The organism is Mucilaginibacter sp. P5_A4, assembly GCF_056400605.1.
Map to the genome: position 1 here is coordinate 1 of NZ_JBFUKX010000001.1, position 57,671 is coordinate 57,671.

47 protein-coding genes and 1 riboswitch (1 of these 48 running past the window's edge) are annotated in these 57,671 nt (G+C 42.4%); of the genes, 19 read left to right on the forward strand and 28 right to left on the reverse strand.

The annotated features are described in order from the left end of the window. The coding region (locus AC1DQW_RS00005) for a sensor histidine kinase (protein ID WP_477452255.1) at positions 1-1,199 on the forward strand (1,199 nt) is incomplete at its 5' end. Between the two features lie 20 nt (positions 1,200-1,219). Then, positions 1,220-2,791: an ATP-binding protein gene (locus tag AC1DQW_RS00010; protein WP_477452256.1), complete on the forward strand. Its 1,572-nt coding sequence runs from the start codon at positions 1,220-1,222 to the stop codon at positions 2,789-2,791. A 187-nt stretch (positions 2,792-2,978) separates the two neighbouring features. On the opposite strand, the gene AC1DQW_RS00015 is transcribed toward AC1DQW_RS00010, so the two are convergent. The 4 genes from AC1DQW_RS00015 to AC1DQW_RS00030 all read right to left on the reverse strand — a co-directional run bounded on the left by AC1DQW_RS00015 (position 2,979) and on the right by AC1DQW_RS00030 (position 10,329). Next, positions 2,979-4,514: a RagB/SusD family nutrient uptake outer membrane protein gene (locus AC1DQW_RS00015; protein ID WP_477452257.1), complete on the reverse strand. Its 1,536-nt coding sequence runs from the start codon at positions 4,512-4,514 to the stop codon at positions 2,979-2,981. 24 nt (positions 4,515-4,538) lie between these two features. Continuing rightward, the gene (locus tag AC1DQW_RS00020; protein ID WP_477452258.1) at positions 4,539-7,823 is read right to left on the reverse strand and encodes a SusC/RagA family TonB-linked outer membrane protein; all 3,285 of its coding nucleotides are present in this window, start codon (positions 7,821-7,823) and stop codon (positions 4,539-4,541) included. A 371-nt stretch (positions 7,824-8,194) separates the two neighbouring features. Then, complete coding sequence (locus tag AC1DQW_RS00025) at positions 8,195-9,070, reverse strand: hypothetical protein (RefSeq protein ID WP_477452259.1); 876 nt, start codon at positions 9,068-9,070, stop codon at positions 8,195-8,197. 11 nt (positions 9,071-9,081) lie between these two features. Continuing rightward, positions 9,082-10,329 carry a YdcF family protein gene (locus AC1DQW_RS00030; protein ID WP_477452260.1) on the reverse strand — a complete coding sequence of 416 codons (1,248 nt, stop codon included), beginning with the start codon at positions 10,327-10,329 and terminating at the stop codon, positions 9,082-9,084. Positions 10,330-10,740: 411 nt separating this feature from the next. On the opposite strand from AC1DQW_RS00030, the gene AC1DQW_RS00035 reads away from it, so the two are divergent. After that, on the forward strand, positions 10,741-10,938 hold the full coding sequence (locus tag AC1DQW_RS00035) for a hypothetical protein (protein WP_477452261.1): 198 nt from the start codon (positions 10,741-10,743) through the stop codon (positions 10,936-10,938). 171 nt (positions 10,939-11,109) lie between these two features. Further along, positions 11,110-12,510, forward strand: a complete 1,401-nt coding sequence (locus tag AC1DQW_RS00040; RefSeq protein ID WP_477452262.1) for a tetratricopeptide repeat protein — start codon at positions 11,110-11,112, stop codon at positions 12,508-12,510. A 112-nt stretch (positions 12,511-12,622) separates the two neighbouring features. Here the strand turns inward: AC1DQW_RS00040 and AC1DQW_RS00045 are convergent, their stop codons facing one another. The 18 genes from AC1DQW_RS00045 to AC1DQW_RS00130 form a co-directional block, all read right to left on the reverse strand. Continuing rightward, on the reverse strand, positions 12,623-13,192 hold the full coding sequence (locus AC1DQW_RS00045) for a hypothetical protein (protein WP_477452263.1): 570 nt from the start codon (positions 13,190-13,192) through the stop codon (positions 12,623-12,625). A gap of 10 nt (positions 13,193-13,202) precedes the next feature. Beyond that, positions 13,203-13,583, reverse strand: a complete 381-nt coding sequence (locus AC1DQW_RS00050) for a hypothetical protein (RefSeq protein ID WP_477412812.1) — start codon at positions 13,581-13,583, stop codon at positions 13,203-13,205. A 106-nt stretch (positions 13,584-13,689) separates the two neighbouring features. Beyond that, positions 13,690-14,955 (reverse strand): hypothetical protein, encoded by a 1,266-nt coding sequence (locus AC1DQW_RS00055; protein WP_477452264.1) that lies wholly within the window; start codon positions 14,953-14,955, stop codon positions 13,690-13,692. A 48-nt stretch (positions 14,956-15,003) separates the two neighbouring features. Continuing rightward, positions 15,004-17,394 (reverse strand): GMC family oxidoreductase N-terminal domain-containing protein, encoded by a 2,391-nt coding sequence (locus AC1DQW_RS00060; protein ID WP_477452265.1) that lies wholly within the window; start codon positions 17,392-17,394, stop codon positions 15,004-15,006. A gap of 57 nt (positions 17,395-17,451) precedes the next feature. After that, positions 17,452-18,009 carry a hypothetical protein gene (locus tag AC1DQW_RS00065; protein WP_477452266.1) on the reverse strand — a complete coding sequence of 186 codons (558 nt, stop codon included), beginning with the start codon at positions 18,007-18,009 and terminating at the stop codon, positions 17,452-17,454. A gap of 29 nt (positions 18,010-18,038) precedes the next feature. Further along, positions 18,039-19,457, reverse strand: coding sequence for a metallophosphoesterase family protein (locus tag AC1DQW_RS00070; protein ID WP_477452267.1), 1,419 nt, complete (start codon positions 19,455-19,457; stop codon positions 18,039-18,041). 445 nt (positions 19,458-19,902) lie between these two features. Continuing rightward, positions 19,903-20,928, reverse strand: coding sequence for a hypothetical protein (locus AC1DQW_RS00075; RefSeq protein ID WP_477452268.1), 1,026 nt, complete (start codon positions 20,926-20,928; stop codon positions 19,903-19,905). A gap of 534 nt (positions 20,929-21,462) precedes the next feature. Then, entirely contained in the window at positions 21,463-21,642 is a 180-nt protein-coding gene (locus AC1DQW_RS00080) for a hypothetical protein (protein WP_477412903.1), read from the reverse strand. A 240-nt stretch (positions 21,643-21,882) separates the two neighbouring features. Beyond that, positions 21,883-22,935, reverse strand: a complete 1,053-nt coding sequence (locus AC1DQW_RS00085; RefSeq protein WP_477452269.1) for a hypothetical protein — start codon at positions 22,933-22,935, stop codon at positions 21,883-21,885. A gap of 2 nt (positions 22,936-22,937) precedes the next feature. After that, entirely contained in the window at positions 22,938-24,128 is a 1,191-nt protein-coding gene (locus AC1DQW_RS00090; RefSeq protein WP_477452270.1) for a beta-ketoacyl-[acyl-carrier-protein] synthase family protein, read from the reverse strand. Positions 24,129-24,140: 12 nt separating this feature from the next. Beyond that, positions 24,141-24,407 carry a phosphopantetheine-binding protein gene (locus AC1DQW_RS00095; RefSeq protein WP_477402027.1) on the reverse strand — a complete coding sequence of 89 codons (267 nt, stop codon included), beginning with the start codon at positions 24,405-24,407 and terminating at the stop codon, positions 24,141-24,143. Between the two features lie 3 nt (positions 24,408-24,410). Next, positions 24,411-25,694 carry an ABC transporter permease gene (locus AC1DQW_RS00100; protein ID WP_477452271.1) on the reverse strand — a complete coding sequence of 428 codons (1,284 nt, stop codon included), beginning with the start codon at positions 25,692-25,694 and terminating at the stop codon, positions 24,411-24,413. Further along, positions 25,694-26,449 (reverse strand): ABC transporter ATP-binding protein, encoded by a 756-nt coding sequence (locus AC1DQW_RS00105; protein ID WP_477452272.1) that lies wholly within the window; start codon positions 26,447-26,449, stop codon positions 25,694-25,696. Before AC1DQW_RS00105 ends, AC1DQW_RS00100 begins: the two co-directional genes overlap by 1 nt. Further along, positions 26,437-27,453 (reverse strand): BtrH-related acyltransferase DarH, encoded by a 1,017-nt coding sequence (darH, locus tag AC1DQW_RS00110; protein WP_477452273.1) that lies wholly within the window; start codon positions 27,451-27,453, stop codon positions 26,437-26,439. The genes AC1DQW_RS00105 and darH overlap by 13 nt, the downstream gene beginning before the upstream one ends. Next, positions 27,443-27,850: a flexirubin biosynthesis protein DarG gene (gene DarG / locus AC1DQW_RS00115; protein ID WP_477412888.1), complete on the reverse strand. Its 408-nt coding sequence runs from the start codon at positions 27,848-27,850 to the stop codon at positions 27,443-27,445. The genes darH and DarG overlap by 11 nt, the downstream gene beginning before the upstream one ends. Before the next feature lie 19 nt (positions 27,851-27,869). Next, positions 27,870-29,018 (reverse strand): dialkylresorcinol biosynthesis protein DarB, encoded by a 1,149-nt coding sequence (gene darB / locus AC1DQW_RS00120; protein WP_477452274.1) that lies wholly within the window; start codon positions 29,016-29,018, stop codon positions 27,870-27,872. Positions 29,019-29,025: 7 nt separating this feature from the next. Further along, complete coding sequence (locus tag AC1DQW_RS00125; RefSeq protein WP_477452275.1) at positions 29,026-29,925, reverse strand: hypothetical protein; 900 nt, start codon at positions 29,923-29,925, stop codon at positions 29,026-29,028. After that, positions 29,925-30,437 carry a hypothetical protein gene (locus AC1DQW_RS00130; RefSeq protein WP_477452276.1) on the reverse strand — a complete coding sequence of 171 codons (513 nt, stop codon included), beginning with the start codon at positions 30,435-30,437 and terminating at the stop codon, positions 29,925-29,927. Before AC1DQW_RS00130 ends, AC1DQW_RS00125 begins: the two co-directional genes overlap by 1 nt. 317 nt (positions 30,438-30,754) lie before the next feature. On the opposite strand from AC1DQW_RS00130, the gene AC1DQW_RS00135 reads away from it, so the two are divergent. From AC1DQW_RS00135 to AC1DQW_RS00155, 5 genes are read left to right on the forward strand one after another with little or no spacing between them, the layout of a single operon-like run. Next, positions 30,755-31,561, forward strand: coding sequence for an SDR family oxidoreductase (locus AC1DQW_RS00135; protein ID WP_477452277.1), 807 nt, complete (start codon positions 30,755-30,757; stop codon positions 31,559-31,561). A 17-nt stretch (positions 31,562-31,578) separates the two neighbouring features. Next, on the forward strand, positions 31,579-32,040 hold the full coding sequence (locus AC1DQW_RS00140; RefSeq protein WP_477402520.1) for a 3-hydroxyacyl-ACP dehydratase FabZ family protein: 462 nt from the start codon (positions 31,579-31,581) through the stop codon (positions 32,038-32,040). Beyond that, positions 32,037-33,338 carry a beta-ketoacyl-[acyl-carrier-protein] synthase family protein gene (locus AC1DQW_RS00145; RefSeq protein WP_477452278.1) on the forward strand — a complete coding sequence of 434 codons (1,302 nt, stop codon included), beginning with the start codon at positions 32,037-32,039 and terminating at the stop codon, positions 33,336-33,338. Before AC1DQW_RS00140 ends, AC1DQW_RS00145 begins: the two co-directional genes overlap by 4 nt. After that, the gene (locus AC1DQW_RS00150) at positions 33,313-33,570 is read left to right on the forward strand and encodes an acyl carrier protein (RefSeq protein ID WP_477412876.1); all 258 of its coding nucleotides are present in this window, start codon (positions 33,313-33,315) and stop codon (positions 33,568-33,570) included. Before AC1DQW_RS00145 ends, AC1DQW_RS00150 begins: the two co-directional genes overlap by 26 nt. Then, the gene (locus AC1DQW_RS00155) at positions 33,567-34,226 is read left to right on the forward strand and encodes a 4'-phosphopantetheinyl transferase superfamily protein (RefSeq protein ID WP_477452279.1); all 660 of its coding nucleotides are present in this window, start codon (positions 33,567-33,569) and stop codon (positions 34,224-34,226) included. The genes AC1DQW_RS00150 and AC1DQW_RS00155 overlap by 4 nt, the downstream gene beginning before the upstream one ends. A 14-nt stretch (positions 34,227-34,240) precedes the next feature. Here the strand turns inward: AC1DQW_RS00155 and AC1DQW_RS00160 are convergent, their stop codons facing one another. Continuing rightward, positions 34,241-34,723, reverse strand: a complete 483-nt coding sequence (locus AC1DQW_RS00160) for a hypothetical protein (protein ID WP_477452280.1) — start codon at positions 34,721-34,723, stop codon at positions 34,241-34,243. Between the two features lie 102 nt (positions 34,724-34,825). Continuing rightward, positions 34,826-34,890: riboswitch (Fluoride riboswitch) on the forward strand. Between the two features lie 213 nt (positions 34,891-35,103). Here AC1DQW_RS00160 and AC1DQW_RS00165 point away from each other — a divergent pair. After that, the gene (locus tag AC1DQW_RS00165) at positions 35,104-36,495 is read left to right on the forward strand and encodes a voltage-gated chloride channel family protein (RefSeq protein ID WP_477452281.1); all 1,392 of its coding nucleotides are present in this window, start codon (positions 35,104-35,106) and stop codon (positions 36,493-36,495) included. Here the strand turns inward: AC1DQW_RS00165 and AC1DQW_RS00170 are convergent. Further along, on the reverse strand, positions 36,492-39,068 hold the full coding sequence (locus tag AC1DQW_RS00170) for an OstA-like protein (RefSeq protein ID WP_477452282.1): 2,577 nt from the start codon (positions 39,066-39,068) through the stop codon (positions 36,492-36,494). The genes AC1DQW_RS00165 and AC1DQW_RS00170 overlap by 4 nt on opposite strands. 51 nt (positions 39,069-39,119) lie before the next feature. On the opposite strand from AC1DQW_RS00170, the gene tilS reads away from it, so the two are divergent. From tilS to AC1DQW_RS00185, 3 genes are all read left to right on the forward strand, one after another. Beyond that, a complete protein-coding gene (gene tilS, locus AC1DQW_RS00175; protein ID WP_477452283.1) occupies positions 39,120-40,454 on the forward strand; it encodes a tRNA lysidine(34) synthetase TilS in 1,335 nt (444 codons plus the stop codon). Beyond that, positions 40,451-40,936 carry a hypothetical protein gene (locus tag AC1DQW_RS00180; protein ID WP_477452285.1) on the forward strand — a complete coding sequence of 162 codons (486 nt, stop codon included), beginning with the start codon at positions 40,451-40,453 and terminating at the stop codon, positions 40,934-40,936. The genes tilS and AC1DQW_RS00180 overlap by 4 nt, the downstream gene beginning before the upstream one ends. Positions 40,937-41,007: 71 nt before the next feature. Further along, positions 41,008-42,015, forward strand: coding sequence for a serine hydrolase domain-containing protein (locus tag AC1DQW_RS00185; RefSeq protein ID WP_477452286.1), 1,008 nt, complete (start codon positions 41,008-41,010; stop codon positions 42,013-42,015). On the opposite strand, the gene AC1DQW_RS00190 is transcribed toward AC1DQW_RS00185, so the two are convergent. Together AC1DQW_RS00190 and AC1DQW_RS00195 are read right to left on the reverse strand one after the other, a co-directional pair. Continuing rightward, entirely contained in the window at positions 42,012-42,701 is a 690-nt protein-coding gene (locus AC1DQW_RS00190; protein ID WP_477452287.1) for a CPBP family intramembrane glutamic endopeptidase, read from the reverse strand. The genes AC1DQW_RS00185 and AC1DQW_RS00190 overlap by 4 nt on opposite strands. Before the next feature lie 54 nt (positions 42,702-42,755). Beyond that, a complete protein-coding gene (locus AC1DQW_RS00195) occupies positions 42,756-43,637 on the reverse strand; it encodes a LysR substrate-binding domain-containing protein (RefSeq protein WP_477452288.1) in 882 nt (293 codons plus the stop codon). Positions 43,638-43,779: 142 nt separating this feature from the next. Between AC1DQW_RS00195 and AC1DQW_RS00200 the strand changes: the two genes are divergently transcribed. Beyond that, a complete protein-coding gene (locus AC1DQW_RS00200; protein WP_477452289.1) occupies positions 43,780-45,018 on the forward strand; it encodes an MFS transporter in 1,239 nt (412 codons plus the stop codon). 68 nt (positions 45,019-45,086) lie between these two features. Here AC1DQW_RS00200 and AC1DQW_RS00205 read toward each other — a convergent pair whose 3' ends face one another. Next, positions 45,087-46,049 (reverse strand): isopenicillin N synthase family dioxygenase, encoded by a 963-nt coding sequence (locus AC1DQW_RS00205; RefSeq protein ID WP_477452290.1) that lies wholly within the window; start codon positions 46,047-46,049, stop codon positions 45,087-45,089. 192 nt (positions 46,050-46,241) lie between these two features. Here AC1DQW_RS00205 and AC1DQW_RS00210 point away from each other — a divergent pair, with 192 nt between their 5' ends. The 4 genes from AC1DQW_RS00210 to AC1DQW_RS00225 all read left to right on the forward strand — a co-directional run bounded on the left by AC1DQW_RS00210 (position 46,242) and on the right by AC1DQW_RS00225 (position 50,326). Continuing rightward, complete coding sequence (locus AC1DQW_RS00210) at positions 46,242-48,206, forward strand: DUF6600 domain-containing protein (protein ID WP_477452291.1); 1,965 nt, start codon at positions 46,242-46,244, stop codon at positions 48,204-48,206. Between the two features lie 98 nt (positions 48,207-48,304). Further along, positions 48,305-48,754 carry a thioredoxin family protein gene (locus AC1DQW_RS00215; RefSeq protein WP_477452292.1) on the forward strand — a complete coding sequence of 150 codons (450 nt, stop codon included), beginning with the start codon at positions 48,305-48,307 and terminating at the stop codon, positions 48,752-48,754. A 499-nt stretch (positions 48,755-49,253) separates the two neighbouring features. Beyond that, positions 49,254-49,565: a hypothetical protein gene (locus tag AC1DQW_RS00220; protein ID WP_477452293.1), complete on the forward strand. Its 312-nt coding sequence runs from the start codon at positions 49,254-49,256 to the stop codon at positions 49,563-49,565. Between the two features lie 206 nt (positions 49,566-49,771). After that, positions 49,772-50,326 (forward strand): dihydrofolate reductase family protein, encoded by a 555-nt coding sequence (locus AC1DQW_RS00225; protein ID WP_477452294.1) that lies wholly within the window; start codon positions 49,772-49,774, stop codon positions 50,324-50,326. 305 nt (positions 50,327-50,631) lie between these two features. On the opposite strand, the gene AC1DQW_RS00230 is transcribed toward AC1DQW_RS00225, so the two are convergent. Further along, the gene (locus AC1DQW_RS00230; protein WP_477452295.1) at positions 50,632-54,303 is read right to left on the reverse strand and encodes an ABC transporter permease; all 3,672 of its coding nucleotides are present in this window, start codon (positions 54,301-54,303) and stop codon (positions 50,632-50,634) included. A 255-nt stretch (positions 54,304-54,558) separates the two neighbouring features. Between AC1DQW_RS00230 and AC1DQW_RS00235 the strand changes: the two genes are divergently transcribed. Continuing rightward, positions 54,559-57,671, forward strand: partial view of an MBG domain-containing protein gene (locus AC1DQW_RS00235; protein WP_477452296.1) — the 5' portion only. Its footprint extends 574 nt past the window's final position; 3,113 of the gene's 3,687 nt are visible here — the first part of the coding sequence; it begins with the start codon at positions 54,559-54,561; its stop codon lies off the right edge, out of view.

Below are 57,671 nucleotides of genomic sequence, written 5' to 3' on the forward strand. Positions count from 1 at the left end.
CCATTTTTACTTATGCTCCATTAGGCTTGGCCGAAATTGATCAAAGCGGCGAAGTAATACGGCTGAACATAGCCGGGGGAGAATTGCTGAAACCCTTATTGGAAACATATCAGCTTCCGGGTGATAATATTTACCCCATTTTGGATTGCATCAACCCGGAGATTTCTGAAAAAATAAAAAATTATGAGCCATTCAGGGGGATAGTTTATAACGCGCTAAATAGATTCAGGCTGCCGCATCCAAATAATCATGCCGAAAATCATTTTCAGTTCAACATCACCAAGATGTTTGAAGATTGCATTATTGTGGGCTTCGAAGATCTGACGGCGAAATACGAGGAAGAAGAGGCCATGCACCAGGCAGGCCTGGAAAGGGCTGTTGCACAGGGCAAGTTTGAGATCGCGTCTGAAGTATTACATGATATTGGCAACGCCGTGGTTGGGTTTGGCTCATACCTTACGCGTATTAACCGCTCTATGGAACAGAATAATGACGAAAACCTGCAAAATGTGGTGTTGTTTTTAAAAGGGCAACAAGCCGAATTGGCTACAGCAATTGGCGATCAAAAAGCAGGAGCGCTGGTAAGCCTGCTGGAAGGGATCACCCTGGCACAGAGAACTAACAAGGAAGAAATTCGGCGGTCTATTTCCGAACAGCTTAGTATCATCAGCCATATCCAGGAGATCCTTACCATTCAGCGCCAGTATGTGGTTGGGCATGAACCACAGGACAGAAAACCGGTTAACTTAAGGGATGTTATTTATGACTGCCGTTCAATGATATTTGCCACTTATGATAAAAAAGGTATTGCTGTTACACTAAATATGCCAGACCAGGTACCAATGATTAAAGGTGACAGGACTAAATTGATGCAGGTGATTTTAAACGTATTAAAAAACAGTATAGAGGCAATAGACATTCACGGAAATGAAAAAAATATAGTAATCCAATTGCTTTTAGAGGGTAACGTGCTGCGATTAACTATCGGGGATACAGGCAAGGGTTTTGATGAAGCTACAGCTGCCCATCTTTTTGAGCGGGGATTTACTACCAAAAACACAGGTACCGGCCTTGGTTTATACAATTGCAGATCTATTATTGAAAGTCATTCCGGCTCTTTCAGCATTTGCAGTGAAGGCCCTGGCCGGGGCACTACAACAACTATTAAATTTAATTACGAAAACGGTAAACGCCTTTAAAGGATTATAAACGAATTTTTATGATGAACCAGGTAAATACATCAGTACTTGTGATTGACGACGAAGAATTGGTACGTGATAATATAGAAGTAATATTGGCGCCGAAAGCTTTTATTGAAGATAACAGCATTAGCCAGGCGGCCAGCATTTTGTTTGATACGCCGAAGGAAATACTTACTATCCGTACCAGCAAGATCCCGGTTTTTACTGTGGATAAAGCATCTAATGGCAGGGAGGGCGTTGATTGTGTAAGAAAGGCATTGGAGAACGGGCAGCCTTATGCAGTTATTTTCCTGGATATGCGGATGCCAGGCTGGGACGGGCTTGAAACCGCGAGGCAGATAAGGAAGTACGATAGCAAAACGGAAATTATTTTTATTACTGCGTACAGCGATCGTTCTATTGAAGAGATTATTGACCAGGCGGGGCAAAACGTGGGCTATCATTGCAAGCCATATGCAGCAGAAGAAATTATACTGCTTGCTACAAAAGCAATAACCGATTATGACCGTTTGCGAAACCTTGAGAAACTGATTGAGTCTATATCATCTATTGGTTTGAATGAGCGCCAGCTTAACACTTTGCTTAAAAATATTTTAGAACAGTTAGCAATTTCGGTAGGGACAGATATGGCTTTGTTAGGAAAGCTCCACGGTGATTTTGCCTATGAAAAAATACTTTCAATTGGCGCTATTGAAGCCAGGGTAAACCTGGATGAATTAATTGCCCGTGTAAAAACCATCCACATTGAGCCGGATGAGGTGATGCAGATGGATGACCTGGTGCTGGCAAGAATGGATTGCTATTCTGTTTTTGCCGTTTTAAAAAAGCATGAAAAATTAAAAACTGAAAAGATGTATTTGTTAAAATTGTTTGTGCAAAATGCAGCCCAGGCAATTAGAAATGCAGAATTAAACGAAAAATTAATACGGAAGGAAAAACTTTCGGCAACCGGCAACGCGGTTGGTATGGTGATGCATGACCTGCGCACACCTATTAAAAATATGAAACTGATTACGACGATGATGCGGGAGCAAAATGAAGGCGGCGAATGGGTGGATCTGCTGGATCAGTGTGCCGAGCAGTCATCCGAAATATTTGATGACTTTTTAGATTTTATCAAAGAAACACCTGTAAAAAAAGAGCCGGTTAATATCAACCGGATAATTGATGCTATTACCAATGTGGCAGAGGGAGGCGTTCATCATGACCACGTAGCCATTCATAAAACTATCCCCGGAAACCTAGTTATACAGGGTGACGAAAGTAAGCTTAAAAGAGCTGTGATGAACTTAGTGAATAATGCCGTAGAGGTGCTGCAATACAAAAAGATAGAACATGCTGTTATACATATTACCGCGCAGACAGACGAAACCAATAATAATGTATCTATTGTAATACGTGATAACGGACCGGGAATACCTCATGATATCATAAAATCACTTTTTGAACCTTTTATAACCAAGGATAAAACCAACGGAACAGGGCTTGGATTAGCTATTGTAAAGCAGTACATCACCGCTCATGGCGGAACCATTAATGCCGAAAATGATAATGGCGCCGTTTTTACCATCCACCTGCCTATAAAGTGAAGTGCGCTAAAAATTCAGCCTAAACAAACCAGGGCAAAGGATAACACATAGCTGGAAGGTGCAGGTAAAGTCCAAGCAAAAAACAACCAAAAAGCCCCTTAGTGATTATCTAAGAGGCTTTTTTCAATAGGAGCGGCGCCCAATATTGGGGCCGATAGTCCTTTAGGGTGGTTAACTATATCGGGTTTTAATAGCCCGGATTTTGATACATCTTTACCGGATCGAGCTTGTACTCATCAAATGGGATAGGATAATAGCGGTCCTTTGTGCTAAAATTTGATAGCAAGGCTGATCCGAAGTTAGCCTGGGTTTTGCTTTTGAAATAGGCTACCAGTTCTTCAGTGGTAAATGCCCGTAGCAAATCAAACCAGCGGTGATGCTCAAATGCCAGCTCAACGCGGCGCTCATGCAAAATTGCAAGCTTAAGGGTTGGATAATTAGTGCTGTAAGCACTATTGGTCATAGATAGTGCATAAGTTGGCATCCCCGCCCTTATACGTACCATATCTAAATATTGAATAGCAGCGGCATCGTCCCCAAGGTCGTTATTAACTTCGGCAAGCATCAGTATCACATCGGCATACCTCATCAGGATCCAATCGTTGCCACCATAACCTAATTTACCGGCAGCATCACTCGCATCCCTGAATTTGGTAACAAACCAATCCTTTACAATTGGATCATTAGCATACTTAACAGAAAAGGTCATTCGCGGGTCGCCGGTTTCGTAATCGTTGATCAGATCGTGGGTAACATTATATCCCGCGCCCGATGCTGCCTTTTGCGAATTAACGGTTTCGCCTTTTGCCTGGTTGTTGGCTGCTATTGATGAACTGTAACTAACATCACCCTGCTTATTTACAATCTGGAAGATCAGCTCAGGGCATGTTGATTTTTTATTTACATCAAAAACATCGGTATACGGAATACTGCTTAATGCGCCGAATGTGCGCATATTATAGGCATTCATGAGGTAGGTTTTGGCATTTGTAAGATTAACCTGGCGGTTAGCCTGATCTAAAGTTGTAGCCATTGTTAAATATACCTGGCCCAATAATACATTGGCCGCGGCTTTTGATACCCTGCCAATATTAGCACCTGTTTGCAGGTTAGGCAGCGGGCTGTTATTGATCACATCGGTAAGGTCTTTTATAATCTGCGCATATACCGTAGCCTGTTTTTCGCGATAGGTTGCGGCCGCAACTTCTGTAGAGGCTAATTGTTTGGTTACCAACGGCACATCGCCCCAAAGGCGCACCAGGTGAAAATACATCAGCGCACGTAAAAATTTGGCTTCGCCTGTGTATTGCAGCTTCAGGTTTGGATCAGCAAAAGTTACAGCATCAATATGTGACAATACCACGTTGGCACGGGTAACTGTAGCATATAACGATACCCAGTGGCTTTTTAAGTAAGTATTGCTGGCTATCAGCGAAAAATTGTTAAACTGGAAAGGCTCGCCCGCGTTCGATTGGTTATCGTTTGTGCCGGTATCGTCAGAGCGCTGATCGGTCCACAGGTCGCTGCTTTCGCCTATATTATTGCCACTGCGCAATGATTGATAAATACCATTTACAGCCAACAAAACATCATTAGGCGATTTAAAATTGGCATCGACAGTAACAGCATTCGGATCGGTTTCGTTTAGAAAACTTTTTTTACATGCCGGGCTTATGGCTACACATACCGTAAGGCAAATGATAGCTATTAATTTTTTCTTCATCTCTATATTCTCCTTAAAAAATCATTAAAAAGTAACATTAACACCTAAATTGTACGACCTAACCAAGGGGTAAGTACCATAATCAATTCCGGGTGCAAGGTTGGTTGGTTGAGTATTATTTGAAGCGGCGCCAGAATAATTGTAGTCAACCTCCGGGTTATAGCCTTTATATTTGGTGATGGTAAAAGCGTTTACTACACTGGCAAACAACCGGGCTTTACTAATACCCAGTGTGTTTTGTAAAATGCCGGGCAGGCTATAACCAACCGTTAAGTTGGTACAACGAAGGAACGAGCCACTTTGCAGGTAAAATGTAGATAAACGGGTGCTGTTACTTTGGGTACCACCGCGTGAAGCACGGTATACAGTTCCATTGCCGGGGTCAGCGGCATTTCTGTAACGGTTGGCCACATCGGCATACTGGTTGCCCGAGCCTTCCATGTTGTACAGATAATAATCCTGGCCATCTAATATCTTATTACCATAAGAGCCATTGAACGATGCACTTAAATCAAAATGCTTATAAGTAGAATTTAAGGCAAAGCCGTAAGTAAACTTAGCGTATGGTGAACCAATAACGGTTTTATCGGCATCGTTCACTTTACCATCGCCGTTGGTATCCACAAAATACAGATCGCCTGGCTTAAGCGGGTTGGTTGATGAGGCCGATGGGGCAACCTTGCTGATATTTTCGGGAGTTACTATACCGCCCACTTTAAAACCATAGAACATACCCACCGGCTGACCCTGTGTGGTAATGTTGGTTAAATAAGAGCGCTCTGCACCGTTAATTATAATGGTGTTGTTCCCCGGTAGTTTAACAACCTTGTTACGGTTTAGCGAAATATTGCCGCTTACATTGAAAGTGAAATCCTTTGAGCTTATTATCCTTCCATCAAGTTGAAGATCGAAACCTGTATTGCGGATCTTTGAATCGCGCAGGTTGGTAAGGATGGTGGTACTGCCGGATATAGCCGAAATAGGCTGATTATATAACAGGTTGTAAGAGTAGCTTAAATAATAGTTGGCGATGATAGATAAGCGGCCATTAAGCAAGCCGATATCGGTACCAAAGTTATATTGCGAAGTTGACTCCCAGCTTAGCTTTTGATCTTTTATACCGCCGGCATATGTAGCGGTAGCAATGGTATTATTACCAAAAACCACACCTGTAGGGCTTGCAAGCGTTTGCTGATAACCGTAATTGCCAATATTGTAGTTACCACTTAAACCCCAGCTTGCGCGGACTTTAACGGTTGACTGATCGCCAAGGAAGTTATGGTAAAAAGGCTCTTCGGATATGTTCCATCCGGCGGCAACAGACGGGAAATAGCCGTATTTGTTTAAAGGGCCAAAACGCGATGAACCATCGGCACGGAAAGAACCCGTTAAAAAGTATTTACTGGCATAATTGTAATTAACACGACCAAGGTATGATAGTAAGGTATAAGCCGATTTACCTGTATTTGAATTCAAGGTAAAAAGACTCGCATCTGCGCCTTTGGCAGTAATTTCCGGAATATTATCATTTTGGAAACCTTTGGCAGTTACGCTGATCAGGTCGCTGGTTGTTTTTTGAGCGGTATAACCAGCCAGTACGTCAAAATGGTGTTTACCAAGCTGTTTATTGTAGTTTAAGGTAAACTCGGCCAGGCGATCTAGCTGGGTGATAGTTTGAGCTGTTGCCGTTGCTGCCGCTATGGATTGTGTTGATCCCGGGGGGAAAGCACCACTGCTTAAGTTAGTTGGCAGGTAGTAATCATATTTTTCATTGTAGGTTTGGGTACCTAAATTGGCTTTGGCATTAAAACCAGGCAATATATTGTAAACTATATTGGCGTTGTAGGTACTGCGGTAACCTTTGCGGGTAATTTTTGTACGCTCGGCCAATGCAACCGGATTTTCGATAGACTGGTAACCGTATGCTGCTGCCTGTGCTGCCTCGGCATTAGTAGCCAGTGAACCATCGGCATTATAAGCCGGTAAATAGGGCATGTATATAAGTGCGCCAAGAACCGGCCCGTGGTCAAACCGGCCTTCCTGCACCTCTTTATTCGTGTTTTGAGTGTAGGCTATATTTGCGCCAACGTGTAATTTCTTGCTCACATCCCCCTCAATATTGGTGCGGAAATTTATACGCTCTTGCCCGGTAGTGCGTATAATACCGTCCTGGTTTTGGTAAGCTCCGCTCACATAGTAATGGAAGCCGTTTGAAGCCCCAGAAAATGCCAGGTTATGTTTTTGGAAGAAAGCATTATGATACAATTCATTTTGCCAGTCGGTATTTACTGTTTGGTGAATTAATGATTGGCTGGCAAAGTCATAAAGTCCGTCGGGTATACTAACGCTGCCTGCATTACTTACATTGGCAATGCGGGTAGCGTTGTTATCGGAGTACATGGCATCATTCCAAACGTGGCCTGTATTAACCCACAGGTCACGATAGGTATTGTTACGGCCATCAATTACAAGTTGAGCAGCCTGATCTGAGTTGAGCAGTTTTACTTTTTTAGCTAACTGATTTATACCTGTTTGCACACTGTATTCAAATTTTCCTTTGCCTTCTTTACCATGTTTTGTAGTTATCAAAACAACACCGCCGGATGCACGGGAACCATAAATAGCCGCAGAGGCTGCATCTTTTAAAATGTCGATACTTTCAACATCCTCTGGATTAATGAAAATATCGTTGCCTGCCGGGTAGCCATCAATAACATATAAAGGATCGGAGCTGGCACTGAATGATCCAATGCCTCTAACCCTGATTTTGGTGCTCTGGTATGGCGCGCCACTTGTTTGTGATACCTGCACACCAGAAACCTTACCCGCTAATGCCTGCCCGAGAGACGGCGCAGATAAATTAAGGTCGCTTGCCTTAACACTGGAAATTGAACCGGTAACATCGCTTTTGCGGATGGTTTGGTAGCCGATAGCAACTACTTCGTTAAGCATGTTTGCTTTGGGCATTAACTTTACATTGATGGTAGCTGAACCGCCAACTGCAACTTCCTGCGGTGTATAACCAATAAAGTTAAATACTAGTATTGATCCTTCATCTGCAGCTATGCTGTATTTACCCCTCGCATCGGTTGCCGCACCTTTATCTGTGTTTTTTATTCTTACAGATACGCCAGGCAAAGGCTGGTTGGTTTCGTCGGTTACGGTACCGGATACTTGTATTGCCAGGTTACGCCCGGTTTTGTTGGAAATTGCCGCGTTTGCGTTAAACGCCAGCGCCATGATCGTGAGGCAGATAAAAGGTTTTAGCAAAAACCTTTCAAAAAGATCATGAGTAATCTTTTTATTCATATTTTAAAAAATTGATTGTTAGAAAACGACACTAAAGCTTTCGACCGCTTTTTAGTTATTTGACAATTATTCAGGAGACTGTGTGAATGTTAGCGCTTTCACCAGTTCTTAGTTTACTACCAGCCGGGGTTAAGTTTGAATTAATGTTACATAGGCGCTTAAATTAAACATAGTATAGATTTAATATTATCACAATAGATATTGCCTTATGATAAAATAATATTAATCAGGGGTTATTAATATTGCAATGTTGGCAACAAAATTAAGCCAACTATCTTAAGCGGGGGATACTTAAAAGTTAAGTTTATATTAATAAAAAATGCCGGGCGAGATACCTGGCATTTCAATTTTTTAATAGCTTTGCGAAGCTGCTACCATGTAGTTTTGGTAAAATTTACGTTGTTTTTGCGGGATGATGTTACCGCAATTCCATTTTCATTACCGCCAATAAAAGAGAAGCCCTCCAGCTCATCGGCCCTATCTATGTGGTCCACCTGGCTGATCACTACTTGTTTACCGGCTTCGACAGATTTTTTAAGATCGATATACGTAAAGCGCCATTGCCGCCCTTCCACTTTGTTTTGGATTAGCACAAGCATGTTATTTTTAGCTATCCAATGTAGGTTTTGTACCCATGGAGTACATGTAAATTTTTTGTAAAGTACCCCCTCCCCTTTTGAGTTTGAAGTTTTCGCTAATTTTTCGGGATCGTATAATCTTACTTCATTGCCATGGTCGCCATAATCTGCAGTGGCCACATACCATTTATTATTATATTTAACATACTCGGGACGGGTGCCCTGTATACAGGCGTCATCATCAATCGTATTTAGCAGGTTACCATCAAGTGTGCCCGTTTTTAGCAACCCTTTCCAGTCCACACAATATATTACCGCTTTCCATTTTGTACCTTCGGCATTAAGGCGAATGGAGTTACCGATAAAGGTTGGTCCGGTTCCGTTATAGGCAATCCCGGTAGGGTGATTAATTACATCTTTGTCATTCATTGTCAGCTTAATCTCTTTGTGCTGATATATCATGCTATCATTTTCCTGTTTAAATTCACGGATCATACCCACCTCGCGGTCGCCATACAAAAAGATACGTCCTTTTTGATAGGAGATCCCCTGGCAGGCTCCTAAAGAATCAATAGTTATTGCATGATTAAGCTGCAGATCAACATTTGAGGTTACTAAAGAGCCAAGACCTAAGGCCGCAGCTAATATTGTTAATGTTATTTTTTGCATCGATATTAATTTTAGCGTGGATCAAGCGGTTCATCAGGATCTATTTGCTTAGCTTCTTCAACCGGATAGTACTCTACTTCGGTTTCTGAGTTGCGTTTATCTAATTTGTAAGGCACATATTTTAGCTCCTTTTCGCATCTATCGGCCATGTGCATTATAAAATCGGTTTGCGATTTATCGGTAACAACAATGCCGGGTTTATTAGCCGGGATGCCATATTTGTATATGAGCCTTGCACTGTTACGCATATTGGTGGTTGTGTGCCTTGCGTGTGGCTCAATGATGATAGCGCTTTCGGGTACATGCAGTACTTTCATGAGGTATACTTTCATTTCGGCTGCCTCATTATATTTGGTTTTATAAGGATGCACATTGCCGCCAGAAACAATGATGAGGGGTGCTTTACCCAGCCTGTACTCTTGCTCTGCAAGCCTGCAGCGCAGCATCCCCTCGCCGCTTAAGGGTGATGCTGGATTATCCGGCCCAGCGCCCGGCACAAGTATGTTTGAGTATGGGAAATTTGCCCACTTAATGGTCTTTATTTTATTAACAGCTGCTTTATTAACGGTTAATTCCATTGGCTCATAATGGGCAGGGTCCTGCCGTTCATTAATTTGCAGGTACAGCAATGCGGCCTGCAGCGACGGCTCAAAAAACAACGTTGTATTTTTAACATTCCCTATCAAAGCGGCATTAAAATCATACATTAAAGTATAATATTGGTTTGCATGAACGTTGTAGCTTACAGAATCTATTAGCGGATAATTTGGTTTATTGCCTTCGGCATATACGCCTATGGTATAATTTACAGCCGCTGCATCCTGCTCCCAGGCTTTTACCAGCAGCTGGGTCGGTGTTAGGTTTTTATACAGGCTGTAGGCGCCCGATGGTATTAACCGGGTTTTAACCAAACGATCCAGGGCGTTACCGGGTTTATGAAGCAAGGCAAGCTGGGTACTAACTACAGCAATCTCATCGCCAAATAATTTTACCTGGGCTATAAGGCATGCGGCGTCCTTACAATCGGCAAGTGAAGTGTTTAGATCCTTTAGCTTTTGTTGGGTAATTTTTGTAAGCGCTGCATCATGCTTAAGCATGGTACTTACCTCTTTATCCTGTTCAAATAAAGTAAGCAGATAATAATTTTTGGTTTTTACGTAATCTGTATTAGTGCTTATATTATCAGGGGCAGCCACATGTTGTGCATAACTACCGAACCCGAAAAGGCACATCAACGGGACTAAAAAAAGTTTATTCATATAAAAATAGTGTGTGTTGCAAATAACGTACTCTAAAATAAACTGCAGGTTAATAAATGATTTCCCGTGACTAAATATAGTAGGTTTGAAGGGCATGCATATTTAGCAATAGACGAAAATAGGTTGTCAGACACACATTTTTCCAGCATTTTCTGAAAGCACCAATCTACTATGACGATAAGCTATTACGTTGAAAACGCTTAACCTTTTTGCGGGAAACGGCAAATTGATGCAAATCAATTTGCTTTCTTTATAAGCAAAAGAACGGGCTTTTATAACTATAGGTTACCATCAGCAATATATAATTGTAAAAATTTGGTTATCCGTTTCCTTAGTGCTAAATTTAAACAAACAAGGTATGGTCGCATAACTAACTGCTTTAAAATAAGGTAATTAATTAAATATTTGATCATGGATATAATCGAAAAAAACACACCGGAAGAACCAACCGGGGGTGCTGAATCTGAAGATAATTCTCCAGATATGAATGCTATCGGCGATGCTCTTGATAAAGGCAAGCCAATTGATTTTACAGGTGACCAGGATGCAATTGGGCAGGCCCTGGCGGCTAATAAAAGCTTGCGTGATAAAAACACCCCTATTGGCTAAGGTTAGTCTACTGGTTGCTAACACATTAAAGATTTACCCGGTGCCCGCAAAAGGGATTCGAATACAGGTACCCGCTGACTCAGACCTTTTAGAAATGATAATCAACTTCAAATTCTAATAAGATATGGGATGAGGCATTTTTGACCAATTTTTATCTTGCTAATTGTTTATATGCGAATACAATCCTATAAAAAATTGGTTTTTATTTGTCTGCTGGCAGGTAGTGAAATTGTTAATGCGCAATATAAAGCGAAAGCGTCGTCAAAGCTTTTTTTTGAAACCCAAAACGACGATACGGCCCGAATTGCATTATTGGTTAAGAAAAGCATGCAGGTGCAGTCGTTTAACCCCGATAGCGCCTTAATTTATGCGGAGCAAGCCCTTACGATAGCAAGAAATACGAAATATAAAACCGGGGAAGCAAGCAGCCTAAACAGGTTGGGTGTTGTGTTATGGAAAAATGGCAAATATGACCGAGCCCTGAAATTTTTGCTTGGTTCGTTAAAAATAAGAGAAGAAAACAATGATCTCCCTGGTCAGTTGGCCTGTTTGAATAATATCGGTATTGTTTATTCAGATCACAATGATAATTTAAAAGCACTATTCTATCACTTTAAGGCAAAAGCAATTGCCGAATCGCTTCATAATAAAAAATTCCTGAGCATTGTATTATCCAATATTGGCAATTGTTATATTAAACTCAACAAAGTAGAACTAGCCCTTGCTTTTGAAATGCGCGCCTATGAGTTACAGCAAACGATCGGCGAAGAGGGAATGCTGCCGAACACGCTGTCGATTTTAGGGGATATCAATTATAAAATGAAACATCAGGCGCTCGCTCTTGATTACTACAGATTAAGTGTAACTTATGCGCTCCGGAATAACGACCAAAGCAGTCTTGCAGATACCTATAACAGTATAGCATTGCTTTATAAAGATGTTAATAAAGCAGACTCTGGTGCGTTTTACGCAAAAAAAGCCCTTGATGCAGCCAGGAATGCGAAGTATCCCGTAGGTATTTATAACGCGAGCAATTTACTCACACAAATATATCAACACTCAAATGAGCATCTTGAACTATTGTACCTAAAAACAGCAATGGCTGCAAAAGATACCATGTTTAATGTGGAGAAAATTAAACAAATACAAACCATTAGCTTTAATGAGGCTGCAAGGCAACAGGAAATAGCCGAAGAAAAGAGACGTGAATCGGAAGAAAGGATTGTTAACCTGCAGCTTATTGGCATTGCGATATTTATTCCTTTTTTCTTTTTGATATTGTTGGTACTTAGTAAAGGCCGAACCCATCGCAAAGTGATAGAATTTATGGGTGTGGTTTCGCTGTTACTTGTTTTTGAATTTATTACCCTTTTTATACACCCGTTTGTACAGCGTATTAGTAATCATCTGCCCGTACTGGAATTGGTTATCCTGGTTATTCTCGCTTCAATACTTGTACCATTACACCACCGGCTTACAAACTGGATGCGCAAAAAATTAGTTCATGTTGAAAAACCGCTAAAGCCATCAAATCTTGAAACTAAGCAGGCTGATACCCGGGCTCAACAATAGTTTAAGAAATTAATTGTAAACAAACCTCTTATACCATTTTGAGCAAAGAACAATTTGCAGACCGTGGGTGACACGTTTGCCCGGTTTTGAAATGCAAACAATAGAAAGTTTACTAATGGGCTATAAGAAAGGCGACCACCGCACCTATTACCGCACCTCCTATCCCAAATTTCAAGGCTTTTCTATTCTGTCTTTTATTCTCGTCAGCAAGCATTTTCTGCGCATCGGTAAGCAAGCGCTGGGTATCAGTTAGCTTTGTACTGGCATCGGTCAATTGTGTGTTTAGCTGGGTCAGGTCACTGCTCGACTTATCTGCAAAACTCTTTGAACGGGTAACCAGTGAATCCATTTTACTATTGAGTACCTGGTAATAACTCTCTTTTACCGCCAGTAAACTGTCCTGTTTTTTGATAATACCTTCATAGCCATCAGATATGGATTTAAGTTCATTAACGCTATTTTGACCACGCCTGTAGTATTGATCATAAATACTGAAAGTTAACTTATTAAGTACAATAACGGTATCGCAGTCAATCATTAGCGTATCGCCTTTTACATATCTGTATACCTTCTTATGTGAGTTATCGGTAAATTTTTTAAGTCCCTGGGCGATACCTTGCAGGGCCGAAAAAAATAAACACATGGCAATAAGCAAAACCGGTTTTAGTGTAGCGCGCTTCATATCCGTAATTTTAGTTTTCTATTGTTGATTGTGAAATTAGTTTTTCCCTTTCCGCTTTTAAAGAATCAAGCCGGTGGCGTATATTTTCAAGCCCGGAAGCTATTACTCCCCTGGCTTTAGCTTCCTCAAGGTCTTTTTTGGTGTTTAATATTTCTACAGTTGTTTGTGTATTACTGAGATAGCTTTTATAATCACTGATATCCTTTTGCATAGCCTCAATTTTTTCCTGGGATGCCTGGATATCTTTGAGCGCCGTATTAATATTAATCTGTGAAAGCTCAATGTTTTTCTGAATTTGCTTCAATTGGCTTTTTTGAAAAAAAGCGACGACGGAATTGATAGCCGCGAGCGATAGCACAACTATCAATATGATTTTTAGTTTATTGTCCATGGATCAAAAATTTATACTTACATTTTTTTAAATTATTATTTGCATGACCCGTTTACCCGTTACAAGGGGCATAAACAATCCCTTAACCAAGATTGCAATGTCGTTTTTAAGGCGAAGCAGGATTATCATTTGAACCCTCTCCATTTGCAGAGTCTGCAGCAGGAGGAGGTGGTGTGAATGGGAGATCTTTAGCCTTAACGGTATTTTCGGGTCCTTTAGATGATAAATATAAAACTGAACTGACCCCAGCCAATATTAACAGGGTATTATCAAACACAGGCATAGACTTGTTGTTGACCACATACCACATAAAATATATGCCAAGAACTGCATTCCAAAGTGCTACCTGGGTACGTTGTACGCTTACATTTGTACCGTCTGAAAGGATGTCTTTTAAAAATGACTGGTGTACTTTTGATGCAACCGCCGGCCCTGGTGTTGCGGAGGAAGATGCCGGATTATCCCCCCGTTTTTTATAATAATCAATAAAACCGGCAACACCGGTGGTACCACCACTGATTCCTAATAACATCAGAATTGAATCGTTAAGTGAATCGCTCAGCCCGGTTAAGAGTATCAGGTAAATAAATCCCCCGATGACGATTACCGTCCAGAAGGCCAGTTGCGTTTGCGCCAGGCTGTAAGGGCCATGTGTATGATTAATCTCGTCCGGGTCTCTAATCAAACCCGTTTTATGACAAACTACAATAAAAACGCATATAAAGCACACGTAAAGGAAAAGTAAAATGTAAAAAACTTTAGGCTCATAGAAGAATAAGGTGAGTTTGGTATTTGGCTTTAGGCCCTTTGCATAATTTAAAGGAAACATGCCCGACCAACCTGCTGACAATTTAAAACTAATGCGGTTTTGATTCCAGCTTGCCATACGAAACAGGCTGTTCCAGGCCTCCTTGTTAGTGCTGTCCTTTTTAAAAAGGAATGGAATCTCCAGGGAGTCGGGCCATATTTTGGTTGCATCATTAACATCCTGGATAGATAGTTCAGAAAAATAGGATGACTGCATCCCCTTTAATGGAATACCATCGGCATATAAAATCAATTTGCTGTTATCATTGGGCCGCTGCAACAAAAAATCCTTGGGATGACTAATAGTTATCCGGATTATTTGATCGGCCTGTATCAGGCCGTTATCTGATTTTGATTTTTTTGAATCAAGGGCGGTTATGATTTTTAAAATCTCAGATTTAAATGGCCTGTATGTTTTATCCTCAGAATTATCCGCGCCAGGTTTATCGGCAGCTAAAGTATCCGGATTATCCGGTAATATCTTAGCTCCGGCATTAAAGGTCATCATCATGATTGCTATGATGATGAGAATAGTTGGCTTATAGCTGTAAGTAATTGTTTTCATAATATTGATATTTAACAACTAACAGAGAAATTCCAGGTTCTTTATTTACTAATTGCCGGCAATAAAAGGCGCTGCATAGTGTGCTAAAGCCATAACCGTAACCTGCGGATTAACCCCCAGGCTGGTTGGAAACACACTGGCATCGCAAACAAACAGGTTATCATACCCATATACTTTAAAATTTGCATCTACCACGCCCGTTGCCGGGTCATTACTCATTACGTTTCCACCCTGCGGATGTCCCGTGCCGGTGGAAATGTCAGGCGAAGCTTTTACGTTTTTACGCAAATTGTCTTTCAGTTCTTTTACTGTTTTGTATTCATAATAATTAAATGTATTAGGCATAACGCGCTCGGCGCCACCAGTTAGGTATATTTCCGCCGTTTTTTCCAGCCCATCCATCAAGCTTGCAAAATCAACTTCTGTAGGCACATAAGTAATATCGCGCCCAAATAAGCCGGCCACTTTTACTTCCGCATTGGAAGCTGTACCCACCAATACCCCCGTACACGCCATATGCCCATATTGCTTCATGTTTAAAAAATGCTGATCGAACCAGCCAGGCATGGCCGTTGATTGAAACATTGGCGGATTGTACCAGGTTTCCATGACGTAACGGCGATCATTGGTTTTCAGAAAATGGGAGATCTGCAATCCATCATAAGAATTAACAGTCTCTTTATAAGCAGCTGTTATTTGTGTACCCAGGTTAAAAGCCAGCTTTTTCCCCGCGTTGACTATGCCTAATTTAGATTTTAGGAGCAGTATGCTCGACGAAACAGCACCAGCCGACGATACAAAGGTTTTGCCCTTGATAGTTATTTTCCGGCCGTTTTTAAACTTCCCGGTAAGGGAAACTATCTGTGTGCCGCTACGATTAAAACTGATCGCCTCGCAGTTTGCTATTATCTGTAACGATCCAGGGTTTTCTAATTGCGTTTGGGGTAAAAGGGTATCCAGCATAGAAAGCTTTTTACCATATGTACAGCCTATGTTGCAGTAACCCGAACCCAGGCAACCGTTGATATTTGCCATTACCGAATCCAGCTCGGGTTTGTCGTACCCCATCTTTTTACAGGCTTCGGCAAAAAGCCGTCCTCCAGGATTTAAAAATCTATCATCTGTCATTATAGGCGTATGCGCTATATTCATCAGTTTATATATAGCAGCCATTGAGCTTTCATACCTTGTCCTGTCGATACCAATTCCCATTTCATTGATCCACCTATCCAGGATATAATCAGGAGTTTCAAAACAAACCGCATTATTAACAACCGTTGATCCGCCAACACATCGGCCCTGGAATACCTGGAAACGGAAATCCCTTGACAATTGCAAAGCGCCATCGGCGTACAACCGACTCACCATATCCACCTCATCTTCGGTAAATGAGGCTGTTTGTTCGAGTCCGCCGCACTCTACAAGCAATACCTTTCTGCCCTCCTTTACCAATTGATGAGCCAATACAGAGGCCGCCGCGCCAGAACCCACAATAACTATATCCGCAGTTATTTCATTTGTTTTAATATCGGCATCCTCAAGCACTTTTAATAACGCGGCTTTAGAATTGCTTCCTGGAAACTGGCGCTTCTTTTCATCAAAATCTTTTCTATCGCTGAACCGCACGTAACCAATACTTTCGTATACGGCCGGGTCGCTGTAATAGCCCATAAAGCATAACTGTTTGCTCATCCTTATAGCTGCCTGGAATATTTCGCCATACCAGCGCGGCACGTTTTGAAATTCAAGATCGGTTAGAAATCTTTTTTTAAGGAATTGCAACCTTGCTGCCGGTTGCATAAGGCTTAGCAAGGGACGTAAAGATAAGAGGGGGTAAATTTCCAGCGCTGTTAATACCAGTTTCATTACCCACTTGTTTTGCGCTTTAAAGCCAATTAAGTAATTATCAACATTGGAGGCTACTTTTACAGGTTCTATCTGCAATTTATACAAATCTGTATCTCCGGAGATGCAGACTTCGGCCAGCGCCTGCAATGTTTGAAATTGTTGTATAGATAAATATTTAAGGTTGTAACGGGCAATACCCGCGGCTCTGAAGGAGATCCAAAGCACGGAAAAAACAACCGCATATGTAATTAATTGCCATAAGTGAGTAGTGCCCGCGGTTGCCGGCCTACCCTTAATCCACTGTACAGTTGTCCATATTATTGCAATGGCCAGCACCCATTTAAATAAACGGATCAACGGGCCGAAACGGCGAACATCGCCAATAGCCAATGCAAGTAAAAGAACAATTAAAAACCCTTGTAAAACAGAATTGCCTGATATGACAGCATAACTATTTGCCGCGGAAAACTGTAAAAAGCCCGGTGTAAGATTAGGGAAAAAATGAAAAAAAAGCGTTACCAGAGATAGAAAGAGAAGTAGTCTAAGAAACGACTTCAGGTATTGTTCAGCAAGGACTAATTCTTTGTTCATAGTATTAGTTTTATATTTCTTTGGTATGAGGCATTTTCTGTTTTGTTAAAGGTTGATCTACCAGGGCAGATACCGAATTTCCTGCGGATGCCCTAATAAGAAATAACAATAAAAAATATTCAGATCTTCAGCAATGCGCAGGTAAGCTTTGCAAAGCATTAAACTATGATCGCCTTCATTGGGCAGTACTACAAAATCCCGGATCACCCTGAAAAAGCTAAGCGTGAACTTGTGAAATGGGATATCATAATTAAAATGAGCCAGGTGCATGTAAGGCTTGTAAAGTTTGTGGTAGGGTTCATCTTTTACATAGGCAGTTCTGAAGTATCCTAATTGATTCGGCCTCACTTTATGTAAACCTACTTCCCATTGACCCAGGTATTTTTGATGATCCTGTATCACCGTTTCGTTATATCCGTAATTGGCGCCGTTTCTTTTGTAAAACCCCTTTTTAAACTTTTCGCCGGATATTTTTCCTATGGGTTCATGGTTCCAGCCACAATAGATCAGTCCGTTTAATTTTTCAATATCCGGCGGAGTTCCATTAAGCAATATCTTTTCCAATGTATCCTTATTGCATTGGGCCAGGGTTTCAAATGTCCATTTTTGTTCCATGCATTTAATATTAGTATTAGGTTAGCTCATCAATTTTTTTCTATTAGTGGCAAATCATCGTCGCGCAGGGCATCATCATTCCATCGTTGTAAAGGAAAAACCACCAGTTCACCGTGCTCATCATAATTGAATTGCAGGAAAGTGTAAGTTTTATCAATGCGTACATCGGCAGATGAAGCTTCAAAAACAGGCATCCACGTTCCGGTATTGAAATACCATTTTCCATTAATATTTTTTTGTTCCGGGTTGTGCGTATGGCCGAAAGTTACAACCCGTAATGACGGGTTTTGGCTGAAGACCTTTTCGGCATAAGCGGCAAAACTGGTCGGACCGCTTAACTTCACCATTGCCATTATCCGGCCAAACAAATACGAGAGAAATAAAAATCCTAAGTTTTTCCCTACGTTTAGGAGTTGCTGTAAAACCCATGATGGATCATCGGTATGAAGGTTATGAGGCAAACTTTTATAGATCGCATACCCGGTGATGGCCAATGGCAAAACGATGATCAGGAAGAAAGTGATGGCATATTTAAAAACCGGCCACCACATTTTTTTGGGAATCAATAAAAGAGTTAACGGAATATAGCTGAAAACCATTTTCAATGCCTGCGGAAACCGCTCACGAAACAATACCAGCAATATATTTTCCCTTGGCCTCACATTATCAACAAACGGGTAAGAGAGCTCAATCTTGTTTATCAGGTACCGGTTGAAAAACGAGCCAAACGGAAGGTTCAGCTCCTGGTTATTATCACTAAGAACATTCCCTTGAACAGCCGTTGTATTTTCGTAACAATGACCATGTTCTATATAAATTTTTTCGTCGATGATTACAATATGATCAGCAAATGTAATTCCCCCTGTCATTTCAGGGAGTATGGATTCTACCTCAACTTTTAATTTCCCGGCTATTAGTTTGGCAAGACGGTATTGCAGGTAAAGCTGTACGGGTTTCCAATACCATTCCAGGTCGTGGTTCCCCTTGGTAATAATTAGTTTATTGCCGTTATGCAGCCACAAGGCGAGCCGCTCAAACAACGCATCGTGGCCAATCATACAAACATGCAGCTTCCAAACGGATTTGTAATCGTTTGTTCGCAGCCCGAATGTTTTTTCTTTATCAACAATTGAATCTCTTAGCTCTTTCTCCAGTTTGGTAATTCCAACTATACGCAGTATTTGTTCCCATTCAGAAAACTCCATGTCGGTTTCCGGGTAATTACAGATCCTCAGAAAATCAATAAAATCTCCGTTGATAACCAATAATGCAGTGGCGTTTCCATTCTTGTTTTCCAGGTGGTCAATAAACCGCAGGAAAGATTGATCTGCAAAGAAATTCTCGGTTCCGGCGTAGTTGCTGCTGTTATTTATACCCGCTGCCAAATGCAGATCGCTTATAACAAAGGTTGACTTCCCGCCTGAAGCGAAGTCAATCTGTGATTTCACAGAAAAGGATTGTTCAGAACTGTTATTTTCCTGGCGGGACATATGGCATCAGGTTTTTAGGTTACATATTTTCTGCGAACATTTATTTTGTGCCTGATCAGCCGGCTTATATAATTCAGGTTACACTCCTTTTTTGAATGATATATACCGCAATGTTTTCTCTCGCATATCATCTAAAGGTTAAGCGCTAATCAGCGAATAGCTCCCTGTTAATCTGCAGTTAAAGAAATAAAATGATAATAAATTCCAGGAATATTTTTACGATCAATACCCGTATCTCTCTATAATTGAAATATTATAATTATATTAAATTTTGGATTTTTTTTTTGCTCATGCAATAGTTATAAATAGCTATTTTGGTAAACATCGTTCAAAACATTACTTAGGTTTTTCTGCTAATTGAGTAATAGAAATGGAATATGAAAATCTCTTGTTTATAACATTACTAACGACGGGTCGCCCAGGCCAGTCCGTCTGCTCCACGTATATCAATGTGCCCGGTTACCACTAACGTTTTGAGGTCTACAACCGCAACATAGTTATCGGCCGTGCAGCCAATAAACGCGCGTGATCCGTCATCGTCTACCAGGATGCCCGCCGCGCCATGGCCGGTATTCAGGCGCTTCAATTCCTGGTGCGATGCCGCATCATAAATAAACAGATCGCCGGTTCGCAGACTCGTAATCAGCACCCGCTTGCCATCCGGCGTAAACTTGAGCCGGTTGGCCCCCAAAGCCTTCACATCAATTTTACCGGTTAACTTTTTGGCGGCGATATCGATGATTGAAATGGTTCCATCATCGGCGGCTGCGGCCCATAATTCCCGGCCATCGGGAGATACATCAAAACCCTCAGAACCCCCGGCCACCTGGATGACGGTCTGCACCCAGTCTCGGCGTGCGGGAGGCGTAAACCCCGTGGGTGAGGCTGCTGGTTTGAGCAGGCTATCCACCAAAATGCTTACTGTTCCTGCCGAGACGTTTGTGGTGTAAACCTTTTTACTATCGTCGGTTACGTAAATCATATGCGTTCTGTCCTGCCCTGTTCCCATGCTCCAGTCGAGTTTACCTGTTGCCGGGTCGTAGCGACCAACGGATTTGGAGCCCTCTGCACTAAACCACACTTTGCCGCCGGCAAATGTTAGTCCATGCGGTCCCATCAGGGGCCTTGTATCAATGGTAGGTAAAGGTTTTTGTGCCACAAGGTCAATAACATTAAGCTCATGTAAGCTGCCACCGCCGTAGATAGAAACATAAGCCGTCTTTCCATCAGACGATGCAATAACCTCATGCGGGTCAGGACCGACCGGTACCCGCGCAACAACTTTCAGCGTAACCGGATCTATGATTGCCAGGACATGGTCGGCTTTTGAAAGGGCAAGCAATGAGCGTGGTGGTGTAGACTGGGCGGCACATTCAGTTGTAGGGTAAACTAACAGGATCAATAAAAAATTTACAGCAAGTAATCTCATCGGAATGAATTTTACATACTTAATAGTCTTAAAGATTTGATTGTACACGGCGTCGTTCATATGATTCACAGATTACGAAGAATGGTAAATAATTTGATTGAGGATACACAACCATAAGCCGTACCCTTTCCTATAAACAAATATAGCGAACCCCCGCCAGGCTTTCTTAAAGACTGAGGGACAAATAGACAATGGCTGAAAGGCAACCGACCAGGAATTGTTTTTAATCGACCTAACCACGCGCCGGTAAACAACCGCGTAGGATACTATAGCGCATGTGGAAGAATCATCATACAACCGGTGCCCGCAAGCCGGTCAATAATTATTAATAGTCGTTTTCCTGTTCCGGCTGCAAAAGAGCATCGGAAGCAGGAAATTTCACCGCAGATTATTTACCTGTTTCCGAGAATTTAAAACAACGATTCAGAAAAAAGCTGCCGCACACGCAATTACGCAACGGGTCTGTTGAACCAGCAGCGAAAAGTGACTAAAGCGCATTCAACCTGAGCCGGCGCCTGATTCTAAATTAGTTTCTTAAAAAGATGATGGTCCGTGATTGCTTCCGAATGGAAATCTATTAACCCTACCATGTGAGTGATCATAATGTGCATGATCCCGGTACATTTTTGGAGTAAGAGCTTGGCCGTTCAGCAATTCTGCTTTAATAGTTTCAGTCTTATCAGGCTGATTAACCATAGTAGTTTTCTTCTTCATGACGAGTTCTCCTGAATTTAAGGTTTTTTTTGCAATTGGTTATACTAATATAAGCACAAAAACACTCATTTCCAATAGCATTTATAGAAAAAATCGTAGGAAATGCAGAAAATATGTTCATTTTATATTTATAACAATATTTATCTCCTTTGACAAAAAAGCTTTCGTTATTTATAAACGGGTTTTCGGGTTAAAAATCAAGGCAAAGGATTATTGAATTTGACATAAGGTGAACAGTGCTTATTCAGGCACACTTACCAGCATGCAGCTATGTTGAGCGGTTTTGTGCGTATTATAGATCAGTATATTCTTATACACTAATGCTGCCTCTGGCTTTTTAATCATGTGTTCTGGAACCGTCAATTGGCCGCTTACAAAATTACAAGCCAGCCAAAGCGCAAATGATGATGCCGTGGGATATTCTCCACAGAGGTGCTTAAAGCGTGCAATGGGGGTTTCGCGATTCATCAATTGTTCACATGCTGTGTAATACGCTAACGCGCGCTTATCGCCGTTTTCACCGCTTAAAAGCAGATCTATCTTTTCACCCGGCCGTAAATTTTTTAACAAAAAATGTTTAATGTGTTGTTTTACAATATGAACATCGGTACTGTGAATGGTGGTGATTCCTTTTAATTGAGCTAACGCGTTTACTTTATTGTTACTCACACAAAACATTGCGGCACCTTCGCCAGATAAACTTCCTTTTGTATTTGATTTATAGAGATCACTATTGGTGCAGTCTTCTTTTTTAAACCAGCCTGCAAGGGTATCCAATGTATAATTATTGCCACATATCTCATCAACTCCACCTAACAGATAGGTATTTTGAGGATGTTCATTAAGCAGCATTGCCGTATCTATAACCGCGTTTTCAAATGCGAGCCCCCGGTGAACATGGGTAATGTTATAATTTTTATTATTACTGACCAGCGCAATCTGCGATGAAATAGTATTGGGTGTACCCTGCACAAAATTGCCTGGAGTAAGCATATCCTCATTATATTCGATGATCTGGTTAAGGAATTTACCGTTCTCTTCCATCCCGCTCACCTGGGTACCAATAATAATACCATTGGGTTGCTCGCCATCTGCAAGTAAAGGTAATGCCGCTCCTGCCCCCATACGGGTGCTTTTGCTCATCCGGCGAAGGGCGTTTGGCGTAAAATGCGGATATTTCGGTTCGATGGCTTTCAGCTTATTCTCAACCGAAGCGCGCAACTGTTCAATGTCAATCTCTCCGAAGCTTTGTTGGGGCGAGATACAGGTGGCTTTATTGATGTAAAACGTCATCACTATATTTTTGAAAAAATTAATGATGTACAATTTCCGCCAAAACCAAATGAGTTCGACATGACGTGCTTTATTTCTGCGGGCTTATAAGCTTCAATCGGCTGCAGGCCAATATCTGCTATTGGTTGCCTGAAATTCAAATTAGGATACAATTCCTGCCTGTGTATATTTAAAATACTATACACCGCCTCAATAGCGCTGGCAGCCCCAAGAGTATGCCCGGTAAAGCCTTTGGTAGATGCAAAACTGGGCATGGTACTAAATACCTTTAACATGGCGCGGCTTTCTACCTCATCGTTGTTCTCGGTGCCGGTACCATGGGCGTTTATGAAATCGATGTCAGCAGGATTTAAATTGGCGCTGCTTAACGCGTTATTCATGGCCAGGTAAGGACCGTCTCCCTCTGGCGATAGGGATGATGGATGATAAGCATCGTTGGCGTTCCCAAAGCCGCTTACTGTTGCATATGCTTTTTTACCGGCCGCATCCGCTTCTTTTTCCAACACCAAAAATGCTGCTCCTTCGCCTAAATTGAGTCCCTTACGGTTTTGATCAAATGGAGCGCAAGCTTCGTCCGAAAGGATACGCAGCGCATTAAAACCGTTCACAGTAAACTTTGCCAGGGCATCTGCCCCGCCAACAATTACCCGGTTGGCCAGCCCGTTTTTGATTAGCCTGCAGCCATACATAATGGCATTTGCAGACGAGGAGCAGGCCGTATTCATGGTATTTACCACACCAGATATGTTATACCTGTTTTGTATAAACAGGTATACCGATGCATAATCATATGATCTTACGTATTCAATATTGTCAGAATCTCCGTGGGTATTGGCGTAAAGCTCATCGGTAAGGCACATGCCGCCAACAGTGGTTGCCCCAACTAATGCCGTATCTTCCGACGACAATTGTGCTCCTGTCAGGCCCGCGTCAGCTATCGCTTCTTTAAAGGCATGCAAGGCTAACAAGGTTGTGCGGGTAACGCCCTGCTCCGTAACACCAAGTGTTGTTTTCAACGCTCCCGTACTCATCAAAACCTCTCCAAATGGCAGAATACCGGAATAACGGGAAGGGAAGTTGCCTCCGCCTTTTATAACGCCGGTTTTGCCATTAACCAATGCAGCATGATTTTCATCTGCCGAATTGCCAATAGCACTAATCACCCCCATACCGGTTACCAAGATCCTGTCCACTGCCGTAAACGTTTATTTTTCCCTGTGTTGCTCAATATAAGAGGCCATGGTATTTACATCAATCAATACTTTGCGCCCCTCTTTAGGATCCTGTATGTTGATGCCGTACTCGCGTTTCAAAAGCACTATCAGTTCCAATGAATCGATGGAATCAAGGCCCAGGCCATCACCAAATAATGGCTCATCATCTTTAATGTCTGCCGGAGTAAGGTCGGTTAAGTTAAGGAATTGAATTATCTGAACTTTTAACTTCTCCTTTAATTCTGCTATTTCCATCATTATCTATATTAAATTTTTTCTTTTTAAACCAAGGTACGTTAGCCCCTGGAACACCAAAGTAATTCCAACCAGTGGTATTATACTAACCATCACATCCATTAAGCCTGCATTCTCTAAAAATAAGCTATAATACGCTTGTATACACCAATGTAATGGCGATAACTGGCTAATTGTTTTCAATGTGCCCGGCATTACAAAAGACGGCACCATTAATCCGCCGATAGCCGCTAATATTACTATGGATACCGCCCCGAAACCGTTGGCCTGTTCCTGGGTATTTGCAAAAACGCCTATGCAAATGGCATAGCTTACCGCGCAATAACCGCAAGCCAAAGTCACGATAAACAGCCCGAATACATCGGCGGGTAAATTTAAAGCAGGCAAATTAATGTACGGAAAAAACCACAACCCAAGCGAAAATATAACTATTGCCTGGAACATGGTAACACCCAAATAAGTTATTTGCTTTGATAGCAAACCCACCGCGTAATTAGTTGGCAATGTTTTTAGCCTGATAAAGCTACCGCTAATCTTTTCTCTTACCACACTACCGCTTAACGACATAATGATAAAAAACATGGCAAATATCGTCCATGCCGGTACATTATGTTGGGTAGCATCCGGCGCTTTTGCAATGCCACTTTTTGATACCGGTACCTGGCTAATTTCGGCTTTGCCATTCAGCATTTCGTTTTCCAGTTGCTGCGGCATCTCCTTTTCGTTGATGGCAAAGTAAAGTGTACGCAAAGTCTCGCGACTTTCTACAATCTGCAGCGCACTTGCTAAAGCCCCATTTACCGAAAACCGCATCGACTCGGGTATTGATGGATTGTAATATAATATAAGCGGTGTGGCGCCGGCTAATTTTACTTCCTTTGTCGAATCGGCCTGCAAGCCAAAACTTTTCAATGCTTTGTTTGATGAGCTTTTGGCTTTGGCTTCTATTTTGGCCGAAAAATCAGGTGGGATGGTCATGGCCAACATGGCATCGTTTTCGCTCATGGCATCGGCAATTTGCCGCCGGTTTTGACTTTTATCAACCCGCATCACTTTAAACAGCCCTATCTTATTGATAGTTGTTATGAGTTGGGGGCTCAACTTTCCTGCATCTTTATTACAAACCAAAACCGTTAGCTTGTTTTTATTCATGAGCTGAAAAGTGCTGTTCTGGATAGTGGTTACTACAATAACCAATATCACGGGCATAATAAACATAAGCGATATCCCCACCTTATCGCGCAGCAGGATCCTTACGTCTTTTACTATGGAGGCCCAGAGTTTAAACATCAGTTCCTGAAATCCTTTCCGGTTAAATTTAAAAACAGGTCTTCTAAATTCTGATGATCATATTCTTTCAGCAGCTTATCCAAATTACCTTCCCGTACAATTTTGCCATTATCAACCAGGGCAATCTGCTCGCATAAACCCTCGGCCTCACTCAACTGGTGCGAAGTGTAGATTAAAGTTGTGCCTTTTTTATTCAATGCCATTAAATAATTGATGATGGCGTGGCGCGTTTGTACATCAACACCAACAGTTGGCTCATCCAAAAACAATATCCTTGGATTATGGATCACTCCAATAGCCAGGTTGATCCTTCTTTTCATCCCGCCGCTAAAGTTCTGAACGGGTTTATCACCCACATCTGATAAGCCAAGGATATCCAGCAACTCTTTGGTTCGCTGAGCAATTTCCTTTCGGTTTAAGCCATACCATGCACCAAAAAATTCCAGGTTCTCTACCGGGCTCAGTTCCTGGTAAAAGGAAAAATCCTGCGGTACAAAACCAAATAGCTTATTTACCACTTTGCTTTTTGTGCCGATGTTGTGGCCCAATAACTCAATCTTTCCTGTATCCGCTACCAGCAAACCAGTCATTAAATTCATAAGCGTGGTTTTGCCGGCACCGTTGGGGCCAAATAAACCAAAACGTTCGCCCTCGGTTATCTTTAAATTAAGGCCATCATAGGTAACGCCCGAGTTTCCCGGATAATGGAAACCCAGGTTTTCGATATTTACAGCTAAAGAGGTCACGACTGCCATTTTATATTTTTCAGGACTGTAAATGCTTTCTTTTCAATTTCGGCTATCTCCAACAGGTAATCGCCCATCACATTAAAATCCTCCTGGCTGCCAATCCGGCCTTTGTATATTCCCGCGGCCTGTACTGCGGCTGTACGCCACATATCACCAGCCTGGGTAAACATCTCGGATGCCTGAAGCAAGGTATCATTTGGCAGATAATCATTTGCCTGCTGTAAAAACGCGGCGTATATATATCTGAAACCGCCACCGCCTGTACCAATCTCTTCCTGCATACGTACCAGTTGGGCCAAGTAAAGCCCGGCAGTATGTAGTCCTAATTTATCCCGCCAGCCTTTAATTTTTTTGCCTGTATATTTTATACCACTTACCCCGGCAAACGTGCCGGGAATGGATAACATATTAAACACGTTTTTCCTGATACCGCTTTTTATGGCACTTTTTATTTGTTCATCAGTAATTTCCTTTTGATTACCGGGATAGTAAAGCTGTCCCCTGGGTGCTAAAGCCCCTTTGGCAAAACGCACGCGCTCCAACTCGTAACTTGTTAAGGTTGTTGCATGCTCCATAATAGGGTCGCTTATCAGATAGTTATCCCCCTCCTTGCCAAAAACAATCAGGTTATGGGCGTTAAAGTGAAACCGGTATTCTTTTGGAAAGTACGAAAGATAGTAAACCCCCACCTGGCAGCCAACCGGGTTGCCGGCGTTAAGGCTCTCCAATAAAAAAGATTCTGCTTTTTCCTTCGAGCCAAATTTCTTCTGCACAACAGGCACCCCCAGTGATTTACAGGTACGGTTAAATATAAAACCGGGCATCGAGCGGAAAGCGATAGCCGGCCCGTTATTTACCTTTATCAGGGGCACGTATACAAAAAACAAGCCTGCACCAATACCAAAAGCCAACGGCTCTGTTATTTTTCCGTTGGATATCTTTTTTAATAAATTACTGGTAACTCCCGATTCGCAATGTGCCGCCTGCCCATGTTCAAAATCAATCTTCATGCACATTCATACTTTTTAGCTCATCAACCTTTACATTAAAGGCCCCGGCATATTTTTTCAATTTTTTTTCTGATAATTTATTAAACACTTCGGGTTTTAGATGCCGTTTTATCTGCCATTTCCAAAACCCGGTGTAATCGGCCAAAATACTAAGATCCATCAGCCTTAACTCCATAAAAAACAGAAGTGGACTTGCCTCATTATTTAATACCTGCTGCTTTGCTTTGGCAATACGCCCCTCTATCTCCTGCCAGGCTACATCAAGCGCTTTTATTTTAACATCCCATCCGTTGCTAAGCTGGGTAACGTATTTGCCCGTGCTATCCGTTGCATAGCAAACCTCCCTGGTTATTTTTCCAAGCGAACTCAGGTCCTGCGGTACGTTTTCTTTTTTCATGACAGATATATCTTTCCGCTTAGCATACGGTAAGCATCGCATACATATACGAGAATCTTGAGCTTTCGGGTACCAAAAGCAAGATTTTTTCGCCAACTTTTAATTTACCACTATGAAACAGCTCGTTTATCATCAGGTAAACCGAGGCCGCGCCAACATTACCAACTGTATACAAGTTCATAAACCATTTTTCGTAAGGGATGCCCCCTCCATAGATCTCGACCATTTCATAAATTTTAGGCCTAAAAAAATCGCTGGAGATATGCGGTAAAAAGTAATCAATATCCTGGGTTGTTAAGCCTCTTTTTTCAAAGATCTCTTTAATTTTCTGCCCCCCAAGCGGAACAATATTATCACTCAGCAACCCAATATCCTGCTTAACGCTAAAGATAGATTTGTTCCTGATCTCTTCGGGTGTAAAATCCATAAAACCTTTCAGCGTTCCATCAGCCTGTTTTTCGGCACCCATATACATACAGGCGTCCATTTGGTTGGCGTATGATACACCTTCAATCCATTCTACCCGCAAACTCAGGCCTGTTTTATTGGGTTTATCCGTCATTAAAAATGCCGAAGCGCCATCAGACAGCATCCACCTTAAAAAATCTTTTTGGAATGCGATGTACGGGTTTTCGCTCAACTCTTTTAGTTTTTGAGCTTCTTCCTCAAACACATCAGATACCAGCAAACCCGAAAACCTTTCAGATCCTGTAGCTACAGCCTGCTTAATCTCGCCAGATTTGATGGCCAGGTAGGCATATTTTAACGCATGCATCCCGGCGCAGCAAACGCCAGATGGCGATACTACTTCAATAGCGCCGGTTTCAGGCAACCAGCCATGAGTCATTACACCGTGGCTCGGCATCATCTGATCTGGCGACGAGGTGCCGCATGACAGCAATTCTGTTTCATCTATTTTAGCTTCCGTATTTTTAAATAGCTCCTTTACAGCCAAAGCCGTCATTTGCGCATTGGTGTGAGTAGCTTTTTTATTTTTATCTAAGGCGTAATACCTGGTTTTTATCCCATTGTTACGCAATACAATTTTTTTTGATTTTGAGGGCTTGTTGTCAATATAACCCAAATACAGCTCCATGTCATCACTCGCGACAGGCTCGTTAGGCAGGAAAGCTGATGTGGTATTTATATAAACCTGATTAAAAGACATGTATATGTTAATTTAATTGTAAATAATGGTTCATTTTATCCTGAATTCTTTTTCCAAAAAAAGGCTTAATGAAAATCATATCAAGTGTTAATAATATTGGCGCCCCAATAAACAAGGCAATAAAAAGATAATATTTAAATGCTGCAAGCCACGGCTCCTTTTTTTTCTGCCTGGCAATTATTTTTGCCCAAACTGCAAAAATAATTTTGGCCTTACCCTCTATAAACATCAACGGGTATTTAATGTTTACCGCGCCCTGCTGCATTAACTGATCCTGCAGACTTTCCCAATATGCCGTATCAATCCGGGCTGCTATTGTACGGCCAAATTTGGCGGTTTCCAACATTTCCTGCTCATTAATACCGGGCTTGGGGAATATATTTAAATAACGTTCTTTTTTACCGGTTAGCATCCAGTAAAAAATGGTAATAAAACTTATAGGGTTAAGGTGCCTGTCAACCAGTGCAATATTGCCTACCAGTTTGGCGCCCGCATCCTGGAGAGATTTACGTACGCGTTCAAAAGCATTTAACCACATGTTACGGGCAGCGCTGATGGTAACAACTGGGGTATCTTTTAAAACCCTGATAAAGTCGGGGTGATTTAACAAAGAATTTGAAGGAATACTTGGCGATAAAAACCAGGGTTGATAGCCTAAAATGATCAGATCGTATTTTGTTTCTTTCAGGGTGAATGGCTGAATCTGGGCAGGTACACTTAAAACACAATCGGGCATCACATTAAAAAAGCTGGGGCCGGTCCACGGGAACGGATAGCTATTCACCATTTTTATCACAACCTTTTCAACCGAAAAGCCCGCGTCAATAATCGGTTGGGTAAATGAGTTGATGATATCGCCCATCTGGCCGGATTGGGTGTAGTAAATAACTAAAACTTTCTTATTCATTACACTGCTGGTTTAAGGTCTTCTGGATGCAATACCTTCGAGGTTTTACTATAATCAACTACCGCTCGTTGTACAACAGGCGACAGGCTGCTAAAGTTTTTCAACACCATGTTTTTGTCCTTTTCAATATCAGTGCGATAACGAACAATTTTAGGAGCTTTCTCCTGGATCACTAAACGCAGGAAATGCAGATCCGTATTATCCGGATCGGCAAGCAAAGCTGTTTCCAACTTAATGCGGCCTGCTTTAAAAAAGCGTAGCTTATCTTTCGGCTTGCTCACCAGGCTGGCTTTTTTCATTAATAAAGCGCCCTCATATCCGGCTTTAACTTCGGCACCGGCATCAGTAAAAACGGCTAATTCCTGGTTAATCTCCTCGATATCATCAGATGCCATTGCTTTATAAAAAGCGGCTCTTTCCAGCTTTTGCGCCAAAACTTTTGTATTGCCCGCAAACAAAATCACCAGGGACAAACAAACAAAAGCAATGCGACTTTTTATATAATTCTTCATAAACCTAACCAAATGTAATAAATAATACGTGCTGCACAAACCACCTGCTTGCTTTACCACAATAGTAGTATGCGCAACCTTTTAACCCACATTTAGTTTTAAGTTTTTACTGCGGGTAAAATTAAAGCAATACTATTTAAGATGTTTTATATTGATAATGGTTTAACTTATAGTCTAATAAATAGTAGTTGAACCATTAAAAATCGGTTTTCTTTCGCTTACTTTGGGGTTTGATTTTTTTTAAGGAACTTAATAGCATAAATATTTAACAGTATCTTCCCGATAATAAAGTATGATAGTAGCAATAAGCGGTTTACATGGATAAAACTCAACAGTTTGCTGGCTCCTGGGCTGTAATTTTAGGAGGATCGAGCGGTTTTGGTTTTGCGACGTTAGAAAAATTGGCCGCGCATGGCATGAGCATTGCCGTTTTGTACCGTGAAACTGCCATTACCGAAAAACCGCTTAAAGAAAAACTTGCCACAATTGCGGCAGAAAACAGCGTTACCATTTTACCCTTTAATATAAACGCGCTTGAACAAGCCGGTCGCGATTTATTTTTAAAACAATTTGCCAAGGTTGCTGTACATAAACATTGTGTTAAGTTATTGCTGCATTCTATAGCCCGGGGCAATTTAAAACCGCTTGCTGCAGAAGCTGATAACGTTTCCGTTCTTTCAATTGAAGATATACAGGCAACAACCTACGCTATGAGTAACAGTTTGTTAGACTGGACAAGGCTGTTGTTAGAAGCCGGGCTTTTTAACGCCGATGCAAGAGTGGTTGGCCTTACCAGCGATGGTGCGCATAAATATTGGGAAAGCTATGCGGCAGTATCCATTGCGAAGGCATCATTGGAGAGCCTTACCAAATACATGGCGGTTGAGTTTAGCCGCTACGGGTTAAAAACAAACCTGGTACAGGCGGGCGTTACCGAAACACCATCGTTAAAAAAGATCCCGGGCAGCGATAAGCTGATAGCGTTGGCCGCTGCCAACAATCCCATGGGCCGCATAACCAGGGCAGCAGATGTTGCAAACGTAATATATATGCTTTGTACCGATGAAGCATTTTGGATAAATGGTTCATTAATTCATGTAGACGGGGGCGAGCATTGTTTATAATTATTAGTTTTTGATACATGATGAATAACCATATTCTTAACCATTTACCATATAAATCCACTTTTCGTTTTATTGATAATATCACATCGTTAAATGAAAATGGAGTTACAGGCGATTTTACATTAAAGCAGGATGCCTTTTTTTACGAGGACCATTTTGAAGGCAACCCGGTTACACCCGGCGTTATCATTACCGAAATTATGGCCCAGATAGGATTAGTTGTGTTGGGTATATTTTTAATTATGAAAGAGCCGGGGAATGATTTTACGAACGACTCATCCTTATATCCCGTGCTTACATCAACCGATGTTTCTTTTTATAAAATGGTTTTGCCGGGCCAAAAAGTTACGGTTATTTCCAAAAAACAATATTTTCGTTTTGGTAAGCTAAAATGTACCGTCGAGATGCTGGATAGCTCAAAAGAGCTTGTAGCACGCGGAACATTTGCCGGTATTATTAAACATATTGATATAAAATGAGCAGGCGCGTAGTAGTTACAGGAATGGGTGTGGTAGCGCCAAACGGAATAGGGATCAGCGCGTTTTTAAATGCCATACAAAATGGAATATCTGGCATAAAGTTTATGCCCTTGTATGAGGAGCTTAAATTTAGCTGCCATGTTGCCGGCAAGCCGGATTTTGTGCTCGAAGATCTTAAAAATAAAAACTACATATCCGAAGTTACCTTTCATGGTTTAAAGGGAACCAATATTGGCTATGGCCTAATGGCCGCCCTTGATGCCTGGGCTGACGCCGGCTTGGCTTATGATACCGACGAGCCCCGCTGGGAAACCGGCTGCATTTTTGGTAACAGCGTATCTGATACCGAAGCCATGAAAAATGTAATTACCCGGGTTGATAACAAAGAAGCAAAAAAATTGGGTTCACGCGTGGTTGAACAAGCCATGAACAGCGGCGTTACCTCCTACATATCGGGCAGGTTGGGCCTTGGCAATAAGGTGATCACCAATTCGGCGGCATGTGCTACGGGTACCCAGGCCATTTTAATGGGATACGAAACCATTAAAGATGGTTATGCCAAACGGATGCTGGTTGGCAGCAGCGAGTATGTGGATACTTATGTATTCGGCTCGTTTGATTCCATGCGGGTACTGTCACGAAAGTTTAATGATCAGCCTGAAAAAGCTTCACGGCCAATGAGCATCACGGCCGGTGGCTTTGTTCCCGGATCGGGCGCGGCGGCTTTAGTTTTAGAAGACCTTGAATTTGCCCTTGCCCGGGGAGCAAAAATTTATGCTGAAGTTTTGGGCGGATCAACCAACAGTGGGGGGCAACGTACAGGTGGATCCATGACGGCGGCCAACCCGGTGGGCGTGGTAAGGTGTATAGAGGAAGCCATGGCCAATTCCCGGATCGGCGGGCATGATGTTGATCTAATCAGCGGCCACCTGACTGCTACTAATGCTGATATGCAGGAGATTCAAAACTGGTGCAAGGCCCTGAACAGATCAGGTGACGATTTTCCGCTGATGAATTCCCCAAAATCAATGATCGGCCATTGCTTAAGCGCGGCTGGTTCAATTGAATCGGTGGCATCAATATTGCAAATTGTGCATGGCTTTGCACACCCTAATGTTAACCTTGATGATCCTAATCCGGAAATAAGTAATTATATCGGCTTAAACCGTTTGCCTGTTTCTGTAGTCAATAAAGAAATTAATATCGTTGCAAAGGCTAATTTTGGCTTTGGCGACGTTAATTCCTGCTTAATATTTTCTAAATTTAACCCTAATGACACGACAAGAAATTTTAATTGAACTAAAAAAGGTTTTATCGCCATATACCCTTGATAAAGAAACACTGGCTAATATTGATGAAAGCACCGACCTTATTAAAGACCTAAAAATCAATTCGGCTAATCTTGTTGATATCATTATTGATGCCGAAACTAAATACGATATCGAGATAGACTACGATGCCGCCGATAAAATGGTGAACGTGGGCGGCTGCATTGATGTAATAGAAGAAAAAACCAACCAGCAAACATGATCATAAGTGCCGGTAATGATATTGTAGACCTCGGGATCATCGACGCCAAACGCACAAAAGATCAAAGGTTTTATACAAAGTTTATTACCGGTACCGAAACGGCTTTGCACGGCCAGCCCCACCTGGCCGATATGCCGTTTGAGTGTTTTGTATGGATGGTATGGTCGGTTAAAGAGTCGGTTTACAAGTTCATGCAAAGGCACAATCCCAGCCTTGTATTTTCTCCCTCAAAAATTGTAATTAAGCAAATTGAATCCCCCGGGGCCACTGTAACCACGGCAGTAACCCAATCTGAAATTGAAGCAAAAGGCTTTAATTCTCAAATCACCTACAACGGCACTGTTGCTTTTGGGGCAGATGCATTCTATTCGCGGTCCATAGTAAGTTCCAGTTACATTGCCACATTTGTTAATAATACCAATGAACTTGAAAATATTTATTGGGGTATTAATAGGATAAATCAAAGCGAACCGGAATACCAATCAAAAGCAGTGCGGCAATTCCTGTTAAATAAGCTGGCTACTGTTTTAGAGCCAGGCGATTTAACTATTATCAAAAACCCCTCCGGCTGCCCGGTTTTGTTTAACGGAGATAATGAGGTAGATGTGCCGGTTTCGGTAACCCATCATGGCCATTATATAGCGTATGCGTTTTGAGGGATGAACTTATTTCAGGAAGTTAAGGCTTCAATCTTTTTAATATCGCGATAGCAAATATACAGCGGGATAAAACCGAAGATGCCGAAACAACAATCGATACAGCGCCAGTAAATGGGGATGCCGCGAATGGGGCCGGCTATAAAAGCCAGTGGGAACACCATAACACAGGCTATCATTCCAAACTGAATTACCCAGATATTTTTAACCGGATCTTTTAACGGTGCGATGAACACAGTGGCAATAACCAGGTGACCAAAAGCAAGCCAATCGGTGCCGTAGCTTAAATAGGGATAATTTTCATTGGTTGTTTTTACGGCCAGGTAAACTTTTGTTATCCAACCCTGCATAAAGGATGGAAATATATTGGCATGCGCTGCCAAAAAAGCCAGCTCACTTTCAATGGGGAAGGCTGTTACCCCGCTTAATACCAACCCGATAATGAATACGATAACCCAGGTTTTAACTTTTTTGCGCAGTTGTTGTTCGGTTTGCATCACGGGTGTGAATTTATGATTATTTTGTGCAAAGATGAGGAGTTGCACCGGGGAAGTTCAAAGTTGCCATTTTAAGGGAAATTAGATGGATTTTATTATATTTGTTTCAAAGGAAATGGTGTCTTCCTACTTAACCGCCCTAAAAAGCTGATGGCGCCTGCAATAATTAACCCGCGGGATTTATCCTGCACTAATTTTTTGTAGGTGAAAAATTTTCAGATCAAATCCATTTCAAACACACCCCGCCGTTTAATACAGCGCGTTTTTCTTTCTCCAATCCGGTATTATTTAAGGTATCCTGCATCAGTATTTCTATGTCGAAGTTTCTATGCTTTACTAACAATCAATCAGTTTTAAAACTAAATTAGCATCGCCATACAATGAACGATAAAGTATTTCTGTCAGAACATTTTTCGATAGTGAAAAACCTGTTGAGGTGGACACTCCTCATCATCCCCATAGCGATAGCGATTGGCAGCATGGTGGCTTTGTTTTTATGGCTGCTTAACTGGTCTATTCATTTCAGGTTTAAACATCCTTACCTATTGTATTTTTTACCAGTTGCTGGTATTGCTATCCACTTTATATATAAACTGGTTGGCGGCTCGTCCGAAAAAGGAAACAACCTCATCATAGATGAGATCCATCAACCCGGCTGCGGCGTCCCTAAGCGTATGGGGCCGGTTGTACTGCTCACCACCATTATTACGCACCTATTTGGCGGCTCGGCAGGGCGCGAGGGCACAGCGGTGCAGATAGGCGGCAGCATTGCCCAGGCATTTGGCAAATGGTTTAAACTTAATGAAGCCGATACCAGCATTGTACTAATTGCCGGTATCGCGGCTGGCTTTGGTGCGGTTTTCGGAACACCGCTAACCGGGGCCATATTTGCTATGGAAGTTTTAACCATCGGCCGCATTCAGTATAACGCGCTGCTGCCATGCTTAATAGCAGGTATTATTGGCGATGTTACCGTTGCCACATGGGGTGTTCACCATACTGCGTATCATATTGCTGTTTTGGCAGTCACCTCCCATGGGTATGCAGCATATACCGCTTTTGATTTTTTATTGCTGGCTAAAGTCATCATTGCATCTGTGGCCTTTGGTTTGGCCAGTTACCTGTTTGCCTACATGGTTCATGGCATTAAAGCATTTTTTGTAAAAAGCATTTCCAAACAATGGATCATACCTGTAGTTGGTGGATTAATCATTATCGGTTTAACAGCTCTAATAGGCAAACCCGATTACCTGAGCCTGGGGATCGATCCTGAACATGTGGGCGCTGTCACCATTCCATCAGCATTTAACGCCGGCGGCGCCGGTACCTGGAGCTGGCTCTGGAAAACTATTTATACCACAATCACCCTGGCAAGCGGCTTTAAAGGAGGCGAGGTTACTCCTTTGTTTTATATCGGGGCCACCCTGGGCAATACCTTGTCTGTGTTAATGGATGCACCGGTTAGTCTTTTTGCAGCACTGGGCTTTATCGCCGTTTTCGCGGGCGCAACCAATACACCTCTGGCCTGCACATTTATGGGTGTTGAGCTTTTTGGCGGGCAATACGTACTGTTTTTCGCGGTGGCTTGTTTTACAGCCTACTTTTTTAGTGGCCATTCGGGCATTTACGGTTCGCAGCGAATAGGCGTAGCTAAAATACAGAGCCGCTTTTCTGATGCGGCCACTATAGCCGAAGCCGGTAACCGAAGGCTGACTTATGTACAGAAAAAACTGGAGAAATATAAGCTAAAGACTAAAACAAAAAAAGACTAATTGTGCTGTTCGGGCTTTTTAGCCGGACTTTTAACTGTATCCTTTGGAGTTTTCACCGGCGGCGGCAATGGAACGGGCGGGGTTTTAGCAACCGTATCTGCTGTCGTTTTAATCGGCTTCTGCTTTGTAGTATCCGTTTTAAGCAAACTATCCTTGCCCATTAACAATGGCTTTTTCAGGCTATCGGCAACAGCGGGCTTACCTGGCTTTGTTCCGGGCAAATTGGTTGGCTTGCCTTTTACCGGTAATTTGCCTCCCGGTGGCTTTACATCAGGCGCCTTGCGCGGCGAGATGATAGACTCCTTTGATACAGGCCTGTCCTTTGGTTTCCAAATAAAACCTTTTAATATCTTATCATCCTCTACTACTTTTTTTAGGGGGAGATAGCGATTCTCGGGCTTGGTCATAAAACGGATACTGGTAAGCTTACTGTTTTTAAAGAATACCACCATACGGCTGCTGAGCGATCGCTGCATCCCCTCAACCGTATTGCTCACACTATCCCGTTTAAAGTATATGCTTTCGGCATTTCCAACCGTGTACATCTTATCCAGCTTATCGTTTTTAAAAAAGCCGCGCATTTTTTTCCCTCCCATCTGGTTAAAAAACAACGAATCATTCTTTTCGATATTTACAACAAATGCCGAAGGGAACAGCTCCATATTGTCCATTTTTTTGTTCCGCATTTGCACGTAGATTGTATCGCCGGATAGTTGTGAGCCCTGTGTCCAGAACATAGGATTTACATAGCACCTGATGGTAGAATCGCTGTTGCTGTAAAAAATCGAGTCGGCCTTTCCCTGCAGATCCGATTTAAACAATTTTGCGTGATGATGCGCTATCACAATCCTCACACGCGCCGTATCCTGCAATTTAATTTCGCGTTGGGCAAATACCGGGTCCCGCTTAATCTCCTCGGCCCGTATACTATCCTGCCTTGCTTTTTTTATAGCCGATAATTTATCTTTTTTTATTTGCGTAGTATCTATTATCACTTTGGGATGGCCAAAAAAATCAGTGTGCCTGTAGGTAGTGTCTTTGGGTATCGAAAGCCTTCGGGCCACCAGTGCTTTGGATAGTTTTTTACTTTCGGTGATCTGTTTCCTTGCTGCCGTTGATGTATCGCGAACATAGGAAAAAGCCAGCCGTTGTTTTTCCTGGTACAGCTTCAGGTTTTTATAGGTCAGTATCTGGGTTTCCAGCGTATCGGCCGTCATATAAACAGAATCCTGCTTTACTTTTTTGGCTTTAGCTGTATCTGCCGGGGCCTTTATATTTTTTGTATCCTTAACAGGTTTAACCGCTGCTGCCACCTGTGCCAAATTGCCTATCTTCTTTTTGACATCGGCCGGGTTTATGTTTTTTGCTTGCGCGGATACCCCTTTTACTACGGAATCAATTTTAACCGAGTCCTTTTTTGTTAATTTAGGTTTAATCTGGCCCGCGATATTGGCCACATCGGCTATATTTTTAATCTGCCCCGGTGTAACCACTTTATTAGGAACAGTTAACTTCCGTGCCGCGGAATCAATTTTAGCCGAGTCTTTTTTTGATACAACAGTATTAGGCTGAATTTGCCCGGCCAGGTTTGCCATGTTGGTTATCTTCATGGTATTGGGTGGGGGCTTCAGCGTTTTGGTTTTAGCAGTAGGTGTTGCGGGCGGCGCCGAATCTGTTTTCGTGGTGTCTTTCTGTTCGGTAACCAATACCATGTAAGCGTTTTGGGTAACCATGGTGCGCTCATCGGCTTTGAAATATTCGGCCAGGTTGCCCTTCATGGTTATCTTTTGTTCCCGGTCAATAAAGGTGACGTTTTTAACCGCCCGGCCATATCCTTTCAGCTTATCATAAAACAAACTATCGCCTTTTAGTGATTTTGTACCTTGCTTATAGTGATTTTTTTTGCCGAAGCGCGCCTGTTCTGTAACGGTATTGTACTGCCCGTTCTCGGTATACAAAGTATCTTTGTCTTTTTTGCCGTAAATATTGGTAGGGCCATAAAAGAATGCGATGCGGGTACCCGTGTTATATTTCATGGTATCGGTTTTAATGATAGCATCAACCGTATTTAAAACCACATCATAACGAAAATAAGAGTCGCGCGAGAAGGCGAAGTAGTAGCCGTTTTTACTGGTGAGCACATTATCTTTATTAATAAGCTTACCGCCGCCTGTATAAGTTCCTATGCGCGTTGCTGTATTGTAGGTAAGGTAATCGGTGGTAAGGGTTGCGTCCTTATCTACCATTTTAACATTATTGGTTAAAATGGCAATTTTTGTATTACCATTATAGTTTAACTTGTCCGAATAGATGTTCAGCGTATCACCCTGGTTAATGTTTACGTTACTAAAAGCATCAAAAGCATTATCCTGCGGATAGAAATAGGCGCTATCTGACCGTAAGATTGAAAAATCCTGTTTAAAAACCCCCTTATAAACCTTAATAACATCGCGGCCATTTATTATTGCGCGGGTGCTGCTTTCTGATTGTATCAGGTTTACAATTGATTTTTTTTGAGCCATAACTGCGGCCGCCATCATCAATAACAAAAAGCTTAAAACATATTTTCTCACTGCGGCAAAATTAGTTTTTTGTTGGGGTTATTAAATTAATAATTTTGATGAATGCTTCCAGTTATTCAATTTGTTAATTTTATTGAACAAAATGCCTTGTTTGCACCCGACAGCAAGGTTTTGGCCGCTGTAAGCGGTGGTATGGATTCTGTTTTAATGACCCACTTATTAAAGGCTTCGGGAATTAATTTTAGCATTGCTCACTGCAATTTTCAGTTACGGGGCGATGAGGCCCTGCGCGATCAGGAGTTTTGCAATAACCTGGCTAATAAACTGCGGGTACCCTTTCATACCATCAATTTTGATACCATACAATATGCCGGCGTACATAAAATATCTATCCAGATGGCCGCCCGTGAATTGCGTTACCAATGGTTTGATACTTTATGCCAGCAATCGGATTACCAGGCCATTGCGCTTGCACACCACCAAAACGATGCGATTGAAACAATATTGTTAAACCTTACCCGCGGAACCGGCATTGCAGGCTTACACGGCATATTGCCCAAAAACGGGATGCTGGTGCGCCCACTGCTGTTTTTAAAGCGCGAAGAAATAGCTGCCATTGTTGCCGCCAATAAATTGGACTTTGTTGAGGACAGCTCAAATGCTTCTGCAAAATATGCCCGCAATATGATAAGGCTAAAGGTGGTGCCCAAACTAAAGGAGCTAAACCCATCGCTCGAAAAAACTTTTGAAAATAACCTGAAACATTTCAGGGACCTGGAACTCTTATTGGAGAACCAGGTTGCCGCATTAAAGAAAACGATTTTACAGCAAGGGAAGGATGAAACGTTTTTATTGCTTGCCGATGTTAAAAAACTAAATCCGCCCCGCCTTTTGTTATTTAAGTTATTGCAGCAATACGGTTTTAATGAAACAACCGTTGATGATGTGCTATCGGTATTAGATAAGCATTCGGGCCGAATCTTTGAATCAGCCGGGTATTTACTGGCGCTTGACCGCGACAGGCTGATCATTAAACAAAAGAAAACCGGGGCGCAGGAAGCTGTGAATATACCGGAGCAGGAACATGAGGTTTATTACGGCGGATATAAACTTAATTTGTTGCATGATGATAGTCCGCTCATTATAAAAGATAACCCGCTGGCAACATCAGTTGACGCCGCTTTGCTGATATACCCGCTCACGATACGGGCGTGGCAGGAAGGTGATTATTTTTACCCGCTGGGGATGAAGGGGCGAAAAAAACTGAGTGATTATTTTATCAATCAGAAGTTACCCTTACATCAAAAAGAGGACGTGCCCATACTGGTGAATGGCAACGGTGATATAATTTGGGTGGCAGGTCTCCGCCCCGATGAAAGGTATAAAGTAAACAATAACACTAAAAAAGTTACTATATTCGAATTGTACAAATTATGACAAGCGAGAAAACTGTATTTGTAGAAAAGCAATACCTGGGCCGTGAATTCATCCCTATTACCATACGCCTGGTTTTGGCTATGTTTTGTTTTGCGGCCTACTTTTTTACCGATGAGGGGGAGCGCAACGGCGATCTGCTGGTGGTAGTTGGTTTCGCTATTATCATCATATCCATCATTATGGGCTTTCTGCTGCATTACAGTACCAAGGTAGAAAATAAAAGCATCCGCCTAAGCGGCTTATGGACCGCCCGCGTTGTAAAAATCGACCTGAATGGCATTGTAAAAGCCGAAAAAGGATTATACAGCCGTTACCTTTTTAACAACCCTGTTTATAACCTGCATACCAAGGGCACCATTCGTTTTTATGCCGCAGGTAATGATGCCATTCATTTAACAGACAGAGACGGCCTGGTTTACATCATAGGCTCGCAGCACGCCAATGAGTTTTTAAGGGCGATAAGGGAAGAGATGAAAAAGTAAGCGGTTTCTTATTTAAAAATCGTTCAATCCTTTAGTCCGGCTTTAATTGTTCCCTATCTATGTCTTTTTTAATGGACCACATAACCGGGCAACTGACCGCCAAATTACAACAACTGCCAGACCAAACGCAAGTGTCACTGGCATTGGTAAAGCCAGGTCAGACCAATTTTGTGGGGCTGAAAAAACATAAAGAGATAATATCTCCTATTGATAACCGCGATGCGGCTTTTGAAATAGGATCATTAACAAAACCGTTTACTGCTTACTTACTGGCGCAACTTTTAGCCAATGACATGGTTAAGTTGGATGACCCTATTCAGCGTTTCCTGTCTTTTAAGCTTCACAGAAACCCACCTATTACACTTGGACAACTGGTTAGCCATACATCCGGGTTGCCGCGATTGCCGGCCGATTTCTATACTCATCCAGATTATTTAGAGGATAATCCCTTTTTAAACTATGATGAACTACGTTTTCTTTCTTATCTGACGCAAAAACTGGAGTTAGATAGCGTGCCCGGAGAGCGATGTAATTATTCAAACCTTGGCTTTGGCGTGCTTAGTTTTGTGCTATATGCCATTACCAGAAAATCGTTTACATCTCTTTTAAGTAAGGAGATTCTCGAGCCCTTAAATATGTTAAATTCCGGCTTCGGCAGAGCGGCAATCAACTCGTCGATTGTTGAAGGTTTAACTGAAGAAGGATACGTTGCACCTTACTGGGATAGCGGCTTTTTAGAAGGCTGCATAGGTATGTTATCTACGGTTAATGACCTCTCGAAGTTTGCGCTCAACCTTTTAGATTTTCAAAACCGGGCAAGTACCTTGCAGCTACGGAAAATAGCGGATCTGCGGCCCGGTGTAAAAATGTGCATGGGTTGGGCAACATCGACAGCGGGCCCTCAAATATATTGGCATGGGGGCGGCACAGCAGGCTTTGGCTCTATAATGACATTTAACCGCGAGACACAAACGGCAGTGATCATATTATCTAATATAGCACCTGCCAACTTTAAAATGGGCATTGAACCCTATGCGTTTGAATTATTAGCCAGTGCATCTGCCGGTAATATTCATTAATGCTTTACTGCCATTGTATTAAACATGGCGTTTAAATCAATCAGCAAATGGCAAATGATCAATATCTTGAGATTGCGGTATTTATAATAATGATAGCCAAATATCAGCCCTATCAATATCGGGAACAATACGTTGATTAGGGTGCCGAAACCGACATGGCCTAACCCGAAAATGATGGCGCTGATGATAATGGGGGGATGCTCACTTTTAAAAAACAATTTCAGTCGCGGTATCATATACCCCCTGAAAATAAACTCTTCTAAAAAGCCCGCTGTAATGATAGTGAACAATTTTATGGGTACGCTGATGCTTTTTATAAGCCCTAAAAAGCGACTATATTTTAACAGCCCGGCTGCCTTTAGAGGAAGTATGATGACCGCTGCCCCAACGACTATAACAATGAGGATAACAATAACTGATAAAATATAATAGCCAATACTATAGCTTTGCTCCGGCCAAATTATAAAAGGTTGCTTTTCGTTTTTTTTCACATACCAATAAATAATAGCGAAAACCAGCCAGAACGCTAACCGGGTTATTAGCATTTTGGCACTTATAGAAAGACCACCAGCGGCAAACCCAGGCAAAAATTTGGACGATAAGGTAAATATGGTAAGTAAAACAAGCGCTAGCACCAGGCCCCTGATAATGGTTTTGTGCTCGTTTTGATTGTAAAATGCTATCATGGATAAGGAGTTAGTATGAGCATCCTAATGTACTAAAAATAGGGTCTCATCAGGCTACTCCTGCCCCATAATGCTCATCAGCTCATCAATAAATAAAATAGCGGCCTTTTTGCGGTAAACACCTTTTTGCCACAGGATATATGATTGCCGCTTGATTCCCTTTGCAATAATGGGAACAGCCGCTACTTTATCCCATCCTATAAGTGCTTTTTCATTAAGTATGGTAGCCCAATGGCCGCTTTGAACTAATGAGAGCAGCGAATGCACATCATTTAACTCGATTTTAATGTTTGGGGTTATTTTATTTTTGTAAAATAACTCATTAATAAATTCGCGGGAGCTGAACCCTTTGCCCGGTAGTACAAGGTCGAGCGCGGCCAGGTCTTTCAGGTTAATTTTTTCGAGTTTAGCCAGGGGATTGTTTTTATCCACCACCAATACAATACTCGAACTAAAAAGCCATTGCATTTCCAGGTCCTCATCGTCCGACTCATTATGAAAAGCCAGGATCATGTCCAACTCGGATAAGCGAAGCTTTTTCTCCAGGTCTTCGGGATTGCCATAGGTAATAAAAATTTTAATCCCCGGGTATTTGGTAGAAAATGGTGCAAGAGCCGGTAATAACAGCGAAGTAAAGGCGTATGAAACGCCAAGGTTCAATTCGCCGGTGGCTGCGTTATTAAGCTCGGCAATGGCTTGTTTGCCTTTTTGCACCGCTGCCAGTATTTTGCGGGCGTGTATTAAAAATATATGCCCCGCTTCGGTAATGCGCACATGTTTGCCTACCCTGTCAAACAAAAGCAGGCCCAGCTCTTCTTCCAACTGCTTAATTTGTTGCGACAGCGTGCTCTGGGTAATAAATACAGCCGCCGCCGCTTCGGTGAAGTTCATCGTTTCGGCCGCTTTTACAAAATACTGTAATTGCCTAAGCTCCATAATCAATCGTTTTTAACGATCATTTCTATTGAAACAATCTATTTTACAAATATATCATCATTGCGGATATTTGCATCATAAACAATTTCAATAGTCTTGTATTAAGATCTCCCCTGGATTTGCTTTTGTAATGAATGAATAAATGAATGTCTTCCGCTCTTTAAAATACCGTAATTTCAAGTTGTTTTTTTACGGTCAGTCTATCTCTCTTATTGGTACCTGGATGCAAAAAACAGCTGTAAGCTGGCTGGTTTACCGGCTCACCGGCTCGGCAGTATTGTTAGGTATAGTTAGCTTTGTAAGCCTTATCCCTTCTTTAATCCTTGCGCCGTATGCAGGCAGTATTGTCGATAGGCATAACCGTTACCGTATATTGGTTATAACCCAGGTAGTATCTATGCTGCAGGCAGGTGCATTGGCTTTTTTAATATTGTTTAAGTTTTATAACATCCCGGCCATTATTGGGCTAAGCCTGGTGCAGGGTATTATCAATGCGTTTGATGTTACCTGCCGCCAATCCATCATGGTAGAAATGGTTGATGATAAAGCCGACCTGCCCAACGCCATCGCGCTAAACTCCACCATGACCAATTTTGCACGCATTGCGGGGCCAGCCGTGGCGGGTATAATTTTAAGCACGTTTGGGGAGGACTTTTGTTTTTTCGGCAACTTTTTAAGCTATATACCGGTGCTGGCCTGTTTATTTATGATGAAGCTGAATACAACTGTAGCAGGCAAATCTCAAAAAGGTATCTGGGCCGAACTGCAGGACGGCTTTAAATATGTGTCCGGCGACCGCGACTTGAGCAGCCTGATCCTGATGCTTAGCATAAGCAGCATATTTGTTATCCCCTTTAATACCCTGATGCCCATTTTTGCAAAAGATATTTTTAATGGGGATGCCAAAACCTTTAGCTGGTTTGAAAGCGCCGCGGGTGTAGGTTCGGTGATCAGCGCGGTTTATTTGGCCAATTTAAAAACAGGTAAAAACCTGGTAAATATTATCATTACAGCAAGCCTTATTTTCGGATCGGCTGTACTGATGGTGGCTTATGCAGGCAAACTGCCATTCGCTTTAATATTTATGGGCTTTACCGGTTTGGGGATGATGGCGCAAACATCGGCCATCAATACCTATATTCAAACACATGCTATACCGGCCATGCGCGCAAGGGCTATAAGCTATTACGTTATGGCTTACCAGGGAATGATACCGGTGGGCAGTCTTTTGGTAGGCTGGCTGGCAAATGAGCTGGGCCCAAGACAAGCGGTTTTTATTGAGGGCGCAATTGGGTTGCTGGCAACAGGTGTTTTTGTTTTGTATAAGAGAAGGCAGGGCGTAGAGGACAATATAGGCGGGAAGGCTATGTTGGCTAAATAAGCTATTGTAATAAAAACCGGTTAGGTTATATAAAAGCCCTCTCCAACAGGAAAGGGCTTTTTATGATTTTACATCTTCAAACCAATCTCTCTTAACCGCTCATCCAGGTATTCCCCGGCAGTGATATTGGAATATAATTTAGGGTGATCGGCATCAATACATGATTCCAAACTCGTCAGATCCATCCCCGATTTAGGGTGCAGGAAAAATGGCACCGAAAAACGCGAATATTTCATCAGCTCGCGGGGTGGGTTTACCACACGGTGCGTGGTTGATTTTAATTTATTGTTGGTTAAGCGCTGCAGCATATCACCAACGTTTACCACCAGGTCTTCGCCATGGGCCTTAACTGGGAACCAGGCGCCTTCGCGGGTAAGCAGCTCAAGGCCATCGGCGCTGGCGCCTATCAATAGCGTAATGAGGTTTATATCCTCATGCGCACCGGCACGCACTGCATCATCAGGAACCGAATCAGGGTTGGTTATCGGGAAGTAATGCAGCGTGCGCAATATAGAGTTGCCGTTGTGTACTTTGTCGTCGAAATAATTTTCGGGCAGGTTCAAATAAACCGAAATGGCCTGCAACAGGTGTTTGCCGGCAGCTTCCAGCTTTTTATAAACCTCCAGCGTAGTAGTATTAAATGATGGCAATTCATCAACCACAACGTTATCGGGGTAAATATCTTTAATCGGGTCACCATCGGTAACGGTTTGGCCAATCTGCCAAAATTCCTTCAGGTCGGGCGTTTTAAAGCCTTTTGCGGTTTCTTTTCCCTTACCGGTATAACCACGCTGGCCGGCCAGGCCCGGAATCTCATATTTTTGCTTTACCGCATCGGGCAATGCAAACAGTGCTTTAACCTGCTCATAAAGCTCATCTATTAATTGCTTGCTTAAGCCGTGGTTGGTTATGGTAACAAAACCGGTTTCATTAAATGCTTTACCAATATCGTCAGAAAACTGCTTACGATCGGCAGTGCTGCCGTTTATATAATTATTAAGATCAAGTCGCGGAATATTTACTGTGCTCATAGCTGTCGCTTTATAATAAAAAGTAAAATTATTTAAATTTTAAGTTAGCAAGTACAAAGTATAAATAAAAAATTGTTTCACCCTTTAAATCACTATCCAAACGATGTTAACCCGTAAAACAATTTTTGATTTAAACGTTTTATACTTTGTTTCGTCATACATATAGTATCGACAACAAAACTGAATGAAAAAATGAAATATATAAAGAAAATATGCGGTTTAAGCTTAATAGCATTTTTTATAATGCTTGCCGCACCAACTATAAGCAAGGCCCAGGAGGGCGGCTACGTATCTGACCAGGAATTTTATGACGAACTTGCCCCTTATGGTACCTGGGTTGATGACCCGCAATATGGAAATGTATGGGTGCCTGATGTGGAAGATGGCTTTAGGCCATATGCAACCCGTGGGTATTGGGTTGTTACCGATTATGGTAATACCTGGGTATCTGATTATCCCTGGGGATGGGCAACTTTCCACTACGGACGCTGGCGTTATGATGATTATTATGGCTGGGAATGGATTCCGGGCCATGAATGGGCACCTGCCTGGGTAAGCTGGCGCCGGGGCGGCGGCTACTATGGCTGGGCTCCTTTAACTCCGGGCATAAGCATCAGCCTGTCATTCGGCAACAGCTATCACGTGCCCGATTCATATTGGGTATGTGCTCCGCAGGAATACATCAACAGCCCTAATGTTTATAATTATTACGCGCCGCATACACGGGTAGTTAATATTATAAACCGTACAACAGTTATCAACAACACTTATGTTTATAATAACCGCACGTATATAACCGGGCCAAGGGTTACCGAAATCAGGAGGGTTACCCGGAATAATAATGTACCGGTTTACAGGGTTAACAACACCAACAGGCCCGATGGCGGCGGCAGGGTTGCGAATAATACGGTAAACATTTATCGTCCGCAGGTAACAAGATCAGCCGATGCAAGGCCTGCAAGGGTCATCAATGCAGCCGAGTACCGGAAAGCTAATCCAAACCAGGGCATAGCTAACCGTGCAGGCGGACAAGCAACTGTAAACCGTAATAATGCCACACGATTAGCTGATGTGGCTAAAAGTAACGACACTAAATTTGTAAGGGTTAACAACAACAGACCGGCAAATGCGCCCCTGGATAACAATCGTCCGGCGCAACCAAACGCAAGGCCAAACGATCAGCAAAACAGGCAACAGGCCGGTGAGCAAGCCAGGCAGCAAAGGGATCAGCAGCAAAACCAGGCCAGGCAACAGCGGGATCAACAACAAAATCAAGCGGTTCAGCAACGCCAGCAACAGGCTAAACAACGCCAGGACGCTCAAAAAGAGCAGCAAGTTCAACAACAGCGCGATCAGCAACAGCAGAACCCTCAAAGGCAGCAACAGGTTCAGCAACGTCAACAGCAGCAGGAAGCGCAACGCCAGCAACAGGTTCAGCAGCGTCAACAACAGGAGCAGGCTGTTCAACAACGCCAGCAGCAACAGGTTCAGCAGCGTCAACAGCAACAGGAGCAGGCTGTTCAACAACGCCAGCAGCAACAAGTTCAGCAGCGTCAACAACAGGAAGCGCAACGCCAGCAACAGGTTCAACAGCGTCAACAACAACAAGAGCAGGCTGTTCAACAACGCCAGCAGCAACAGGAAGCGCAAAAACAGCAACAGGTTCAGCAGCGTCAACAACAACAGGAAGCGCAACGCCAGCAACAGGTTCAACAACGGCAACAACAACAGGAGCAGGCTGTTCAACAACGCCAGCAGCAACAGGAAGCGCAAAAACAGCAACAGGTTCAGCAGCGTCAACAGCAACAGGAAGCGCAACGCCAGCAGCAGGTTCAACAACGGCAACAACAACAGGAGCAGGCTGTTCAACAACGCCAGCAGCAACAGGAAGCGCAAAAACAGCAACAGGTTCAGCAGCGTCAACAGCAACAGGAAGCGCAACGCCAGCAGCAGGCTCAGCAACAGCAGGAAGCACAAAGGCAGCAACAAGCTCAGCAACGTCAGCAACAGCAGGAAGCGCAAAGGCAGCAACAAGCTCAGCAGCGTCAACAGCAACAGGAAGCGCAAAGACAGCAACAGGCTCAGCAACGCCAACAGCAGCAGGAAGCGCAGCGCCAGCAACAGCAAAAAGAGCGCGAACGTAAGCCCGCCAATTAAAAAGTTGTTTTAAGTTATAATCAATAGCACATATAAACAAGCATTAATTAGTTTATATGTGCTATTTTTATTGCTGCTACATATAAGCTAAATTAATTATGAAATACCTGCGCAAACTTAGTTATCTTGTTATTTTTGCTTTATTACCTCCTTTTTTTTATCCGTTAAAGGGTAAGGCCCAGGCTGTAAATACATCAACCCAGATCAATTTTATTGAAAATTCATGGAGCCAGGCTTTAAAGCAGGCTGCTGCCAAAAACAAATATATTTTTGTGGATGCCTATGCCAGTTGGTGCGGCCCGTGTAAAATGCTTAAGGCAACTACCTTTAAAAACAATAAAGTGGCCGAGTTTTATAACAGCAATTTTGTGAATGTCGCCATTGATATGGAAAAAGGAGATGGACCGCAACTGGCTGTACAATGGGGCTTGCGGGCTTACCCCACACTCATTATTTTTGATGCAAAAGGAAACCCGGTTTACGGTACAGTTGGCTTTATTAAGGCCGATGACCTGATAAAATTTGGTGTAAAAGCCCTTAATAAATAATAGTCTGGTTTAAACAAACTCAAAAGCCGCAATCTTTATTATGCAATGATAAAGGCGTGGGCAATAATGCGCCTCTTGGGCACACTTAATGGGGTCAAATGCAATTGTAGCAACTAATAGTAATCCTTTGCCGGCGCTTTTTGGAAAGAAAGCGCAGTAAACTAAAGAAGACTGAAATAAAAAAAGGCCGGAAAACTCTCGCAGTTTTACGGCCCTACATCTACCTATGAAAAACAACCCTTTTGAGAAGGGTATTAAGTTATATTCAAATGAGATGCCAATTATTAAATAAGAGTTAAAATGCATGAAAAGCCACATTTATATATCTGCCATAATTTATTTGTGGAAACTCTTCCCCGGCTTTTGGGGAGAAATTGCACAACAGGTTGATTTGTAGTTGAGTATTCTCAATAATGCGGGGCATACGTTTGTGGGTAAAATTTGCCAACTTAAATAAACATTCCAGAAACCATAAACCACAAACATTGTTACTGCTTATATGGATTATAATGTTTACTTATTGGCAACCGATCCTAAAAGTCCTTGTCGGGATATCATCCATTCCAGGGACACCCGTTTGAAGGTTAGGGTCTTTTGTCTTGATGAAGAAGGGTTTAGTCCGGATGCCAATGAGATCCAGCTATATGGCTATGCCAATAGCAAGCTATACGCCTTTGAAACCATAGATATCGCTGCCGATGACGCACTTGACCTTGTAGGGGCTATTCAATGGTACGCCGACTATATAGATGATCCTGAGATGGAAATACTCCCGGAGGACCCCCGCCCCGATGAAAATATAGCCATGTGAAACCCTTACAGCAGCCTTGCGATCGCTTGTTTTAATGGTAGGTTCAGCGTGATTGGCGGTATGCTGACGGATGCGTTTATTGATATCCTGGCAAGAATCAACATAAAGTTTATCCTTCAAGGAGAGTAAAAGCATATTTTGGGTTCGAGCCCGGTTACCCTCCTTATCAATAAGGTTAAGCAAAATTTCTACAAGTTTAAATAACCATGAGAAAACTAATTGCAGCAATCAATACGACACTTGACGGGTTTTGCGACCACACGACAATGATTGCAGATGACGAAATACATCAGCATTATAATGAGCTATTAAGCAACGCAGGCACCCTCTTATACGGACGGATTACCTATCAACTTATGGAAAGTTATTGGCCATCTGTTGTAAAAAAACCTACCGGTAACAAACCAATGGATGATTTTGCAGTATTAATAGACAATATTTCAAAGATTGTTTTTTCCCGCACACTGAAAAATGTTGATTGGAAAAATACAAAATTGAAAAAGGAAGTAATTAAAGAAGAGATTTTAGAGCTCAAGCAACAAGCGGGTAAAAACATTTTAGTTGGCAGCCCAAGTTTAATAGCAGGCTTAATGCAACTCGACTTAATTGATGAATACCAGCTTAGCGTTCAGCCAACTGTTTTAGGAAGCGGCTTGCCATTATTTAAAAACGTGAAAGATAGAGTCGATCTTAAACTCTTAAAAACAAAAACATTTGGTTGCGGTGCAATAACTCTTTATTATGAGTCGGCAAAAAAATGAGTGCATAGTTAAAACGACAGACCTTCGTGATCACAGTAGTTCGTGGAATATTTATACCTGGCAGTGCAACATATCCAGACCAACACCGGATATAAAAAATGCGTTCCGTATCTCACCCCGGAACGCACCACCAGTGTTAAGCCAACAGTACTGAGTTGTAAGTTATAAGCCGGATTTGCTCTTTTTTGACTTCGAACTTAAGACTTTCGACTAAAGGCTAACGTCATTTCAATCTTGACGTCACTTGTGTTTCAACTAAACCTCAGATCGCACGTTTATGGATCTAAGTTCTTTGTGAGCCTGAATTATTCACTTCTCAAACTCTTCACCGGGTTTGCTATTGCTGCTTTTATTGCCTGGAAACTTATGGTTGCAAGTGCAATAATTATTGAAGCAAGGCCGCCAGCCGCAAATAACCACCAACTAATGTTGATGCGATAAACATAAGCTTGCAGCCATTGGTGCATGTAATACCATGCAATGGGTGCAGCAATTGCAAAGGCAATTGCGATGAGTATAATAAATTCTTTTGAAAACAAATAAACGATGTTGCCTGCCGTGGCACCAAGTACTTTACGGATACCAACTTCTTTTATTCGCTGCACTGCCATGAATGAGGCTAAACCATACAACCCCAGACAGCTAAGGAATATGGCGATTGCTGCAAAGATTTTATACAGCTGAGATAACTGGTTTTCCTGTTTGTAAAAACTCCCAATTTTTTCATCGAGGAATTTGTATTCATAAACAAAATCGGGAAATGTTTTATCAAATACTTTTTTTACCGATTGCATGGTAGAAGAAATATTTTTAGTTGCCAGCTTTATCCCGACCTGGTTGTACATGGCAATGTCGGTGGTGATCAGCAATGGTGCAAGGTCATTGCGGAAAGACCGGTCATGGAAATCTTTTAATACGCCAACAACAGTTCCTTTGATCTGATCATGCCAGGTGGTCATAGGCTTGTTCAATATGTCCTCTGGTTTTTTCAGTCCCAAAGTTTTCACCAAAGACTCGTTTACCAGAAATTCTCCCGTGGTATCAGACGGGTTCACATTTCTGCCGGCTATAAGCGGCAATTTGTAAACGGACACGTATTCGTTGTCGGCGAACTTGGTAATAACCTGGAAGTCTGTTTGTTTTACTGCACGATTATATTTGATAATGCTCCACAGATCTGTGCCATTTTCAACCGGGGTGTTGGAACTATAAGTAACCGCCTGTACGCCGTTTATAGACAATAACTCTTTCTTTAAATAACCCAGCTTACTGAGACGAAGACTATCCACACGGAAGGGAACATTGATGATGGCGTCTTTATCAAAGCCCAACGGCTGGTTCATAAAATAATCCATTTGCTTTACAATGATGAGCGTTCCGATAATGAGCGCCTGTGCAATAATGAATTGAAACACCACCAACCCTCTTCTTAATGAAATTCCGTTTGCAGTATTTGAAGTGAGTTTACCCTTTAAAGCATTAACAGGATTGAAACCAGATAAAACAATAGCAGGATAAAAACCGGCGAGTGCAGTTACAACAATGGTTACAGTTAAAAGAAATAAAATAATTACAGGATTGTTGAGTATGTTGAATGAAAGCGAAAGTTCTAAAAGTCGACTTACATAAGGCAATGCTAGAATTGTAATAACCGCTGCAAGTATTACAGCACTTGTAACTATCAAAAATGTTTCAACGATAAATTGGATTTGCAATTGAGATTTATTACTTCCCAAAACTTTACGTACGCCAACCTCCTTTGCACGATTAACAGCTTGCGCGGTGGCGAGGTTGATAAAGTTTACGCAGGCAATTAACAGGATAAATGCCGCAATCAACCACAATACATTGAGCAGTTGATGGCTGATTGTTTTGTTGCTGTAATTACCCACTTGCGTATCATAATGTACCGCACCTAACGGCTGGATAAAATGCATGTCGGTATTGCCCGGCGATTCTACCTTGTGGGAGTAAGCTCTTAATTGCAGGTTGAAATTGTCGGCAGAAGTGTTTGGCGGCAGCAAAATATAGCAACCAAAACCGGCTACATTTCCGTCCCAATCGGTGGATTTTGCCAAATAATCCCCGGTAAAACCCGTTCCATAGGCCACAACAACCTTTAGCTGAAAATCTGAATTTGCCGGTATGGTGGCCAAAATGCCTGAAACTTTTAATACGTCGACGCCGTGTTCGAACATATAGCCGCCCATTTGCAGTTTAATGGTTCTGCCTATTGCTTTTTTCCAGTCGCCGAAATATTTTTCAGCGGTTTCTTTGGTAAGCAATATGTTGTTAGGATCTTTTAATGATTCATAAGAACCCGCCAACAGCGGGAAATCGAATATTTTAAAGAACGAAGGGGCCATGTAAAATACACCCTGCTGCTCCTTGAAATTTTTTTCCGTATTTCCATTGTTATCAACGATCAGCAACTGATCATCGTGGCTGGCAAAGATCGGAGCTACCTGTTCTATTTGAGGAAAAGACGTTTTCAGGCCTAAGGGCATTGGGAAAGGGACGGCTGTTTTGTAAGAAATATTTCCTCCTTCTGCGTAATGAAATTCGGTCAGCACACGATAGGTGCGATCTTTCATTGCGTGAAAAGTATCGAAGCTTGTTTGAAATTGTATAATGATAAAGATCACCATACAAACGGCAATACCAACAGCCAGGCCGGTAATATTAATAGCGGTATAACTTTTATTGCGCACCAGGTTGCGCCAGGCTATTTTCAAATAGTTTTTAAACATATAATTGCGGTTTAATTTCTCAGGAGACCACCCGGGAGTGGTTTCATGGAACGAAATTACCTCCGCAAACCGGGGATAGCGCCCCAAATTATAAGATGGGCTCTCTTTTTTCAGTTCGTTCTTATATTCCGCCGGGCTTTTCCCGGTTATTTGTTTGAAAGTACGGTTAAAAGTAGTTTTAGAATTGAAGCCCGATTCAAATGCAATACCCAGCAGGGTGATATGGTCATAAGCCGGGTTCTGCATTTTCTGAACAACGTCTGCAACGCGATATTCATTGATAAAATCATTGAAGCTTTTTTTGAGCACTGTATTGATTATCCTGGATAATTCATGGGTATGCAGGTCAAGCTTTTCAGCAAGTGAACTCAGGCCTAATTCCGGGTCCCGGTAATAGCGGTTTTCTTTGACGACTTTTTTCAGCCAAATACTTTTTTGCTTCAGCTCTGCGGGTAGTAATGGTTTAAAAAACGATGCTGTATCTGAAGGCGCGCCGATTTCAGGCCTTAAAAAGGCCCTCGTCGCCATCCAGATCATCATTGACGCTAAAAGGAGATATAAGGGATAGTAAGCCTGTATGCCTAATTGGTAATTGTAATGAAAATAGTCTACAGCTATAAAGGGTATCCACAACAGCCATAACAGCCCGAAACCTGTGAGTAAGTTACGCAGCCACTGCAGCTCGTGACGGTACCGGTCGCCTCCATTAAATTTCAGTTGCTGGTAAAAATTTTCAATTAGTGTGTAACATCGGTATAGGTAGATAATTACCGAAATGAATGCCAATAGCTGTAATACAGGGTTCAATTGCTGAAATGTCAGCGTATCGTATGTCGATGCGCCTGTTTTTATACTTTCGAGGGTCTGTAAGAGGTAAGCGCTTAGTTCCAATAATAAGGGGCTGAAATGCAACAGATCCTTGCGCCGGAATTTATAATCCGGCTGAGTTATTTTAAGCACATAAAAGAAGATGAGGGGGCCAAATGCCAGTGAAAATTGTAGCGGCAACCGGCTCCAAAAAGGAACATAGTCTGCCAGCCGAATGTCAATCGCCAATATCCGGGTTATCCACAAAACAACAATAGCCAGTGCTATTGCCAAAAACCGGTTTGCTGAGCGATTTACTTTCCTGGTGAACCATAAAAGCAGGATGAAAGTGAGGCCGATAAAAATCGTTCCAAGCAACGCAACGTCATAAAGGGTAATATGGAATGTATATGGTTTCAAGTAAATTAATTGCCTCAATCGCTGTTCCAAACCAATAAGATGCTAATAGTTAGAATATTAACGGAAAAGCTGAGATGGATGATGTACCAAAAACGGACGAAGTATGTTCGGTTTTGAAATAGCACATTGGATCTCCTAATCTTCTTGTTTTTCTCTCATTCTCGGGAAAAATGGCGTTAAATTCAATTAAAAATCTTACGATAATGAAAAATATAAAACTATTATCTTTGTGGCTTAAAAATACTGGCCTAAACTATGCACAATAAGTTATTGATACTGGGTTTTATTTGTCTGTTTTGCTTAACCGGACTGAAGTTACATGGGCAAGTTATAACAGCAGGAACTGCAATAGGCACAATTGCCGGTTGTTCGGGCTCGGTTTCTGCAAGCCCAAATCTTCAACAAATTGTTGTAACCGGAAGTGGTTTATCATCAAATATAACGGCAACAGCACCAGCAAACTTTGAACTATCATTAACGGCCGCAGGTCCCTACGCCAATACTATTACAATGCCCAAAAGCGGCGCTACTGTTTATGTACGCTCTGCAGCTACGGCGCCGGTTGGCAACCCCTCGGGTAATGTGAGGTTTTCGTCGGCCGGTGCAAACATCACCAATGTACAGGTAAGCGCTACTATAAAAGCGCTGCCTGTGGTTAGCGCGGTAGCCAACCAGATTGTAATTAGCGGCAACTTAACGGATCCGGTTAATTTTGCCGGTACCGCCCCTGCCTATCGATGGACCAACAGTAACCCCAATATCGGCATTGCCGCCAGCGGTTCGGGCAATATCCCTTCTTTTACCGCCGTCAATACTGGTGCCACACCCATAATGGCAACTTTTACGGTTACGCCGGCACCCGCAGGGTTTATTTTTACCGGCAACGGCAATAGTAGTTCTGTTTCAATGGTTAATACCGGCAATAACACCGTTGTAGCTACCATACCTGTTGGCAACGGGCCTTATGTTACCTTAGTAAGCCCCAATCAGCGCGAAGTTTATGTGAGTAGTTTTTATCAGAATGAAATTACTGTTTTAGACGCCTTAACCGGAAACATCATAACCAAAATTGCAGTTGGAGACAATCCAGAGTTTATGACCACCAGCCCCGATGGGAGTATGTTGTATGTGTTACAGGTAGGCGGAGCCGGTGTTGTCGTTATAAATACGGTTACACATGCGGTAACTGCAACCATCCCTATTGGCATATTACCACAAATGCTGGTTGTAAGCCCCGACGGAAGCCGTTTATATGTAGCAACCTACGGAATCAGTGGTTCGGGCGCTACCTATGTTATTAATACGGCTAACAATACCGTAATTACTACCATTGCCGCAACCAGTGCTCCCAGTGGTATTGCTATCAGTCCGGATGGTAGCCGGGTATACATTACAGACCACGGACGTAACAGTATGAGCGTAATCAACACCTCAAATAACCAAGTAGTAGCTGTTATCCCTTTAGGCGGCTTTCCGCTTCAGCCGGTTATCAACGCAGATGGCAGCCGCGTATATGTGCCAAACATGCTTTCCAATAATATTTCAGTTATCGGTACGGCCACCAACAGCGTAATTGCCACCATTCCTACTGGTGACTACAGCGGTGGTTGCACGTTATCGGCTGACGGACAATTACTATATAACACTAACCGGATATCACAATCCTTAAGCATAATTAGTACTGCCAGTAACGCAGTTATCAAAACCATACCCTTAAGCGGCCAACTGGATAACCCGGTAATAAGCCCTGATGGCAGTCGTTTATACATTACAGATGATGGCTCCAATGTTATTCACGTTATCAATACTGCTACCAACACATTTATTACCGATATACCAGTTGGTTTAAATCCCCTGATCACTGCACAATCCATCACGACCGGTAGTGGCTGCCCCGGTACACCGATAACATTTACCATTACAGTTACACCAGCCGTACCTACCATTACAGAATCAGGTACCCCTAATTCTGTTAATACCTCTTATGGTATTCCGTCTGCTTCCGCAAGTTTTACGGTATCGGGTGCTAACCTTGCAACGGGTATTACTGTTACGCCGCCGCCCGGTTTTGAGGTGAGTACAGATAATGTGAACTTTAGCAGTATAATTACGGTTGGCGGCGCAAATATAACCGGGCCCACTACCGTTTATATCCGGTTGGCAGCAGCAACCAATGTTGGTACATATATCGGCAATATTGTATTGAGAAGTAATGGCGCTGCAAGTGTAAACGTAAGTATGCCTAATAGTACAGTATCGCCTGCTATCATGAATGTTATTGGCACATATAGTAAAATATATGGCGATGTACTTAATGATTTTACACTCTACTATAATACACCCAACTTCACTTTTAATTTAGCCGGTTTGCGAAACGGCAATACTTTTAAATCTATTAAATTTGCTTTTGACAGCGGCGCTGATGCCACAGACCGGGTAGCTACGTATTTAAGTTCAGTAACATTGTCTGACTTTGAGGGCGACAATGGTTTCCTGCCGGGTAACTACATTATCAATTATTTTCCGTTTGACCTGGTTGTGCTGCCGGCTCCCATCACCATCACCGTTAGCAACGTAAACAAACCATATGGTACCGCATTGGCAGGCGAGCCGGCTTCAACCAATTTTACCGTAACTGGTTTGCAGAATAATGAAACGATAGGCAATGTTAGGATAAGCTATGGAACGGGAGCATCTGCATTATCCCCACCGGGTTTGTACAGAGGTTCTGTTGTTCCATCCGCTGCTACCGGGGGCACTTTTTCGCCTGGTAATTATGATATCACTTACCAACCAGCTAACCTTAATGTCAATGCCCCTCCGCCACCGGCAATTACCTATACAGGGCTGCCAATTGCGCTTCAAACAATTTATGGCACACCATCTTCAGTTACAAGTATCCCGGTTTCGGGCACAAACCTCACCTCCGGTATCAGTATAAGCCCGCCTGCAGGATTTGAGATCAGTACCGACAACAACAACTTTAGTAATACTATTATGCTTAAGCCCGATGCTGTTGGTACAGTAGCTGCAACAATAATTTATATCAGGCTGGCCGCAATTGCACCAGCAGGCAGTTATACTGATAATTTGGCATTGAGCGGCGCCGGTGCCGGCAACGTTAATATACCTCTTGCAGGTACCGTTACACCGGCGCCGCTTACTGTTGCCGCCAAACCAGCAACTAAAACTTATGGAACTATACTTGCGGGGGGTGTCGGATCGACCGGGTTCACAACAACCGGCTTGCAAAACGGCGAAACTGTAGGGTCTGTTATATTAACATATGGTTATGGTTCGGCCGTGAGCGACCCTGTAGGAGTTTATAATGCATCCTTAGTTCCATCTGCTGCTACCGGCGGTAGTTT

Bases quoted from the DNA above. Each gene is read 5' to 3' on its own strand.
- AC1DQW_RS00010 (WP_477452256.1), top strand. From the start codon at position 1,220: ATGATGAACCAGGTAAATACATCAGTACTTGTGATTGACGACGAAGAA.
- AC1DQW_RS00015 (WP_477452257.1), bottom strand. From the start codon at position 4,514: ATGAAGAAAAAATTAATAGCTATCATTTGCCTTACGGTATGTGTAGCC.
- AC1DQW_RS00020 (WP_477452258.1), bottom strand. From the start codon at position 7,823: ATGAATAAAAAGATTACTCATGATCTTTTTGAAAGGTTTTTGCTAAAA.
- AC1DQW_RS00025 (WP_477452259.1), bottom strand. From the start codon at position 9,070: ATGCAAAAAATAACATTAACAATATTAGCTGCGGCCTTAGGTCTTGGC.
- AC1DQW_RS00030 (WP_477452260.1), bottom strand. From the start codon at position 10,329: ATGAATAAACTTTTTTTAGTCCCGTTGATGTGCCTTTTCGGGTTCGGT.
- AC1DQW_RS00035 (WP_477452261.1), top strand. From the start codon at position 10,741: ATGGATATAATCGAAAAAAACACACCGGAAGAACCAACCGGGGGTGCT.
- AC1DQW_RS00040 (WP_477452262.1), top strand. From the start codon at position 11,110: ATGCGAATACAATCCTATAAAAAATTGGTTTTTATTTGTCTGCTGGCA.
- AC1DQW_RS00045 (WP_477452263.1), bottom strand. From the start codon at position 13,192: ATGAAGCGCGCTACACTAAAACCGGTTTTGCTTATTGCCATGTGTTTA.
- AC1DQW_RS00050 (WP_477412812.1), bottom strand. From the start codon at position 13,583: ATGGACAATAAACTAAAAATCATATTGATAGTTGTGCTATCGCTCGCG.
- AC1DQW_RS00055 (WP_477452264.1), bottom strand. From the start codon at position 14,955: ATGAAAACAATTACTTACAGCTATAAGCCAACTATTCTCATCATCATA.
- AC1DQW_RS00060 (WP_477452265.1), bottom strand. From the start codon at position 17,394: ATGAACAAAGAATTAGTCCTTGCTGAACAATACCTGAAGTCGTTTCTT.
- AC1DQW_RS00065 (WP_477452266.1), bottom strand. From the start codon at position 18,009: ATGGAACAAAAATGGACATTTGAAACCCTGGCCCAATGCAATAAGGAT.
- AC1DQW_RS00075 (WP_477452268.1), bottom strand. From the start codon at position 20,928: ATGAGATTACTTGCTGTAAATTTTTTATTGATCCTGTTAGTTTACCCT.
- AC1DQW_RS00080 (WP_477412903.1), bottom strand. From the start codon at position 21,642: ATGAAGAAGAAAACTACTATGGTTAATCAGCCTGATAAGACTGAAACT.
- AC1DQW_RS00085 (WP_477452269.1), bottom strand. From the start codon at position 22,935: ATGACGTTTTACATCAATAAAGCCACCTGTATCTCGCCCCAACAAAGC.
- AC1DQW_RS00095 (WP_477402027.1), bottom strand. From the start codon at position 24,407: ATGATGGAAATAGCAGAATTAAAGGAGAAGTTAAAAGTTCAGATAATT.
- AC1DQW_RS00100 (WP_477452271.1), bottom strand. From the start codon at position 25,694: ATGTTTAAACTCTGGGCCTCCATAGTAAAAGACGTAAGGATCCTGCTG.
- AC1DQW_RS00105 (WP_477452272.1), bottom strand. From the start codon at position 26,449: ATGGCAGTCGTGACCTCTTTAGCTGTAAATATCGAAAACCTGGGTTTC.
- darH (WP_477452273.1), bottom strand. From the start codon at position 27,453: ATGAAGATTGATTTTGAACATGGGCAGGCGGCACATTGCGAATCGGGA.
- DarG (WP_477412888.1), bottom strand. From the start codon at position 27,850: ATGAAAAAAGAAAACGTACCGCAGGACCTGAGTTCGCTTGGAAAAATA.
- darB (WP_477452274.1), bottom strand. From the start codon at position 29,018: ATGTCTTTTAATCAGGTTTATATAAATACCACATCAGCTTTCCTGCCT.
- AC1DQW_RS00125 (WP_477452275.1), bottom strand. From the start codon at position 29,925: ATGAATAAGAAAGTTTTAGTTATTTACTACACCCAATCCGGCCAGATG.
- AC1DQW_RS00130 (WP_477452276.1), bottom strand. From the start codon at position 30,437: ATGAAGAATTATATAAAAAGTCGCATTGCTTTTGTTTGTTTGTCCCTG.
- AC1DQW_RS00135 (WP_477452277.1), top strand. From the start codon at position 30,755: ATGGATAAAACTCAACAGTTTGCTGGCTCCTGGGCTGTAATTTTAGGA.
- AC1DQW_RS00140 (WP_477402520.1), top strand. From the start codon at position 31,579: ATGATGAATAACCATATTCTTAACCATTTACCATATAAATCCACTTTT.
- AC1DQW_RS00145 (WP_477452278.1), top strand. From the start codon at position 32,037: ATGAGCAGGCGCGTAGTAGTTACAGGAATGGGTGTGGTAGCGCCAAAC.
- AC1DQW_RS00150 (WP_477412876.1), top strand. From the start codon at position 33,313: ATGACACGACAAGAAATTTTAATTGAACTAAAAAAGGTTTTATCGCCA.
- AC1DQW_RS00155 (WP_477452279.1), top strand. From the start codon at position 33,567: ATGATCATAAGTGCCGGTAATGATATTGTAGACCTCGGGATCATCGAC.
- AC1DQW_RS00160 (WP_477452280.1), bottom strand. From the start codon at position 34,723: ATGCAAACCGAACAACAACTGCGCAAAAAAGTTAAAACCTGGGTTATC.
- AC1DQW_RS00165 (WP_477452281.1), top strand. From the start codon at position 35,104: ATGAACGATAAAGTATTTCTGTCAGAACATTTTTCGATAGTGAAAAAC.
- tilS (WP_477452283.1), top strand. From the start codon at position 39,120: ATGCTTCCAGTTATTCAATTTGTTAATTTTATTGAACAAAATGCCTTG.
- AC1DQW_RS00180 (WP_477452285.1), top strand. From the start codon at position 40,451: ATGACAAGCGAGAAAACTGTATTTGTAGAAAAGCAATACCTGGGCCGT.
- AC1DQW_RS00185 (WP_477452286.1), top strand. From the start codon at position 41,008: ATGGACCACATAACCGGGCAACTGACCGCCAAATTACAACAACTGCCA.
- AC1DQW_RS00190 (WP_477452287.1), bottom strand. From the start codon at position 42,701: ATGATAGCATTTTACAATCAAAACGAGCACAAAACCATTATCAGGGGC.
- AC1DQW_RS00195 (WP_477452288.1), bottom strand. From the start codon at position 43,637: ATGGAGCTTAGGCAATTACAGTATTTTGTAAAAGCGGCCGAAACGATG.
- AC1DQW_RS00200 (WP_477452289.1), top strand. From the start codon at position 43,780: ATGAATGTCTTCCGCTCTTTAAAATACCGTAATTTCAAGTTGTTTTTT.
- AC1DQW_RS00205 (WP_477452290.1), bottom strand. From the start codon at position 46,049: ATGAGCACAGTAAATATTCCGCGACTTGATCTTAATAATTATATAAAC.
- AC1DQW_RS00210 (WP_477452291.1), top strand. From the start codon at position 46,242: ATGAAATATATAAAGAAAATATGCGGTTTAAGCTTAATAGCATTTTTT.
- AC1DQW_RS00215 (WP_477452292.1), top strand. From the start codon at position 48,305: ATGAAATACCTGCGCAAACTTAGTTATCTTGTTATTTTTGCTTTATTA.
- AC1DQW_RS00220 (WP_477452293.1), top strand. From the start codon at position 49,254: ATGGATTATAATGTTTACTTATTGGCAACCGATCCTAAAAGTCCTTGT.
- AC1DQW_RS00225 (WP_477452294.1), top strand. From the start codon at position 49,772: ATGAGAAAACTAATTGCAGCAATCAATACGACACTTGACGGGTTTTGC.